Below are 55,607 nucleotides of genomic sequence, written 5' to 3'. Positions count from 1 at the left end.
CCTGGTCTCGGCCTATCCCAAGAGCGACGTCGACAAGGCGATCGTGCGCCAGTCGTTGTGGATCGGCGGCATCGGCCTGCTGGTGTGCGCGCTGATCCTGGGCCTGCAGTGGGGCCTGATCTGGAGCCGCGTGCTCAAGCCGATCCAGCACCTGACCACGGTCGCCGAGGAATTGAGCGTCGGCAAGTGGGGCCACACCATCGAGGAGACCGAACTCAAGGACGAGATCGGCAAGCTCGCCCGCGCCATCTCGCGCCTGTCCTACAGCGTGCGCGTGGCGATGGAGCGGCTGGCCAAGCTCTCGCGCTGATCCGCATCGTCCCGACCCCGACAGCGCCCCAGGGAGCGTCGCATGAGCAATGAGTTCCGACCGCTGGTGCAGGTGCTGCGCGAGCTCAAGATCCTGGCGCAGAAGCGCTCCTCCGGCTTCGCCTACATCGTCACCGAGGACAACCACTCCTGCATCGTGCGCCTGCACCAGGGCCAGGTGCAGGAAGTGGTGTACCGGATGCTGCGCAACGAAGAAGCGGTGCAGCGGTTGTCGATGGTGTCGGCGGCCAAGGTCCGCTTCGAGAGCAGCGGCATCGCCGCGCTGCCGCCCGGGCGCGCGCCGCTGAGCGAAGGCTCGGTGGAATGGCTGCTGGGCGGGTTCGAGCACGACCTCGGCGGCCAGCAGTATCAATACTCGCCGGCGGCGACGCCGGCACCGCTGCCGGGCGCGTCGGCCTCTCCCGCCGCGCCAGCGGCGCCCGCGGCGGCGGCGGTCAATCCGCGCGCGCGCCAGGCGCTGGAGCAGGTCGCGCTGAACTACCTGGGGCCGATCGCCGGGATGCTGTGCCAGGAAGCGCTCGACGCCGCCGGCGGCGATCCGCACAAGGCCATTACGCAACTGGCCGGGCAGTTGTATTCGCAGCAGGAGGCGCAGCGTTTCAGCGAGGAGGCGCGCACGGCGCTGGCGGCGTTGCGCTGAGGGGCGAAGGGGGGCGGGTCAGGCGTGGGTTTCGTCGTGGTCGGGGTCTCGCGGTCGCGACTTGCGTCGCTCCTACAGGGGTGGACGTTGTCGCGGCCTCGCCCTGTAGGAGCGACGCAAGTCGCGACCGCGCGGCCCGCCGATCGCCGCGAACCTGAAACCCCGCCCCGCTACACCGCCTTGCCGCGCTTGCGCCTGAAGTACGCGCTCAAGCGCGCCCCGGCCTCGTCGCCGAGCACCCCGCCAAGCACCGCCACGCGATGGTTGTGGCGCGGATCGGCCAGCAGGTCGAACACGCTGCCGGCGGCGCCGGTCTTGGGATCGAACGCGCCGAACACCACCCGCGCCACGCGCGCGTGCACCATCGCCATCGCGCACATCGCGCACGGCTCCAGGGTCACGTACAAGCTCGCGCCGACCAGGCGGTGGTTGCCGATGCGCTGGCCGCCGTCGCGCATGGCCACGATCTCGGCGTGCGCGGACGGGTCGTGCAGGCCGATGTTGCGGTTCCAGCCTTCGCCGAGCAGTTCGCCGGCTTCCGACACCAGCACCGCGCCGACCGGGATCTCGTCGTACTCGCGCTCGGCGCGCTCGGCCAGATCCAGCGCCCGGCGCATCCAGTAACGGTCGATCTCGGCCTGTTGCTCGCTCACGCTGTTTCTCGCTCCGGCGCCGCCGCGGCGCGGCGCCCGGGCGCGATTATGGTGCAGCCGCGCCGCGTGCGCATCCGCTGCGTCCGCAGTCTCGGATGCGCACCGCCGCGAGCGCAGCGCGCCCGCGGCGGTGCGCGCGATCAGGCCGCGCCGCGCAGGTAGTCCATCTTGCCCAGCGGTACGCCGAGGTGGCGCAGGATGCCGTAGGCGGTGGTGAGGTGGAAATAGAAGTTCGGCAGGACGAAGCCGCGGATGTAGTCGCGGGCGACGAAGCGCAGTTCGCGGCCGCCGGGACGGATCACGATCTCGCGCTCTTCCTGGCCGTCCATGCTCTGCGGGGTCACCGTGCGCAGGAATTCCTGGGTCTTGGCGATGCGCTCGCGCAGCTCGTCCAGGGTGGTCTCGGTGTCGGCGAAGCTCGGCGGCGCGATGCCGGCCAGGCGCGCGGCACCGAACTTGGCCGCGTCGCTGGCCGACTGGACCTGGCCGACCAGGGTGTACATGTCCGGCGCCAGCCGCCCGGCCAGCAATCGCTCGGGGTCCTGGCCCTGGGCGCGGGCATGGGCGATGCCCTGGTCGAGCAGGTGCGAAAGCACGTCGAGGCCGCGCTGGAACGCGGGCACGCTGATGTCGTAGAGCGAAAGGCTCATGGGGGTTTCCTGGGTGGCGTGGCAGGGAAACGAAGCGGGCAACGCCCGCCGTATGGGCGGGCCGGCCGAGTCTGAGCGCTTGCCCGGCGGGGGTCAACGAATTTAATATCGATCGCTATGGAATTCGGCGTTGCACATCCGGAACCCTCCGGCGGCACGGGTCTGCCCGCAGCCGCGCCCGAGCCGGCGCTCGGCGGGAACGCCGAAGCCGCCACCGACGCCGCCGCGGCGAAACCGCGCCGCCCACGCGGCCGCCCGCGCGGCTTCGACCGCGATCAAGCCCTGGAAACCGCGATGCGGATGTTCTGGCAGCGCGGCTTCGAAGCCACCTCGATGAGCGAGCTGACCGCCGCCATCGGCGTCGCCGCGCCGAGCCTCTATGCCGCCTTCGGCAGCAAGGAAGACCTGTTCCGCGCCGCGCTGCAACGCTATCTGGAGCAGTTCCGGCGCGGACACGGCAGCGTGCTGGCGACGCCCGGGCTGCCGGCGCGCGAAGCCTTCGCGCGCCTGTTCGACGCGCTCGCCGAGGGCTTCGCCGCCTGCCCGACCCGCTCGGGCTGCATGCTGGTCGCCGCCGAGACCGGCGGCCTCGGCGACGCTACCCAACTGCGCGAAGAGCTCGGCGCGCACCGCGCCAGCGTCGAGGCCGGTTTCCGCGCGCGCATCGAGCGCGGCCAGCGCGAAGGCGACGTGCCCGCCGGTGCCGACGCGGCCGCGTTGGCCAAGTTCCTGTCGACGGTCGTGCAAGGCCTGTCGATCCAGGCCCGCGACGGCGCCGACGCGGCGCAGTTGCGCGAGGTGCTGCGCACTGCGCTGCGCGCCTGGCCCTCGGCGTAGACGCGTTTGTGGGCTGCGCCCGCGGGCCTCGCTTAGGGCTGCAGGTAGGGCTGCTGCGCGAACCCGGCGAAGCCGCGGCGCGGCGCCGCACGCGAAACCGACGCCACCGGCAGCCGGAGCGCGGCGCAGTGCGCCCTCGCCGGCGCCGACACCGACACCGTGCGCGGCGGCTGCGCCGCCACGGCCGCGGGCGGCTCGTGCCGGGCGGCGGCGATCGACAGCAGATGCGGCAGAGCCAGCAATGCGGCGGCCACGGGCAGATATCGCTCCATGCGTTTCTCCTGATCGGACTCGGATCGCCGGCTACGGGGGATGTTTCGGCCGGCTTCGATACGACGACGAACCGCGCAGCGCTGAATCGACACCGCCGCCGCAGCGGGCGCGCGGCGCGCAGCCGCCGTCCGTGTGCCCATAGGCTACGTACCATTGCGGCCTGGAATTGTCCTAATTACGGCAATTGGCGCCGCGATCGAACCGGCGCGAACGTCGCCGCGATCGCGCGGGCACGGGCAGGCGTCGAAGGCGCCCCGCGCGGACGCCCCGCAAGGAGCCGGCCGCAGACCGGAGCACAGGCCCGGCCTCGCCGACAGGGGCCGGCACGACGCCGCGCCCCGAGGGCAAGGGAGCGGATCGCCGCTCCCTTGCCGCCACGAACCGGCTCAGCAGCCGTCCGAGCAGATGATCCAGCACCGCGAATCGGGCTGGTTCGGATCGCAACTGCTGCAGCACGGCCGCGCGAACGCGGACAGACTGACGGTCAGGCCGAACGCGAACGCGCAGCAGGTCAGGAACAGCTTGGCGCGGGACATCCTCTTCATGACGCACTCCTGTCTTCGGTGGCGAAGGCCGCGCGCGCATCCGGCGGCGCGCGGCGCGAAAGCCGGCGGCGCGGGCCGTCCGGCGGTACCGCCGCGGCTCCGTCCGCGGCAGAAGCGGTTCGCGTATCCGCGCGAACGCAAGCGGCTGCGGCAGCCGCCGCGGCCGCACAGCAGCAAGGCGCAAGGCGCAAGGCCCGAACGGTAGCGCCGGGGCCGCAGCGCCGGCGCGTCCGCGATCACACAAACCGCTGGCCGTGTTCTGTTGCAGCGCCGCAATGCGCGGCGTTGCGTCCGCGCACGCCCGCCGCGGCTCATCGCAACCCTCGCCGATGCGCCGGCCCGCTCCGGCAAAACGTAAAATGTCCGCGCCGCGCCGGGCGCACCGCCCGCCAGCCCGCCCCGAACGAGAATGCGACGCCCCATGAAGCATGGATTGCTCGACAGAACGCTTTGGCATCAAGACGAACATGGACGCAAGATCGAGGTCGCACAGCAGCGGCTGGTCGATTTCGCCGAACCCGTGGTCGTTCTGGGCGAAGCCGGGATGGGCAAATCCAGCCTGCTCGGCGAACTGGGAAAACTGCCGGGCTACGCCGGTTGCACGGCACGGCAGCTGATCAATCGCGCCGATCCGCGCAGCCTGCTCGGCGACGCCACCACCCTGGTGATCGACGCGCTCGACGAAGTCTCGACCAGCCGCGAAGGCGACGCCGTGGACGCCGTGCTGCGGCGCCTGGGCGAAATCGGCTGTCCGCGTTTCGTCTTGTCGTGCCGCAGCATCGACTGGCGCAGCGCCACCGGCGCCCAGGCTATCGAGGAACAATACGAGCGCGCACCGCTGCAACTGCACCTGGAACCGTTGACCGACGCACAGGTGCTGGCATTTCTGGGCGATCGCATCGGCCCCGACCGGGCCGAAGCCGCGGCCCGACATTTCCAGTCGCTCGGCCTCGACGGCCTGCTCGGCAATCCGCAGTCCCTGAGCATGATCGCCGACGTCGTCGCCGGCAGCGACTTGCCGAAAACCCGCGACGAGCTGTTCTCGTTGGCGATCACCAAACTCGTCGACGAGCACAACGATGCCAAACCCGTCCAACGGCTGCCGCGGGAGGCCCGTCTGGCCGGCGCCGGCGCCGCCTGCGCCGCACTGATCCTCACCGGCCACGAAGCGCTCGCGCGTCGCGCCGCGGCGAATCTGGAAGACGGCGATCTGGCGCTGGCCGAACTCGACCGGCTGCCGGACGGCGAGCATGCCTGCGTCGCGCTGGCTTCGCGCCTGTTCAAAGCCGCCGGCGACGAGCGCTTCGGCTACGTGCATCGCCGTATCGGCGAGGACCTGGGCGCGCGCTGGCTCGCGGCGCAGGCGGACACCCCGCGCAAGCGCCGGCGTCTGCTGGCGCTGTTCCACCACCAAGGACTGGTACCGTCGAGCCTGCGCGGCATGCATGCCTGGCTAGCGCAATCGCCGGCATTGGCTCCGGCCGTGATTGCGGCCGATCCCATGGGCGTCATCGAGTACGGCGATGTCGCCGCGCTGGACACGACTCAAGTCCGCGGTCTGCTCGAATCGCTGCGGAAGCTGGCGCTGATCGATCCGCATCTGAACCAGTGGCGCGCTTTTGCGGTGCCGGGAGTGGCGCGGATGGAACTGCTCGACGAGTTGCGCTGTGCGGTCGCGTCCGAGCCCGAGCCGTTCGGGTTTCGCCTGATTGTGCTGAAATCGTTGGCGCGGACGCCCGCCGCAGCGGCGATGGCCGCAACGCTGCAATCCCTGGTAGTGAACGGCGACGGTTACTTTGCCCTGCGCCGCGCGGCAGCACAGGCGCTGGCCGACGTGCTGACGCCGGCCGCGTGGCGCGACATAGCGCTCACTCTGCTGGACCAGGACAGCGAAGATTCGACGCGGCTGGCGCTGGAAATCATGCCCATGGTCGACTACGCCCCGTTCGAGGACGAGTTGATCGTCGACATCGCCATCGCCGCAGTGCGACGCAACAGGCGCTTGGCGAGCGTGCTGTATGAACTGGAACACCGGCTGCCCGACGAACGCATCGCGTCGGTGCTGGAGCGGCTCGCGGTCGCCCTGCCGGAACCTCGGGGAGCGCACGACTACGACGCCCGCCTGCCGTTGAACGATCTCGTTTATCATTTGATCGCACGCCAGCTCGTCGTCTCCCGGCCCAGCGCGGAGACGCTTTTGCGCTGGCTGCAGCCTGTCGGCTCAGACGATGGTTACGATCGCGAGCCGCGCATCGCTTTGCAACAGCACCTCATTGCGGAAACCGCACTGCGCCGGGATGTGCAGAGCCTCGCGTTGCTCGACGGCACCGGGGAAGATCACGCGCTCCTGCGGCACACGCAGTTGATTCAATATTCTCTGGGACTGGAGTGCTCGGAAGACGACGTAGTCGCATTGCTGGAACGCTATTCGCCGCGCGACGAACAAGACCCGCGATGGCGGGAACTACTGCAGCTGATCCCACACGGCCCGGACAAGGGCAACCGGGCCCGCGCCACCGCGCAGCGCTTCGCCGCGGACGATCCCGAGGCGCGCGAATGGATCGAGCGCCTGGGCCAGCCCGTTGCCATGCCCTTGGATCAGCGGCGCGAACAACGAAAAGAGCAACAACGCGTCGAACGCGCCGAACGCCACGCGCAACATCGCGAGCATTTCGCCCAGCGCGTCGAACCAATGCGGGCCGGTGCCCCCGCCGATCTGACCAGCCCGGCCTCCGCCTACCTGGGCATCTACCACGACCTCGACAAGGATCTGCCCGCACCGGAAAGGCTGCAGCAATGGCTGGGACCTGATCTCGCCCAAGCCGCCCTGCTGGGGTTTCAAGCCTTCCTTCTGGCCCCTGAGCACGCGCGCGACCGGCACGCGATCGAGCGTGACCTGTTCGAGGACAGCGGTTACCCCGCCGCGCAAGTGCTGATCGCCGGACTGGCCGAGCGCCACCGGCTCGCAATCGGCCTGGACGATCTGCCCGACGACATCCTGTTCGCCGGCTTCGTCGAACTGCACCGCAACGGCAGTCAGGTTCGTTACGGACTGGCGGAACTGCAGCAAGCCGTCGTCGACGCGTTGCGCGCGCGTTCGCTCTGGGCCGAGGCCTTGCGGATCGCTTGCGAACCGCAGCTGCGCGCTGGACACGAGTACGTGCTCGGCCTCACCGGCCTCTTGAACGGCGAGGAAGACCCCGAACTGATCGATCGGTTGGCCGCCGAATGGCTGCATCGGTTCGAGAGTCTGCCTTGGCGGATCGAGGAGGCGCTCATCGAGCGGTTGCTCAAGCGCGGCCAACGCGAGCCGCTCAAAGACCTCGTCCAGCGAGCCGCTGTCGACGTTCCCAGCGATCGCAGCCAAACATGGGACGCGATCGATCTGATCGTCGATTTCGAAGCCGCGGCCGCCCGGTTGGACGCGACCGGCATGAATCCCGGCCTGTTGTTCGAGATCCGCGACCGCAGCTTCGAAGATCGTGGTGCGCGCGACCCGGGAACCGTGATCTGGAGCCCGGCGCAACTCGAATGGATCGTCTCCCGCTTTCGCGGGTTGTGGCCGGTCGTCCCGCTTCCCGAGGACGGCTGGGTCGGCGACCGCAACCCGTGGGACGCGGTCGTCTATCTGCGCGACCAGATCCGCCGTCTGGGTAACGACACCAGCGACGCCGCGCGCGCTGCGCTCGCGCGCCTGTGCGAAGCGCCCGCGGACGATTACAGCGAAACCTTGCGCAGCGTGCGCACGGAGCAACAGCGAACCCACGTCGAGTCGCACTACGCGCCGCCGGAACTGGAGGTTCTGGCCCAGGTGGCGAACGATAAGACTCCCAACAGCGCGGCCGACCTGCAGGCATGGCTGCTGGAAGAGTTGGTCGAGGTCCAGAAAAAGATCCGCAGCGACGATGCGGAATCCTGGAGGGGCTTCTACGACAGCGAAGAGCCGCGCAACGAAGAACAGTGCCGCGACCATCTGATGGGCCTGCTGCGCCAGGGTACGCCCGGTGTCGAGTACGCGCCCGAGGGACACGTAGCGGCCGACAAGGAGGTCGACATCGCCTGTTCGGCAGGAAAACTGCGTCTGCCGATCGAGATCAAGGGGCAGTGGAATCGCCAGTTGTGGACCGGCGCCGACGAGCAGCTCGACCGCCTGTACACCAGCGACTGGCGCGCCGACGGCCGCGGTATCTATCTGCTGCTCTGGTTCGGCGAGCAGGATACGGCGAGCAAACGCCTGGTCGGTCCCGGCAAGGGCTCGCCGCTGCCGGCCACGCCGGAACAGGCCCGGCAACTGTTGATCGAGCGCAGCGCCGCGGCGCGCGAAGGCCGCGTCGAAGTCGTGGTGCTGGACGTTTCGCGCCCTGCCGCGATTGCCGCCAAACCGAAGGGAAGCCGCTGACGCCGGCAGGCGGTATCGCGCGAAACCGCGGCAGCCGAAACGATCGAGGCGCCCTCAGGCGCCTCGATGCGTTGGGTCGGTCATTCCCGAACCGTCAGTCCCGATCGGTCACTCCCACTCAATCGTCGCCGGCGGCTTCCCGCTGATGTCGTACACCACCCGCGACACGCCCGACAGCTCATTGATGATCCGGTTCGACACCGTGCCGAGGAAGTCGTACGGCAGGTGCGCCCAGTGTGCGGTCATGAAGTCGATGGTCTCGACCGCGCGCAGCGCGATCACCCACTCGTAGGCGCGCGCGTCGCCGACCACGCCGACCGACTTGACCGGCAGGAACACGGCGAACGCCTGGCTGGTCTTGTCGTACAGGCCGGCCTTGCGCAGTTCGTCGATGAAGATGTGGTCGGCCTTGGCCAGCAGGTCGGCGTAGTCGCGCTTGACCTCGCCGAGGATGCGCACGCCCAGGCCCGGGCCCGGGAACGGGTGGCGGTAGACCATCTCGCGCGGCAGGCCGAGTTCGACGCCGAGGCGCCGCACTTCGTCCTTGAACAGCTCGCGCAGCGGCTCGACCAGGCCGAGCTTCATGTCCTCGGGCAGGCCGCCGACGTTGTGGTGGCTCTTGATGACGTGGGCCTTGCCGGTCTTGCTGCCGGCGGATTCGATCACGTCCGGGTAGATGGTGCCCTGCGCCAGCCACTTGGCGTTGGCGAGCTTGTGCGATTCCTCGTCGAAGATCTCGACGAACAGGTTGCCGATGATCTTGCGCTTGGCTTCCGGGTCGCTGACGCCGGCGAGCTTGTCGAAGTAGCGGTCGGCGGCGTTGACGCGCACGACCTTGACGCCCATATGCTCGGCGAACATCGCCATCACCTGGTCGCCTTCGTTGTAGCGCAGCAGGCCGGTGTCGACGAACACGCAGGTCAGCTGGTCGCCGATGGCCTTGTGCAGCAGCGCCGCGACCACCGAGGAATCGACGCCGCCGGACAGGCCGAGGATGACCTCGTCGCTGCCGACCTGCTCGCGCACGCGGGCGATCTGGTCGTCGATGATGTTGGCCGCGGTCCACAGCGTCTGGCAGCCGCAGATGTCGACCACGAAGCGGCGCAGCAGGGTCTGGCCCTGCTTGGTGTGGGTCACTTCCGGATGGAACTGCACGCCGTACCAGCGGCGCGCGTCGTCGGCGAACGCGGCGATCGGCACGCGGTCGGTCTTGGCGGTGACCACGAAACCGTCCGGCGCCTTCGACACGTGGTCGCCGTGGCTCATCCACACGTCCAGGCGCGGCGGCGAACCCGGATGATCCTTGAGCCCGTCGAACAGATGGTCCTGCGCGACCAGTTGCACTTCGGCGTGGCCGAACTCGCGCTGGCCGGCGGCCTCGGTGTCGCCGCCGAGCTGCTTGGCCATGGTCTGCATGCCGTAGCAGATGCCCAGCAGCGGCAGGCCCGCGTCGAACACCTGCTGCGGCGCGCGCGGCGAGCCGTCTTCGGTGGTCGATTCCGGGCCGCCGGACAGGATGATGCCCTTGGCGCCGTAGGCCTCGATCTCGGCCGGATCGTGGTCCCAGGCCCAGATCTCGCAGTAGACGCCGAGCTCGCGGATGCGGCGGGCGATCAGCTGGGTGTACTGGGCGCCGAAATCGAGGATCAGGATTTTGTCGCTATGGATGTCCATGGGCCAGAAACGAGTCAAGAGGAGTGAGAAACGAGAGAAGTCGAAAGCGGGGCCGGAATAGTCGAAGAGGAGCGGGACACTCGTTCCTCACTCCTCTTCGCTCGTTCCTGCGGCTTCATCCCGCCCGGTAGTTCGGCGGTTCCTTGGTGATCTGCACGTCGTGCACGTGGCTCTCGCGCGAACCGGCGTTGGTGATGCGCACGAAGCTCGGCTTCTTGCGCATCTCCTCGATGGTCGCGCAGCCCACGTAGCCCATGGTGGCGCGCAGGCCGCCGGCGAGCTGGTGGACCACGCCGCCGAGCGAACCGCGATACGGCACGCGGCCTTCGATGCCTTCCGGCACCAGCTTGTCGGCGTCCGAGGCGTCCTGGAAATAGCGGTCCTTGGAGCCCTGCTCCATCGCGCCGAGGCTGCCCATGCCGCGGTAGCTCTTGTAGCTGCGGCCCTGGAACAGCTCGATCTCGCCCGGAGCTTCCTCGGTGCCGGCGAACAGGCCGCCGACCATCACCGACGAGGCGCCGGCGACCAGCGCCTTGCCGATGTCGCCGGAGTAGCGGATGCCGCCGTCGGCGATCAGCGGGATGCGGTCCTGCAGCGCCTCGGCGACCATCGCCACGGCGGTGATCTGCGGCACGCCGACGCCGGCGACGACGCGGGTGGTGCAGATCGAACCGGGGCCGACGCCGACCTTGACCGCGTCGGCGCCGTGATCCATCAGCGCCAGCGCCGCGTCGCCGGTGACGATGTTGCCGCCGATCACCTGCAACTGCGGGAAGCGCTTCTTGACCCACTGCACGCGATCGAGCACGCCCTGCGAATGGCCGTGCGCGGTGTCGACCACGATCACGTCCACGCCGGCCGCGGCGAGCGCTTCCACGCGCGCTTCGGTGTCGCCGCCGGCGCCGACCGCGGCGCCGACCAGCAAGCGCTCGGCGCTGTCCTTGGCGGCGTTGGGGTTGTCGGTCTTCTTCTGGATGTCCTTGACCGTGATCAGCCCGCGCAGCTCGAAGCCGTCGTTGACCACCAGGACCTTTTCGATGCGGTGCTTGTGCAGCAGCTGCAGCACTTCCTCGTCGTCGGCGCCCTCGCGCACGGTGACCAGGCGGTCGCGCTTGGTCATGATGTGGCGGACCGGATCGTCGAGCTTCTTCTCGAAGCGCATGTCGCGGCTGGTGACGATGCCGACCAGCTGGCCGCCGTCCACGACCGGCACGCCGGAGATGTTGCGCGCGCGGGTCAGCTTGAGCACTTCGCCGATGGTGGTCTCGGGGCCGACGGTGAACGGCTCCTTGATCACCCCGGCCTCGAACTTCTTGACCTGGGCGACCTGCGCGGCCTGGGCCTGCAGGCTCATGTTCTTGTGGACGATGCTGATGCCGCCGAGCTGGGCCAGGGCGATGGCCAGGCGGGCCTCGCTGACGGTGTCCATCGCCGCCGACAGGATCGGCAGGCGGATCGACAGGTCGCGGGTCAGGCGGGTGGAGAGGTTTACGTCCTTAGGCAGGACGATCGAATGCGCGGGGACGAGAGAGACATCGTCGTAAGTCAGCGCTTCAGCCTGGATGCGCAGCATAGGCGGGCCCGGGAGGATGAAGCGCGCCATTCTAACCCGAAACCGCTCCGCTCCGCTCGCCGCGCGGGCGGAAAGCGACGTTCCGCGGGTGGCGTGCGAGGGGCCCGTTAAGGCTTGCCTGGCGGGCCCGGGAGCCCGCCGGGCGGCCTTCAGTCCTGCCCGGCCGCCTTGTCCGCCGCCTCGGCCGCTTCCAGGGTGTTCTGCATCAGCGTGGCGACCGTCATCGGCCCGACCCCGCCCGGCACCGGCGTGATCCAGCTGGCGCGCTGCGCGGCCGCGGCGAAGCCGACGTCGCCGACCAGGCGGCCGTCGTCGAGCCGGTTGATGCCCACGTCGATCACCACCGCGCCCGGCTTGACCCATTCGCCCGGGATCAACCCCGGCCGGCCGACCGCGACCACCAGGATGTCGGCGTTGCGCACCGACTGCTCCAGCACCGCCTGCGGGGTGAACTTGTGGCAGCTGGTGACGGTGCAGCCGGCGATCAGCAGCTCCAGCGCCATCGGCCGGCCGACGTGGTTGCTGACCCCGACGATGGTCGCGCTCTGCCCGCGCACCGGGCGGTCGGTGTAGCCCAACAGGGTGGTGATGCCGCGCGGCGTGCACGGGCGCAGGCCGAACTGGCGCAGCATCAGGTGGCCGACGTTTTCCGGATGGAAGCCGTCGACGTCCTTGCGCGGGTCGATGCGGTGGATCAGCGCGGTGGCGTCGCGGCGGTCCGGCAGCGGCAGCTGGACCAGGATGCCGTGCACCTCGGGGTCGGCGTTGAGCTTGTCGATCAGCGCCAGCAGCGCCTCGTCGCCGGGATCGGCCGGCAGGTCGTAGTCGATCGCGCGGATGCCGACCTTCTGCGCGGCGCGGCGCTTGTTGCGCACGTACACCGAGGAGGCCGGATCGCTGCCGACCAGCACCACCGCCAACCCCGGCCGCGACAGGCCGCGGGCGACGCGCTGGTCGACCTGGGCCTTGAGGTTGTCGAGCAGTTCCTCGGCGATGCGCTTGCCGTCGAGGATGCGGGCCGGGTGCGAAGGAGGCGTCATGCGGGCTCGGCTGCGGTAGAGTCGGGCCGCGCATTATCGCCGATCCGGCCGGCCGAATTTCGCCGGCGCGCGCATTTCGCCGATGCAGCGCGCGGGCCCGCCGCGCCGGCCGCCGCGCGCCGCGGCCGCACCGGCCCGTTCTCGCCCCTCCCCGTCCAGAGCACCGCCATCAGAGCCCCGCCATGACCCCGACCGACCCCACCGCCGTCCCGGACGCCGCCACCGAAGCCCTGCAGGCCGCCGCTTTCCGCCGCCTGCTCGCCCACCTGATGCACGAGCGCCGCGACGTGCAGAACATCGACCTGATGATCCTGGCCGGCTTCTGCCGCAACTGCCTGGCCGACTGGTACCGCGACGCCGCCAGCGAGCGCGGGATCGAGTTGAGCAAGGACCAGGCGCGCGAGGCGATCTACGGAATGCCGTTCGCGCAGTGGAAGGCGCAATACCAACAGGAAGCGACGCCGGAGCAGTTGGCCGCGTTCGAGGCGGCGCAGAAGCGGCACGGCTGAGAGCGATTGCGCGCGGTTGCGGCTCCTGCACGGCCCCTGCGCACCGCCTCCCCACCCCGTCGTTCCGGCGAAAGCCGGAACCCATTTTGATCTTGCTTCTGCAGTTGTGGGAGCAAAAGCAAAATGGATTCCGGCTTTCGCCGGAATGACGGGGTGGAGGGAAGCGAGGCAGTAACGGAGCGACGCCGCAACGGCCGCCCCCTGTAGGAGCGGCGCAAGCCGCGACCGCGAAAACCGAACCGCTGCGCAGGCACGAGATGCCCGTCCCCGCCGCCCGCAAAACAAACCCGGCACGCACGCAAGACATCCAGCCGCCGCCGTCGCATCGTTCCCGCAGTCGCGGCTCGCGCCGCTCCTACAGGGGTACTGCGCGACCTCGCAGCGATCTCAATCCTGCACCGGCGCCTGCCCCTGCGGCTGCAGCGACGGCGCATTCGGATTCGGGCAACGCGGGATTCCCGACCCCACCACGCAGTTGATGCAGCACCCCGACGGCTGCTGCGACGGCGCCTGCTGCGGCGCGAACAGCGGCTGCGGCGGCGCCAGCGTCGCCAGGCTGGCATCGGGCTTGAGCTTGAGCAGCGCCGCCCAGTCGAGCTTGTTCATGTCGCAAGCCGTGGCGGTGTCGGGCGAGCATTCCACCTGGGTTTCGCTGCGCAGCGGCAGCGGCCAGAACTGGCCGTTGCGGTTGACCGCCATCAGCCGCATGGTCGCGCCCTGCTGGACGTTGCCGCCGATCAGGTAGGCCTTGCCGTCGTTGTCCGGACTGACCGCGACGACGACGTCGCAGTGCATCGCCAACGAACCGTTGCCGCTGTCGAGCGCGGCGATCAAACCCTGGTAGCCGTACACGCGCGTGCTCGAGCGCACCGCGCACAGCAGATCGCCCGGCGCGGCCGCGGCGCTGGCCGGGTCCAGGTACAGGAACGGGCTCTGGTCGGGATTGCGATAGGCCTCGCGCACGTAATCGTAGTGGCTGGCCGAAGGGCGGAAGCCCGGCACCGCGGCCTTCATCATCACGTAGGACACGAACGCGGCCGACCACGGATTGTCGACCAGGAAGGCGCGGCAACCCTGGGTCGAATACGCGCTGCCGAACGGATCGAAGCATTGGTCGGCGCCGGCGAAACCGCTCATGCGCTGGAGCAGGCCGGTCTCGCGCCAGTAGCCGGCGGTGCGGCGCCAGGTTTCGGTGGCGCCGTCGGCCAGGCGCGCGTTTTCCGATTCGCTCACCGAGGCGCTGGCCAGGCGGCCCTGGATATCGATGAAGGGCCGGTACCACAGCAGGTTCTCGCTGCACGCCGCGGCCGCGACGCGGGTCGCGGCCTGGGCCGCGCCGCCGAGGTTGCGCAGCGACGGGCAAGCGTCGGCGGCGCGGGCCGCGCCCCAAGGCGCAAGCAACGCCGACACAGCGGCCAGGATGGGCAAAACCACAACGAAACTGCGGGGCATGCGGCGATCTCCGGTCCATCGCGGCGTCCGCGCGGGGGCGCGCAACGCCGGGGTTGTCATGCGGGAAGGTTGGCGCGATCGCGCATCGGCCCGCCCGCGCCAGCCTAGCGATCTTCCGTGCAAGTCGCGTGAGCGCGCGATGGCCGCCACGCGCCGCTGGCGGCGCGCGTGCCCGCGGGGTATCGTCGCAACACGCACCATGCGCCCCACGGCCGCCTGCGGCCGCCCGGCGCTTTCCCGCACCGCATTCCAGGGCCCACGCATCGATGGCACGCAACCCCCGCCTGTTCCAATCCTTGGCCGCGATCGCCGGCGTCGCCGCCGCCGGCTACGTCAGCATCTGCGGCTGGATGTACTTCAAGCAACGCGACCTGATGTATTTCCCGCAGAACACCCGCCTCGGCGCCGACATGACCGACTACACGGTCGAGCGCGGCGACGCGGTGCTGCGCGGCTGGCGCCTCAACGCCGGACGCGAGAAGGCGCTGATCTACTTCGGCGGCAACGCCGAGCGCATCGAGAACATGCGCGAGACCCTCGCCCAGTGGTTCCCCGACCGCACCATCTACCTGCTGTCCTACCGCGGCTTCGGCGCCAGCGACGGCGCGCCGGCGGAGCCGGAACTGTTCGCCGACGCGCTGGCGATCTTCGACCAGGTCGCGCGCGAGCATCCGCGCCAGCCGGTCTCGGTGATCGGCCGCAGCCTCGGCAGCGGCGTGGCCAGCTTCGTCGCCGGCAAGCGCCCGGTCGAGCGCCTGGCCCTGGTGACCCCGTTCGACAGCCTCGGCGACACCGCCCAGGCGCACTACCGTTGGCTGCCCACGCGCTGGCTGGTGCGCGACCGCTACGATTCGATCGCCAACCTGCGCGGCTACTTCGGTCCGATCCTGGTGGTGCGCGCCAGCAACGACGACGTGATCCCGCCGCCCAACACCACCCGCCTGGTGCACTCGCTGCAGACCCGCCCGCAAGGCGTGGAAGTGGTGCAGCTCAGGGGCGCGGACCACCACAACATCGGGACCTATCCGGAGTACGGCCAGGCCTTGAGGGAGTTCATCGACTAGCGCGGGATTCCGGCGGGCGCGGGCGACGACCTCGCCCGCACCGCGCGCGGCCGCTCGCGCCTCACTTGGAGGACGCAACATGCACATGCAGATGCAACGCAGGGCGATCCAACCCAACGACGTGTCGTACGCGCAGGCGCACGAGATCAGCGGATTCCGACGATTGCTGTTCATCAGCGGCCAGTTGCCGCAATGCGAGAAATGCATCCTGCCCAAGGACTTCGAAGGCCAGTGCCGGCGCGCCTGGGCCAACGTCGAGCAGCAGCTCAAGCAGGCCGGGATGGATTTCAGCAACCTGGTCAAGGTCACCACGTTCCTCAGCGAACGCCGGCTGCGCGAACGCAATTACGAGATCCGCCGCGAAGTCCTCGGCGAACACACGCCGGCGCTGACGGTGATCATCGCCGACCTGTACGAGGAAGGCTGGATGGTCGAGATCGAGGCGATCGCGGCGGACTGAGCGCAGTCCCGCGGCGGTCGCACGACGGCGCCGGATCGCCGGCGCCGTAAGCGGCGCTTCGAATCATCTAGATGCGCGAGTTGCAACGACGTCGTCCCTTCGCCGTCGTTGCGACACAAGCCGCAATCCCTTTTCGCCGTTGCCCTTGCCCGCTCCAGCCTCAAGGCGACCGGCACAAATCCCCGAACGCGCGCGCCAACGCGGTGCGATGCAATTCGTCCAGCCGATGGCGCCTGGCCGCACGCTTGCGCGCATCGGACGCGCGCCGCGCGCAATCGTCTCCGCTCCCCTGGCTCAGCGCCGCCGGCAGCGCGTCCAGCAACTGCGCGTTGATCGCGTCCAGCTTGGCCCGCACCGGCGCCAGATCGACCGCGGCGCCGGCGCGCCCGGGTTCGGCCAGCAGGCGGTACTGCACAAGCTTGTTGGCTTCCATCTGCGCGCGGAAGAACGCAGCCGTCGGCTCGGCCGGCAACGCGCGCGCCGTCGCCTGCTCGCGCACCCGCGCCAGTTGCTCGCCTTCGCGCTGAGCGTCCTCGACCGGTTTGCCCGAGGCGCGCTTGCTCGCCGCGACCGCGTCGGCCAGCAGCAGGCGCTGCGCGCTGAGTTCGGCGACGCGCTCGAAGCCCGATGGCGTCGGCGACTGCGCCGCCGCCGGCAAGGCGATCAGCAGCGCCGCCGCGGCGAGCGCCGTCGCAAGCCAACGGCACCGTAACCTCATCGCTTGCGCTCGCATCGTCGTCCTCCCGCGGCGTCCGCGCTCACGGCGCGGCGCAGAACGCCTGGTAATCGATATAGCCCGGAAACGCGCGGCCCGCCGCGCATACCGGGCATTCGGGGTCCGGCCGCAACCGGGTTTCGCGGAAACGCATGGCCAGCGCATCGAAATGCAGCAGCCGCCCGGCCAGCGATTCGCCCAGACCGAGGATCAGCTTGACCACCTCGGTCGCTTGCACCAGCCCGATCACGCCCGGCAGCACGCCGAGCACGCCGGCCTCGGCGCAGTTCGGCGCCGCCTCCGGCGGCGGCGGTTCGGGGAACAGGCAGCGGTAGCACGGGCACTGGCCACGATGGCGGCCGGCGTCGAACAGGCTGACCTGCCCTTCGAAACGATGGATCGCGCCGTACACCAGCGGCTTGGCCAGTTTCACGCAGGCGTCGTTGAGCAGATAGCGCACCGGGAAATTGTCGGCGCCGTCGAACACCACGTCGGCCTCGCCGATCAGGCGCTCGACGTTGTCGGAGCTGATGCGCTCGGCGAAGGTCTCTACCCGCAACCGCGGATTGAGCGCCTGCAGCGCGATCTTCGCCGACTCGACCTTGGGCATGCCGATGCGGTCTTCGGTGTGCAGGATCTGCCGCTGCAGGTTGCTGCGGTCGACCACGTCGTCGTCGGCCAGCACCAGGGTGCCGACGCCGGCCGCGGCCAGGTAGAACGCCGCCGGCGAACCCAGCCCGCCGGCGCCGACCATGGCCACGCGCGCGGCCTGCAGCTTGCGCTGACCGGCTTCGCCGACCTCGGGCAGGCGCAGGTGGCGCGAATAGCGGTCGTAGAAATCGATCTCGTCGGCGGACTGGCGTAGCGGCGCCAGCGGCAGGCCCTCGGCGATCCAGCGCGTGGTGCCGCCGTCGACCGAGGCCACGCGCGCGTAGCCGGCGTCGAGCAGCGCCTGCGCGGCGCGTAGCGAACGCGCGCCGCTCTGGCAGATCAGCACGATCTCGGCGCCACGGTCGGGCACGGTCGCGGCCGGATCGGCCTCGAGCGCGTCCTTGGCCACGCCGAGCGCGTGCTCGGCCTGCCCGCTCGCGCGCTCGTGCGCCTCGCGCACGTCGATCAGGACTGCGCCGGCCTGCTGGCGCGCGCGCGCCTGCGCGGGGGAAATCTGTTCGATGCTCATGCGCGGATTATCCGCTTTCGCGCGCCCCCTGGCAGGCAGGCGCGGGGATGCAGCGTTGCGTGGGTTGGCGGATGGCCGCTGTGGAATGGGCTTCAGCCCCGATGTCGTTGTGCCGGCTCGCCGCGACCGGGCCGGAGAGCGTCGGGGCTGAAGCCCCTCCCACAACAACTCAGCTGCGAACGCGTGCCGGCTCGCGGCGATCCGACCGCAAAGCATCGGGGCTGAAGCCCCTCCCACAACGACTCAGCTGCGAACGCGTGCCGGCGCGCGGCGATCCGACCGCAAAGCATCGGGGCTGAAGCCTCCCCACAACGACTCAGCTGAGAACACGTGCCGGCTCGCGGCGATCGGATCGGAAAGCATCGGGGCTGAAACCCCTCCCACAACAGCCACCGCCGGCGAACCTCAGCCGAGCGCGTACGGCCAGACTTCCATCACCGCGCCTTCCTGCAGGCGTTGCTCGCCCTCGGCCACCACCATCAGCGCATCCGAATCGGCCGCCGCGCGCAGCCGGTGCGAGGCGGTGGCCGGATTCGGGTCGACCCACAACACTCCGTCCTCGTCGCTGCGCAGGCGCGCGCGCACGAACTCGCGGCGCGGATGGCTTTTCTCGATCCCGCCGACCAATCGCGCCCGCAGCTTCGGCCGCGGCTCGACCCGGCCCTGCAAGCCGTCGATCAGCGCGCGCCCAAAACTCAGGTAGGTCGCCAGCACCGACACCGGATTGCCCGGCAGGCCGAGGCAGCGCGCCTGGTCCATGCTCGCCAGCAACAGCGGCATGCCCGGGCGCATCTTCACTTTCCAAAAATGGATGCGGCCGAACTGTCCCAGCACCGCCGGGATATGGTCCTTCTCGCCGGCCGACACCGCGCCGCAGGTGAACACCAGGTCGAACGCGCAGGCGGCATCGCGCAGGGCGATCTCGACCTGCCGGGGATCGTCGGGCAGGCGCGGCCATGCGGTCGGCTCCAGTCCGTCGGCGCGCAGCAGGCCCATCAGCAGTTCGCGGTTGCTGTCGTAGATCTGCCCGGGCCGCAGCGGCATGCCCGGCTCGACCAGCTCGTCGCCGCTGGTGAACACCGCCACCGTCGGCTTGCGCCGCACCGGCAGCGAGGACAGGCCGAGCGAGGCGGCCAGCGACACCCGCGCCGGCGTCAGCGCCTGTCCGGCGCGCAGCACGGTCTCGCCCTCGGCCACGTCCTCGCCGGCGTAGCGCACGTGGTGGCCGCGCTTGGCCTGCGGCACCCACACCCGGTCGCCGTCGACACGCACGTTCTCCTTGATCGCGACCGTGTCGGCGCCGGCCGGCAGCGGCGCGCCGGTGGTGATGCGCGCGCATTCGCCGGCGCCAAGCGCCAACCCGAGCGCGAGGCCGGCGAATTGCTCGCCGACCAGGCGCAGTTCGGTCTGCTCGCCGAGCAGGTCGGCATGGCGCAGGGCGAAGCCATCCATCGCGCTGTTGTCGAACGGCGGCAGCGACAGCGGCGCGACCACGTCCTGGGCCAGCACCCGGCCGTGGCAGCGCGACAGCGCAGGATGTTCGATCTCGAGGCGGTGCGCGGCGGCGACCTCGGCGGTCACGGCCATGGCCTCGTCGAACAGCAGGCCGGTGGGGAAATCAGTCATGGCGGGCTCTTGGGTGCGGTGCGCGGCGGAGTCGGGACGCAAGCCGGCCGGCGCTGGGCGGAACGGGCGATCACGCCATCGTCGGTGCGGTGGCAAGCGGGACGAACGGCCGCGTCGTCGCGCCGGCGTTGGGAGTGGTGGACGCTCATGCCATCGGATCGGCGTCGATACCGGCCGCGGCAAGATCGGCGGGCGTGTTGAGGTTGCCCAAGCGTAGGCCAGGCAGGCGCGCCATGGCCATGCCGAGCGCGGCCTGCAAGCCGCGCACCGCCAATTGCCGCTGGGCCAGGGCCGGCGCCAGTGCGGCGCGCAACGGCGCCACCGGCCACAACGCGAACAGCGGCTGCACGCCGTCGTCGTCGACGGCGTAGGCGCCCTGCCCGGCCTCGGCCTGGGCGGCAGCGAGCGCGTCCAGCAACCAGGGCCCGGCGGCGAGCGCATCGACCGGCAGGGTCAGCAGCCACGGCGTCGCGGCAGCTGCGGCCAGCGCGTCCAGGCCGCCGAGCGGGCCGAGATCGGGGCTGCGATCGACTACGGCGCGCAGGCCGTATTCGGCGTAGCGCTGCACGTCGCGGTTGGCGCTGACCAGCGTTTGCCCGGCGCAAGGCGCGAACGCCTGTGCCAGGCGCAGCACCTGGAATTCGCCGTCGCGTCGCAGCCAGGCCTTGTCGCGCCCGCCCAGCCGGGTGGCGCGGCCGCCGGCGAGCAGGCCGAGGGTGAGATCGGCGGGAGCGATGGGCATGCGCTGCGCGGTGGCCTGGGAAACGTCATTGTGCGCGCTCGGTGGCATCGGCGCTGGCGTCGGCGCTGGTGCTGGTGCTGGCGTCGGCGTCGGCGGCGCCGTCCACTGTCCACTGTCCACTGTCCACTGTCCACTGTCCACTGTCCGGCGTCCGGCGTCCGGCGTCCGGCGTCGGGTGTCGGGTGTCGAGACGTTGATGGGAACGCAAAATCAAAATGGATTCCGGCTTTCGCCGGAATGACGGATCGGAGGTTGCGTCTCCACGTCCCGTCATTCCGGCGAAAGCCGGAATCCATTCTGACGTCGCCCCCGGCTTCGCGAGCCGAACCGGCCGCCGCGCTTACTTCCCGCGCTTCACATGCCTAATCAAGCGCTTCTTCTTCGCCACCTGCCGCTCGGTCAGCACGTTCTTCTTGCCCTCGTACGGATTGCTGCCTTCCTTGAACACGAAGCGCACCGGCGTGCCGACCAGCTTGAAGCGCTTGCGGAAGAAGTTCTCCAGGTAGCGCTTATAGCTGTCGCTGAGGGTGCGCAGGCGGGTGCCGTGGACGACGAAGGTCGGCGGGTTGAGCCCGGCCGGATGGGCGAAGCGCAGCTTGGCCACATGCCCGCGCACCACCGGCGGCGGGTTGGTCTCGTAGGCGATCTCCATCGCCTTGGTGACCTCGCTGGTGCCGATCTCGGTGGTGGCCGAGGCGTGCGCGCGGTGGATCGCCGCGAACAGCTCCTTCAGGCCCGAGCCGTGCTTGGCGCTGATGCGCACCGGCTCGGCCCACTCGACGAAGGCGAGCTTGCGCTTGAGCAGGTTCTCGGTCTGCTGGCGCTGGTATTCGGTCTGCCCGTCCCACTTGTTGACCGCGATCACCAGCGCGCGGCCGGCGTCGAGCGCGTAGCCGAGCACGCTGGCGTCCTGGTCGGTCACGCCCTCGGTGCAGTCGAGCATGACCACCGCGACCTGGCACTGCTCGATCGCCTGCAGGGTCTTGATGATCGAGAATTTCTCGACCGCTTCCTCGACCTTGGACTTGCGCCGCACGCCGGCGGTGTCGACCAGCCGGTACAGGCGGCCGTCGCGTTCCATGTCGACCGCGACCGAGTCGCGGGTGGTGCCCGGCACGTCGGAAGCGATCATGCGCTCCTCGCCGAGCAGTCGGTTGACCAGGGTCGACTTGCCCACGTTCGGGCGGCCGATGAAGGCCACGCGGATGCGGTTGGGATCGTTGTCCAGCTCGGCGGTCGCGCCCTCTTCGGGCACGCGCGCCAGCACTTCGGCCAGCAGCTCGTCCAGGCCCTGGCGGTGCGCCGAGGAGACCGCGATGGCGTCGCGGATGCCGTAACGGGCGAAGTCGTCGATCGCCGCGCGCGCGTCGATGCCGTCGGTCTTGTTGACCACCAGCAGGGTCGGCCGCGAGGTCTTGCGCAGCCAGGCCAGGATCTCGTCGTCCAGCGCCGAGGCGCCTTCGCGGCCGTCGACCACGAACAGCACCAGGTCGGCCTCTTCGGCCGCGGCGCGCGCCTGGCGCGCGGTGGCGCCGGCCAGGCCCTGCTCCTCGCCGGCGATGCCGCCGGTGTCGACCACCGCGAACGCGCGCTGGCCCTCGGGCCGGCACACGCCGTAGTGGCGATCGCGGGTGACGCCCGGCTCGTCGTGGACGAGCGCGTCGCGGCTGCGCGTGAGCGCGTTGAACAGGGTGGATTTTCCGACGTTGGGGCGACCAACGAGGGCGACTAGCGGAAGCATGGTTGTTTGCAGCCGGGAATGAGGAATAGGAAGGGCGGCGCGGCGGCGGACGGATCCGCGCAGCGAACTCGGCCGGAAAGGCCGACATAGTGCCAGAGCGGGCGCGAAGACGCCTTCGCGCGGCGGGCGAACCCGGCCGGGCCGGAGCGCCAGGCGCCCGGCCCCGAAAACGAACGGCCCGGGACGGCTGCACGCCGCCCGGGCCGCATCACATCGTCTGCATGGCGAAGCGGCCGTCGGGAATCGGGACGCCGCCCCGGGTCCGGCCGGCGCGAGCGGCCTTCAGCCTCCGCGCCCCGCCTCGCCCGAACCGGCCTCTCAAAGCCCGGTGCCCGGCCTCACTGCAGCTTGAACGCGGTCAGCTCGCCCTTGATGTTCTGCACGATCGCGATGCCGTCGACCACTACCGGCGCGGCCTTGAGCGGCTTGCGGCCGGCGCGGGCGCGGGCGGCGAACTCGCCGGTCGACAACTTCATCCAGTGCACGTAGCCGTCGAAGTCGCCGACCAGGGCGTAGTCGCCCTGCACCGCCGCGCCGGTCAGGTCGCGGCGCGCCAGCGAGGGCTGCGACCACAACGCGGCGCCGCTGGTCTTGTCCAGGCCGAACACGGTGCCGGCCGGGTCGGCGACGATCAGCTTGTCGCTGGCCACGCCCAGGCGGCCGGCGCCGCCGTGCTCGCTGGCCCACATCGGCCGGCCGCTCGGCGCGTCGATCGCCATGGTCTGCTTCTTGAAGCTGGTCGCGTACAGCACCGTGCCTTCCAGCACCGGGGCGCCGTCGATGTCGGCCATGCGATCGAGCTCGCTGCGGCCGTCGGGCTGCGCCACCGGCACGTCCCAGGTCGAGCGGCCGTCGCTGGCGGCCAGCGCGCTGAGGGTGCCGTCGTCGTTGCCGACGAACACATAGCCCGGGCCCAGCGTCGGCGCGCTGTTGCCGCGCAGCGACAGGATCGGCACGTCGCGGTTCCAGAACCAGCGGCGCTCGCCGCTGGCGGCGTCGAAGGCGGTGACGCGGCCGTCGTTGGAGCGCACGAACACCATGCCCAGGCCGATGGTCGGCGCGGCGATCACTTCGTTGGGGACGCTGGCGGTCCACTTCTGCGCGCCGGTGGCCGCGTCGAGCGCGATCACCTCGCCGTCGAGGCCGCCGACCACGACCAGGCCGTCGCCGGCGCCGGGACCGCCGGACAAGCGAATCTCCTTGTCCTTCTTCTCGCGGTCCTTCTTGTCCTTGCGGGTCGGCACGAAGTGCCAGACTTCCTTGCCGGTCTGCAGGTCGTAGGCGTGCACGCCGCCCTTGATCGCCGCGGCGTAGACGCGGCCGTCGGCCACGGCCGGCGCCTGGCGCACGCCGATCCGGTCCTCGCCCTTGCCGGCGTTGACCGACCAGATCTTGTCGACCTTGACGCTGGCGGTGAAATCGACGAGCTCGGTCGGCTCGTTGGGCTTGCCGTCGTCCTTCTTCTTGCTGCCGCCGAACCAGCCCTTGACCGTCGAGCATCCGCTCAGGGCGAACGCGAACAACGCGGCGGTGGCGGCGACGCGCACGAAAGCGCCGCCGTGAGACCTCTTCTGGGCTTGGATCATTAAGACTTGGCCTCGGGCTTGGCCGGCGTGCCGCCGGCTTCGGTGAGCTTGAGTTCGAGCAGGCGGCGGCGCGGCGAGGCTTCGTCGAGCTTGGCCAGCGCGTCGGTGTATTCCTTGCGCGCCAGTTCCTGCTTGCCGAGCGCGAGCTGGGCGTCGCCGCGCACCTCGATCGCCAGCGGCTGGCTGGACTGCGCCAGCAGCTTCAGCGCCTCGGCCGGCTGCTTGGTGTCGACCAGCAGGCGCGCCAGGCGCTGGGAGACGATCTCGGCCATCGCGGCGTCGTCGGTCTTGATCGCGCGCAGGGTGGCGATGGCGGCGGCGCCCTGGTTGGCCTCGACCTGCTGCTTGGCGAGTTCCAGCGCGGCCAGGGTGTGGTACATGCCTTCCGGCAGCGCCTTGACCTTGGCTTCGGCGGCCTTGTCCTTGGCCTGCACCGCATCGACCGCGGACTGGTACTGGGCGGAGGCCTGCGCGTTCTGCTCGACCTGGTGGTTGCCCCACCACTTCCAGCCGCCGATCGCGGCCAGGCCCAGGGCGATGCCGCCGATCAGGCCGGCACCGTTGGCGCGCAGCCAGGACAGCACGCGTTCGCTTTGTTCGTGTTCGTCGAGCAGGTCGTCTATCGCCATGATGCGCCGTGGTTATGCTGCCTGGACGGCCCGACGCCGCGCATGGCGCGGCAGGCGGGCCGAACGGGCCATGTAAGGAAACAGGCCGGAATCAGGTCGGGAAAACCGGCCGCATCGCGGCCGGCCGGAAACCTGGAACGGAACGTTCGCGGACCCGCGACGCGGGTCAGTCGGAGACCGGCGCGAGGGAACCGTCAGAGGATAGCGTAAAGCGCGCCACGTTCGCGCGGCTGAACGGCGTCAGATCGACCGGTTGGCCGGCGTTTAGCACTTCCACCGCCGAGGTGTTGCCGAGCCGCACGTTGGCGACTTCGCCCGGGGCGTAGCTGCGTTCCTGGCCGGCGCCGAGGATGCCTTCCTCGAGCTTGCGGCCGTCGTTGCCGACGATCTGCACCCAGCTGTCGCCGCTGAACTTGAACGTCAGCGACTTCGCCGCGGTCGGCGCCGGCGCGGCCTGCGGCAGGCTCGGGCCGATCGAGGCGATGACCGGGGTGCGCTGCGGCGGGTCGCTGGCCGGACGCGCGGACTGCGCCGCATCGGCGCCGGCCGGCAGCGCGGCCATGTCCAGCGACTGCACCGCGCTGTTGCCGGCCGGATGGCGGGTGGCGATCCAGATCGGCACCGCGATCGCCGCGGTCATGACGATGTAGACGGCGCGGCGGGTGGTCTGTTCGAACACCCGGCGGTAGCGCGGGGTGTGGGTGTGGCTGACCAGCTCGGACGGCGCGGTCGAGGCGATCGGGCTGGCGACCAGTTGTTCTTCCAGGTCGACGCCGAGCAGGCGCGCATAGCTGCGCAGTTGGCCGCGCACGAACACCGGCGCGCCGATGCGGGCGAAATCGTCTTGTTCCAGCGATTGGATCGCGCGCGCGGGCATCTTCAGCTTCGCGGCCACGTCCTCGATGGACAGCCCCGCCGCTTCGCGAGCCTGTTTCAGACGCGCGCCGCAGCTTCCGCCGACTTCAGGCGCGAATTCGTTCGACTGCATCATCACTTACCGCCATCCCCCGATTCGGAGCCCTGCGCGTCAGGGAACTCCGCCCTCATTCGCTGAACGTATCTCGCGGCGGCAGCCCTGTCGCCGAGTTTTTCTTCGATTTGTGACGCAGTCATCAGCGCTTCAGCTGAAATAGGCTCAACGGCCAGACGGCGTTCAGAAAAGGCGCGCGCCTCGAAGGCCTTGCCCAGGCGCAACTGGCGCGCGGCCATCGCGCTCAGCGCGGTGGCGTTCTCCGGCTCCAGCGCCAGCGCCTGGCGCAGGTCGCGCTCGGCGCGTTCGCCCTCCCCGGCGCGATCGGCGCAGGCGCCGCTGTTGGCCAACAGCAGGGCCAGGTCGGTATAGGTCGGATCGACGCGGGCGCGGTCGAAATAGCCCAGCGCCTGGCCCGGTTGCTGGTTGGCGCACAGCCACACCGCGTAGTTGTTGAGCGCCGCGCCGCGTTCCGGCGCCAGCTCGGCGGCCTTGCGGTAGTGGCCGCCGGCCTCGGCGTTCTTGCCGTCGCGTTCGGCCATCACCGCCATCACGCTGTAGGCCTCGGCCGACTTCGGGTCGAGCTTGAGCGCCTGGCGCAGTTCGTCGCGCGCCTTGCCGTTGTCGCCGGCCTGCAGGTAGCGCTGCGCGGCCAGGACCCGGGCGGTGGCGGCAGCCTGCCCGCTCGCGGCGCGCTGGTCGTTCTTGAAATCGTAAGTGGGCCCGGTCGATTCGGAGCCGCGGCGCTCCAGGTTGGGCTTGATGAAGGTCAGGCGGTTGCAGCCGGCGGCGCCGGCCAGCACCAGCGCGGACACGACCAGGCCGCCGAGCAGGCGCGCGCGGGCCGAACGGATCGGCCGGTCAAGCGGCATCGCCGATCTCCCCGCCGCGGCCCGGGCCCTGGTCCAGCCCCTGCGCCTGCAGGCGCTTGCGGAACTCGGCCTGGCGTCGGGTACGGTCCATCACCTGGCCCTTGAGCTGGCCGCAGGCGGCGTCGATGTCGTCGCCGCGGGTGCGCCGCACCGGCGCGATCATCCCGGCCTCGTTGAGCAGCTTCTGGAACGCGCGGATGGCCGCGTCGTCCGGGCGCTCGAAACGGGTGCCGGGGAACGGATTGAACGGAATCAGGTTGACCTTGGCCGCGTCCTTCATCTGCACCGCGTTGTCGAACTGGCGCAGCAGGCGGACCAGCTGGCGCGCATGCGTGGGCTGGTCGTTGACGCCCTTCATCAGGGTGTATTCGAAGGTCACCGAGGTGCCGCGCTTGCGCAGCGCGTAGCGCACGCAGGACTCCATCAACTCGGCGATCGGGTACTTCTTGTTGAGCGGGACCAGCTCGCTGCGCAGCTCGTCGTTGGGCGCGTGCAGCGACACCGCCAGCGACACGTCGGACACTTCGCCGAGCTTGTCGATCATCGGCACCATGCCCGCGGTCGACAGCGTCACGCGCTTGTTGGCCAGGCCGTAGCCGAGGTCGTCGCGCATGATGCTCATCGCGCGCACCACGTTGTCGAAGTTCGCCAGCGGCTCGCCCATGCCCATCATCACCACGTTGGTGAGCCGGCGCTGCTGGTGCGGGACGTTGCCGAGATGGCGCGCCGCCACCCACACCTGGCCGATGATCTCGGCGGTGGACAGGTTGCGGTTGAAGCCCTGGGTCGCGGTCGAGCAGAACTGGCAGTTGAGCGCGCAGCCGACCTGCGAGGACACGCACAGCGTGCCGCGGCCCTTGTCGGGGATGTAGACGGTCTCGATCGCGTTCTTCGGGTCCATGCCGAGCAGCCACTTGTGGGTGCCGTCGGTGGAGGGCTTGTCGAACACGACCATCGGCGCGCGCACTTGCGCGTGCGCTTCGAGCTTGGCGCGCAGCGCCTTGCCCAGGTCGGTCATGCCGTCGAAGTCGGTGACGTAGCGGTGGTGGATCCACTTCATCACCTGGTGCGCGCGGTAGCGCTTCTCGCCCAGGCTGTGCTCGAAGAAATCCTCGAGCTGGGTGCGGTCGAGGTCGAACAGATTGGTCTTGCCGTTGTCGGGCACGGCGGCGACCGGCTTGGCCGCCGCCGTGGCCGGAACCGCTGCGACGGCGTCCGCGGCCGCATCGACGCGCACGGCGTCGATGCGCGTCTTGCCCTCGGCCTGCGCGTCGGCGGCGGAAGGGGCGTCGATGTTGTCGCGGATCTCGTTCACTGCGGTCTCGTGTTTGCTGCTGCGCTCAGCGTCTGGCGATCAGCGCGCGTAGACGTCGGTGGCCGGGAAGAAGTACGCGATTTCGATCGCGGCGTTCTCCAGGCTGTCCGAACCGTGCACGGCGTTGGCGTCGATGCTGTCGGCGAAGTCGGCGCGGATCGTGCCCGGCGCGGCGTCCTTCGGGTTGGTGGCGCCCATCAGTTCGCGGTGCTTGAGCACGGCGTTCTCGCCCTGCAACGCCTGGATCACCACCGGACCGCTGATCATGAACTCGACCAGCGCGGCGAAGAACGGACGTTCGCGGTGAACGGCGTAGAAACCTTCCGCTTCCTGCTTCGACAGGTGCTTCATCTTCGAGGCGACGACCTTGAGGCCGGCCTTTTCGAAGCGGGTGTAGATCTCGCCGATGACGTTCTTGGCGACGGCGTCGGGCTTGATGATGGACAGGGTGCGCTCCAGCGCCATGGAATCTCTCCGGGTAGGCGGGCCGCTTGCGGTCGGCCCTGAGAATAACAGAAAACCCGCGACGGGACGCGGGTTTAGCCGATATGGCTGCGGTAATTCTACATGCAAGCGCGGCGATTCGGGAGTGGGGACGACGCGCGAACGGGGCGTTTCCCGCCCTGCCCGGCTTTGCCGTTCGCCGCCGTCGGCGGCCCGACATACGCCACCGGATTGACCGCGGCCCGGCGCCCGGACTAGCATCAAACAAGCGTTTGATTCATGGCCACCCCTGGCCGCGTCCCGGAGCCGCCCGTCCGCATGTCCAGCACCGCCCATTTTTCGACCAAGGACCGCATTCTCGGCGCCGCCGAGGAGCTGTTCGCCCAGTTCGGCTTCACCGGCACCTCGCTGCGCCAGGTCACCAGCCGCGCCGACGTCAACATCGCCGCGGTCAACTACCACTTCGGCAGCAAGGAAAACCTGGTCAACGAGGTGTTCCGCCGGCGCATGGACGAGATGACCGCGCAGCGGCTGAGCGCGCTCAAGGCCGCGCTGGCCGAGCGCCCCGGCGAGCTGGAGCCGATCCTGGCCGCGTTCGTCGAGCCCGCCCTGGCCCTGGCCCAGGACCGCAACGGCGGCGGCGCCTTCGTCCGGGTCATCGCCCGCGCCTACGCCGAGAAGAACGACAGCCTGCGCAAGTTCCTGTCCGACCACTACGGTCACGTCCTGCGCGAGTTCGCCAAGGCCATCGCCACCGCGGTGCCGGGGCTGAGCAAGGAGGAACTGTACTGGCGCCTGGACTTCCTGGCCGGTTCGCTGACCTATGCCATGGCCGACTTCGGCCTGATCAAGCGTCCCGCCGGTGTCACCGAACAAGCGCACCGTGAACGCGCCGCGCGCGAACTGATCCGTTTCGCCGCCGCCGGCTTCAAGAGCTGAGCGGCGCAGGCGCCGGCCCCGGCGGGGGCCGCGCCGCCGGATCGCCGCAGCGCCGGCCCGGCCCCGAACCTCCCCGCCGCCGAACTCCCCCGCCACGCACCACTTTCCGCGTTACCTGAAGCCGCTTTGCGCAGCGCCACTGACCTCAGACCGCTCGCAAATCTCTATTCCTTCAAGGAGTTGTAGACGATGTCCAACCAATTGCTAGTCCGTCGCGCCGCGGTCCTCGGGGCCGGCGTCATGGGCGCCCAGATCGCCGCGCACCTGACCAACGCCGGCGTCGACACGGTCCTGTTCGACCTGGCCGCCAAAGACGGCGACCCCAACGGCATCGTCAACAAGGCCATCGCCAACCTGGCCAAGCTGAGCCCGGCGCCGCTGGCCAGCAAGGCCCTGGCCGAGCGCCTGACCGCGGCCAACTACGACACCGGCCTGGAGCAACTGCGCGGCTGCGACCTGGTGATCGAAGCCATCGCCGAGCGCATGGACTGGAAGCAGGACCTGTACAAGAAGATCGCCGACTACGTGCCCGAACACGCGGTGCTGGCCTCCAACACCTCCGGCCTGGGCATCAACAAGCTCGCCGAGGTGCTGCCGGAGCAGCTGCGCCACCGCTTCCTCGGCGTGCACTTCTTCAACCCGCCGCGCTACATGCACCTGGCCGAGCTGATCCCGGCCAAGACCACCGACGCGGCGGTGCTGGAGGGTCTGGAAACCTTCCTGACCACCACCCTCGGCAAGGGCGTGGTGATCGCCAAGGACACCCCGAACTTCATCGGCAACCGCATCGGCGTGTTCTCGATGCTCGCCGCGATGCACCACACCGAACAGTTCGGCCTCGGCTTCGACGCGGTCGACGCGCTGACCGGCCCGGCGATCGGCCGGCCGAAGTCGGCGACCTACCGCACCGCCGACGTGGTCGGCCTGGACACGATGGCCCACGTCATCAAGACCATGGCCGACACCCTGCCCGACGACCCGTGGCACCAATACTTCAAGGCGCCGAAGTGGCTCAGCGCGCTGGTCGAAAAGGGCGCGCTCGGGCAGAAGGCCGGCGCCGGCTTCTACACCAAGAAGGGCAAGGACATCCTGGTGCTGGACCTCAAGGCGCAGGACTACCGCGTCTCCGCCGGCGAGCTCGATCCCGAAGTCGCGGCGATGCTGAAGGAAAAGGACCCGGCCAAGAAGTTCGCCGCGCTGCGCGCCAGCAGCCATCCGCAGGCGCAGTTCCTGTGGGCGGCGTTCCGCGACACCTTCCACTACAGCGCCTACCACCTGGAATCGATCGCCGACACCGCGCGCGACGTCGACTTCGCGATGCGCTGGGGCTACGGCTGGTCGCTGGGCCCGTTCGAGACCTGGCAGGCCGCCGGCTGGAAGCAGGTCGCCGACTGGATCGCCGAGGACATCGTCGCCGGCAAGGCCATGGCCAGCGCGCCGCTGCCGAACTGGGTGTTCGACGGGCGCGAGGGCGTGCACGACGGCAAGGGCAGCTACAGCCCGGGCCGCGGCGCGCAGGTGCCGCGTTCGTCGAATCCGGTGTACGCGCGCCAGCGCTTCCCCGATGCCCTGCTCGGCGAGAAGTTCTCGCAGGGCCAGACCGTGTTCGAGAACGACGGCATCCGCCTGTGGGCCGATGAAGGCGACGACGTCGCGGTCATCAGCTTCAAGACCAAGATGCACACGGTCAACGACCACGTGCTCAACGGCATCCAGGAAGCCATCGGCATCGCCGAGAAGAAGTTCAAGGGCGTGGTGATCTGGCAGCCGAAGGAGCCGTTCTCGGCTGGCGCCGACCTGTCCGGCGCGCTCGGCCTGCTGCAGGCCGGCGACATCAAGGGCTTCGAGGCGATGGTCGCCAACTTCCAGGCCACCAGCCAGCGCATCAAGTACTCGCTGGTGCCGGTGGTCGCGGCGGTGCGCGGGCTCGCGCTCGGCGGCGGCTGCGAGTTCCAGATGCATTCGGCGCGCGCGGTGTTCGCGCTGGAAAGCTACGTCGGCCTGGTCGAGGCCGGCGTCGGCCTGCTGCCGGCCGGCGGCGGGCTCAAGGAACTGGCGGTGCGCGCGTCCGACGCGGCCGGTCCGGGCGGCGACGTGTTCGCCCACCTGAAGACCGCGTTCGAGAGCGTGGCGATGGGCAAGGTCGCGACCTCGGCGTTCGAAGTGCGCGAGCTCAAGCTCGCCCGCAACGACGATGTGGTGGTGTTCAACGCGTTCGAGCTGCTGCACGCGGCCAAGGCGCAGGCGCGCGGCCTGGCCGAGGCCGGCTACCGCCCGCCGCTGCCGGCGCGGCGCATCCAGGCCGCCGGCGACGTCGGCATCGCCACCTTCAAGATGCTGTTGGTGAACATGCTCGAAGGCCGCTTCATCTCCCCGCACGACTACGAGATCGCCAGCCGCATCGCCACCGTGATCTGCGGCGGCGAAGTCGACCGCGGCGCGCTGGTCGACGAGGAATGGCTGCTCAAGCTCGAGCGCGAGCACTTCGTGGCCCTGGCGCAGATGCCCAAGACCCAGGAGCGGATCGCGCACATGCTCAAGACCGGCAAGCCGCTGCGCAACTAAGCCGACGACGACATAGGACTTATCGAGATGACCAAGCAAATCCAAGACGCCTACATCGTCGCCGCTACCCGCACCCCGGTCGGCAAGGCCCCGCGCGGCGTGTTCCGCAACACCCGTCCCGACGACCTGCTCGCGCACGTGCTCAAGGCCGTGGTCGCGCAGGCGCCGGGCATCGACCTGGGCCGCATCGACGACGCCATCATCGGCTGCGCCATGCCCGAGGGCGAGCAAGGCATGAACGTGGCGCGCATCGGCGTGCTGCTGGCCGGCCTGCCCGATACCGTCGCCGCTCAGACCGTCAACCGCTTCTGCTCGTCCGGCCTGCAGGCCGTGGCGCTGGCCGCCAACGAGATCCGCCTCGGCAACGCCGACCTGGTCCTGGCCGGCGGCACCGAGTCGATGTCGATGGTGCCGATGATGGGCAACAAGGTCGCGCTGTCGCCGTCGGTGTTCAAGGACGACCACGTCGCCATCGCCTACGGCATGGGCATCACCGCCGAGAAGGTCGCCGAGGAGTGGAAGGTCTCGCGCGAGCAGCAGGACGAATTCGCCGCGGCCTCGCACCTCAAGGCGCTGGCCGCGCAGGCCGCGGGCGAGTTCCGCAGCGAGATCACCCCGTATGATGTGATCTCGCACGTGCCGGACCTGTCGTCGAACGCGATCAAGCTGCGCCAGCTCTTGGTCGAGAACGACGAAGGCCCGCGCGCCGATACGTCGATCGAAGGCCTGGCCCGGCTCAAGCCGGTGTTCCGCAACGCCCAGTTCGGCGGCACCGTCACCGCCGGCAACAGCTCGCAGATGAGCGACGGCGCCGCGGCGATCCTGCTGGCCTCGGGCCAGGCGGTGAAGGACTACGGCCTGACCCCGCTGGCGCGCTTCGTCAGCTTCTCGGTCGCCGGCGTGCGCCCGGAAGTGATGGGCATCGGCCCGATCGCCGCGATCCCGAAGGCGCTCAAGCAGGCCGGCCTGAGCAAGGACCAGCTCGACTGGATCGAGCTCAACGAAGCCTTCGCCGCGCAGGCGCTGGCGGTGATCCGCGACAGCGAACTCGACCCGTCCAAGGTCAATCCGCTCGGCGGCGCGATCGCGCTCGGCCACCCGCTCGGCGCCACCGGCGCGATCCGCACCGCGACCATCGTGCACGGCCTGCAGCGGCGCAAGCAGAAGTACGGCATGGTGACGATGTGCATCGGCACCGGCATGGGCGCGGCGGGGATTTTCGAAGCGCTGTAAGCGCCGGCCGTTTCGCGATACAAAAAACCCCGGGATTTCCCGGGGTTTTTTGTTGTCTCGGAAACTACCTGTAGGAGCGGCGCAAGCCGCGACCGCGCCAACGCAACGACTACGGAAACCGTGGCGCGGCGATAAAGCCGCCAACGCCGCAAAAACGAAAGCGCAGCAAGCGTCCGTCGCAGTTGCATGGGCGCGGTCGCGGCTCGCGCCGCTCCTACCGGGGAGCGCTCGCGAACACGAAAACAAAAACCCCGGCGCCTTGCTAGGCCGCACGCCGGGGGCCGCGCGACGCCACCCACAAGACAGGCGCGCGCGAACGACGAAAGCGATGAGGGCGCGGCCGCCGCGCCGCGACGGCCGGGAGACGTCCGGCGCGCGGCGCTAGGGTCGCCGCGCGCCGGCGGGACTCACTTCGGGCAGGCGGTGAACTTGCCCTTGGCGTCGCGGCAGCGCGTGGCCTCGGCCTTCTTGGCGCAGGCGATGAACTTGCCCTTGCCGTCGCGGCAGCGCTCGGTCGCGGCCTTGGCCGGGGCGGCCTTGGCGGGCGCGGCCGCAGCGGCAGGCACGGCCGCGGGTTTGGCCGCGGGCATCGTCGCCGGCGCGGGCTTGGCCGCGGTGGTCGGCTGCGCGGCGGGCGCGGCCTGCGGCGCGGCGATCGCGCCCAGGCTCAGGGACAGCAGGACGGAAGCGAGCGAAACGGCGAGCGTGCGACGCATGGCGAGACTCCCTGAAAGACGACCGGACGTTGGGTCGCAGATGGATGCTAGCGTCGAGCTGTGCTTGAAGGTGTGTTTGGCGGATTAAATTTACTTAATGAAGGTGCGGTTTGGCGGCGTCGTAGGCATGGTTTCGTGGTCGCGGCTTGCGCCGCTCCTACACTCGGCAACGTTGCCGCGAACGCCCCTTGTAGGAGCGGCGCAAGCCGCGACCGAGAAACCGCGACTGCGCCGCAACCCGCGACCGCCCTCGCCGCCGCGAGCCCCCGTCCCTGCCCCGTCGCCGCCGCCCGCCTCAGGCCAACCGCGTCCCGTTCGGAACCGGCCGCTCGATCGCCGTCACCACCACGCCCTCGTCGGTCGGGAATCCGGTCAGCAGGAACTCCGACACGAACGGACCGATCTGCTTGGGCGGAAAATTGATCACCCCGACGATCTGCCGCCCGACCAATTGCTCGGCCGAGTACAACTGGCGGATCTGCGCGCTGGTCTTGCGCACCCCGTACGGGCCGAAGTCGACCCACAGCTTCCACGCCGGCTTGCGCGCCTGCGGAAACTCCTCGACCTGCACCACCGTGCCGGCGCAGATCGCCACTTTCTCGAAATCGCCCCAGGTGATCGGCTCGTGCGCCGGGGCGGCGCCGTGTTCGTTCTCGCTCATCGATCGCGTCTCTCGCTCTTGTCCTTGAACCAATCCTTGAACTGCGCCCAGGCGTAGCTCGCTTGCGCGGCGACCAATCCGGCCGGCTTGAACGCGCTGACTACGCCGTAGCCGGACAACTCCCGCCAGCGCTCGTCGCCCTCGGCGATGGCCGCGGCCAGCCGTTCGCCGGCGAAGGTGGTCGGCGCGACGCCGTGGCCGCCGAAGGCCTGGGCCAGCCACAGGCCCTCGCCGATGCGGCCGACCTGCGGCATCTGGTGGCGGGCGTAACTCATCAGGCCCGACCACGCGTAGTCGATGCGCACGCCCGCCAACTGCGGGAACACCCGCAACAGGTCGCGGTACAGCACTTGCTGCACCTCCCGCGGCGAACGGTCGCGCACCGAGATGCGCCCGCCCCACAGCAAGCGGCCGTCGCGCAGGGGCCGATAGTAGTCGAAGGCGAAACGGCTGTCGTAGATCGCCGCCCGGGTCTGCAACGCGCCGTCGAGCAGTTCGCCGAGCGGCTGGGTGACCATGACGTAGGTCGCGATCGGCATCACCGCCGCGTCGACCTCGCGCCGCAGTCCGGCCAGATAACCGCCGCAGGCCAGCACCACCTGCTCGGCGCGCACCTCGCCGCGTTCGCTGCGCACCCGCCAGCCCTCGCCGTCGCGCTCCAACGCCAGCGCAGGCGAGCCCTCGTGCACGCGCACGCCCAGCGCCTGCGCCTGCGCGGCGATGCCCTGGGCGTACTTGAGCGGGTGGAAGTGGAAGGCCTGCGGTTCGAACAAGGCGTCGTTGTAGCGGGCGCTGCGCACGCGCTCGCGCAGGCGCTCGCGCGGCCACCATTGCCACTCCACGCCGAAGTGCTCGGCCAGCAGGCGCTGGCGCGCGCGCAACACGTCGGGATCGGCGAACCAGTTGGCCCAGATCGCCCCGGCCTCGGTGGCGTCGCAATCGATGCCGTAGCGGCGGATGCGCGCGCGGATCAGTTCGACCGCGTCGAGCGTGCCCTGGTACAGCGCCCTCGCCCGCTGCTGCCCGAGCTCGCGCAGCAGCGCGTCCTCGCCACGCGAAAAACCGCCGAAAACGAAACCGCCGTTGCGCCCGGACGCGCCATAGCCGACCCGCTGCGCCTCCAGCAGCACGACCTCGCCGACGCCGCGCTCGGCCAGCCCGAGCGCGGTGTTGAGCCCGGCGAAACCGCCGCCGATCACGCACACCCGCGCGCGCGTCGATTCCTCCAGCGCCGGCCAGGCGCGGTCGGCGTCGAGGCTGGCGCGGTAGTAGTGGTCGGCGAGTATGGACATGGACGGCCCGCGGCGCTTTGATGGCGGCGAATGCGCGCCGCGCCGGTCTGCGGGACCGCGCGGCCGTTCGACCGAGGATGAGTTCGACCCTGACGATGGAAATCCACCGTGCCGACCTAGCCTACCGCAGACGCAGCCTGTGGCTGCTGCTGGCCATCGCCGCCGGCTGCGCGCTGGCGCTGTGGCAGCTGCACGGCTGGCTGCAAAGCGTGCAGGCCCACGTCGCCATCGCCGACGCGGCGCAAGCGCGGCGCTGGCTGCGGCGCGCGCTGGCCGGACTGGCGCTGGCGCCGACCGCGCCGCTGTGGCTGTGGGGCCGCGGCCTGCGCCGGCTCGGCCGCACCGCCGGCGAACAGCGGCGCTTCCCGCCGCGCGACTGGAAGACCTACCGCGACGTGCGCGTGCTGCGCGGCGACGCCGCGGCTACCTGGGCGTCGCGCACCCAGCGCGCCGGCCGCGCGGCGCAGTACGCGGCCGCGGCCTGCGTGGCGGCGGCGCTGGCGGTGTGGGTGTGGTTGGGGTAATCGCCGACCGGGGAACTTCAGAAGCGTTGAGCTGAGAGCTGCCGAGCGCAACGAAGCAGATGGCGGGCCGGCCCGGCAAACCGGCGCAAACGAAAAGGCCGCCGATCCTCGCGGAGCGGCGGCCCTGTATCGCGGCGGCCCTGTATCGCGCCGAACCTGGTGGCCGGCGAACCGGCCACCGAGAACTCAGGCGAGGTCTTCGACGCCGAGCTCGTTGAGCGCGCTCTGCATCATCTGTCGCGCCGAGTCGCTGAGCTTCTCGTGGTCGAGCGCGTAGCGGATGGTCGCCTCGATCAGTCCAATGTGGGTGCCGCAGTCGAAGCGCGTGCCCTGGAAGCGGTAGGCGTTGACCGTCTCCTGCTGCAGCAAGGTGGCGATCGCGTCGGTCAGCTGGATCTCGCCGCCGGCGCCCGGCGTGGTGTTCTCCAGCAGTTCGAAGATGCGCGGGTTGAGCACGTAGCGGCCGACCACGGCGAGATTGCTCGGCGCCACCTCGGGCTTGGGCTTCTCGACGATGGCGGTGATGCGGCCCTGGCGCGCGTCGAAGTTCGAGGTCGCGACGATGCCATAGCTGCCGGTCTGCTCGCGCGGCACGTCCTGCACGGCGATGGTGCTGGCGCCGCTGGCGGCGGACGCGTCGGCCATCTGCTTGAGCGCGCCGGCGCCGCCGCGGTTCCAGATCAGGTCGTCGGGCAGCAGCACGGCGAAGGGCTCGTTGCCGATCACGTCCTTGGCGCACAGCACCGCGTGGCCCAGGCCCAGCGCTTCGGCCTGGGTCACGAACACCGCGCGCACGCCCGGCGGCAGCACGTTGCGGATCAGCTCCAGTTGCTCGGTCTTGCCCGAGCGTTCGAGCTTGTGCTCGAGCTCGTAGGCCTTGTCGAAGTAATCGGCGACCGCGTGCTTGTAGCGGTTGGTGATGAACACCAGCGTGTCGCAACCCGCCTCGATGGCCTCGTCGACGGCGTACTGGATCAGCGGCCGATCGATGATCGGCAGCATCTCCTTGGGCACGGTTTTGGTCGCGGGGAGGAACCGGGTGCCGAGGCCGGCGACGGGAAATACGGCCTTGCGGATGCGTGCAGGCATCAAATCTTCCTGGCGTTGCGGGCGGGAAAGGCCACCACGGTAGCCGATTCCTTGTAATCCGGATGTTCACCGATCGGTTGGAACTCCGGAACCGCGACGCGCAGCAAGGCGTTGAGGGCTTCGCGGTCGTAGCGCACCGAAGCCTCGCGCAGCTGCTGCAGCGAGTGCTCCAACGACGCGGCGGACACGTCGCGCGGCTCGGCCTGCAGGATCTTGGGATGCACGGTCGGGCGGTAGCGCTCGTCGGCGTGGAACAAGGTCTCGTGCAGCTTCTCGCCCGGGCGCAGGCCGGTGTAGACGATGGCCACGTCGCGCCCCGGCTGCTTGCCGGCCAGGCGGATCATCTGCTCGGCCAACAGCCGGATCGGCACCGGCTCGCCCATGTCGAGGGTGTAGATGGCCTCGTGGGTGCCGATCGCCGACGCCTGCAGGATCAGCTGGCAGGCCTCCGGGATGGTCATGAAAAAGCGGGTCACTTCCGGATCGGTCACGGTGACCGGGCCGCCGGCGCGGATCTGTTCGCGGAACAGCGGCACCACGCTGCCGGCCGAATCGAGCACGTTGCCGAAGCGCACGGTGACGAAGCGGGTCTTGCGCTGGTCGGCCAGGGCCTGGCAGGTCATCTCGGCCAGGCGCTTGGTCGCGCCGAGCACGTTGACCGGATCGACCGCCTTGTCGGTCGAGATCAAAACGAAGGTGCCCACGCCGGCGGCGCGGCACGCGCGCGCGACGGTCTCGGTGGACAGCACGTTGTTGCGCACCGCTTCGCGCAGTTGCGCTTCCAGCAGCGGCACCTGCTTGTACGCGGCGGCGTGGAAGGCGGCGTCGGGTTCGGACAGCTTGAGCGCGTATTCGATCACCGCGCGGTCGCCGCAGTCGCCCAGCACCGGGATGAACTCGACGTCGGGGAAGTCGCGGCGCAGCGCGGTCTCGGTGGTGACCAGGGCCAGTTCGTCGATCTCGATCAGGGCGATGCGGCCGGCGCCGTGGCGCGCGCACTGGCGCACCAGTTCCGAACCGATCGAGCCGCCGGCGCCGGTGACCAGCACCGAACGTCCGCCGAGCCAGCCGCGGATCGCCTTCCAGTCCGGCAACACCGGCTTGCGCCCAAGCAGGTCCTCGATCGCGACTTCCTTGAGTTCGCCCGGCAGCGAGCGGCCTTCGAGCACGTCCTGCAGGCGCGGGACCATGCGGAACGGCAGGCCGGTGCGCTCGCAGGCCATGACGATGCGCTGCATCGCGTTGGCGTCGGCCGACGGCATCGCGATCACCAGCAGCTTGGCCGCGGTCTCGCGCGCGATGTCGGCCACGTCCTCGACCTTGCCCAGCACCGGCACGCCCTGCACCTTGCTGCCGCGCAGGCGCACGGCGTCGTCGAGGAAACCGATCGGGTGATAGGTGCCGAAGCGGCGCAGGTCGCGCACCAGCGCTTCGCCGGCGCGGCCGGCGCCGAGGATCAGGATCCGCACCGACACCGCGTTGGCGCTGTCGATGCGGCTGTCCTTCCACGCGCGATAGAGCAGGCGCGGCGCGCCGAGCATGCCCATCAGCACCAGCGGATACAGCACCAGCACCGTGCGCGGCACCTGGTCGACGCGGTTGTAGAGGAACAGCCCGAGCACGATCGCGAACAGGCCGAGCATGCAGGCCTTGAAGATGTTCCAAAGGTCGGGCACGCCGGCGAAGCGCCACAGCCCGCGGTACAGGCCGACCTGCCAGAACACCAGGCCCTGCGCGGCCAGCACCAGGGCGATTTCGGTCGACCACAGCGGCAGCGGCGGCGGTTGCGCGATCACGCCGAAGCGCAGCTTGTGCAGCGCCTGCCAGACCAGCCAGACCATCGCGAGATCGTGCGCGACCACGGCCAGACGCGGCAGTCCGCTCTTGAGTCGATCACGCAATGAGCTCATTCCTGCCTCGCCTGTAAATCTTTGGGAAAATCTTGAGTCGGTCGGTCGCGCCCGCCGACCCCGCCGCTCACGGCGCGGACCGCTCGGTCCGTTGGATCAGCCACCACAAAAAAGCGGCGGATATATACCATCCGGCCCCCATACACAGCATGAAACCGATCCGGACTTCGGTCACAAGGTGCAGCGAGGCTAAGGACAGCAGCGTGAAAATCGCATAAGCGAGGGTGACCCGGACATGGCCGACGCGGCGCGCCCAGACCTGGTAGGCGTGCTGGGTGTGCGGGGTCCACCAGCGCTCGCCGCGGCGCACCCGGCGCAGCAGGGTCAGGCTGGAATCGACCATGAATGCGGCCAGCGGGATCAGCAGGACCAGCGCCCGCGCCGGCTCGGCCTGGGCGGTCGCGGCCAGGGCGCCGAGGCCTGCGACGGCGTAGCCGATCGCGCCGCTGCCGACATCGCCCATGAAGATCCGCGCGCGCGGGAAGTTGAACGGCAGGAATCCGGCGCAGGCGGCCAGCAGGGCCAGCGCCAGCCAGCTCCAGACCGGGCCGCCGAACCCGGCCAGGGCCAGCGCGACCAGGGCCGCCTGCGAGGCGGCCAGGCCGTTGATGCCGTCCATGAAGTTCCACACGTTGGTCAGCCCGACCGCGAACGCGAACGCGGCCAGGGCCAGCCACGGATCGCCGCGCGCGTGCCAGACCGCCGCCGCCAGCAGCGCCGCGGCGAGGATGTGCACGGCCAGGCGCAGCCACGGCGACAGCGGGCGGTGGTCGTCGACCCAGCCGATCGCCGCGATCGCCGCCAGGCCCAGGCCGAAGGCCAGGGCCAGCGACGCGTAGGCGGGAAACTTCAGCCCCAGCGACACGGTCGCCACCAGCAGCGCGATCACGATGGCGATGCCGCCGCCGCGCGGCGTCGCCACGCTATGGCTGCGGCGCTCGCCGGGCTGGTCGATCAGGCGGCTGCGCAGCGCGTAGGCGCGCGCCAGCCAGGTACCGGCCGCGGCCAGCGCGGCATGGATGGCGAGCCACGCCCACATCGCTCAGACCACCGCGTAGTTGAGCAGCGGCTTGACCGTGCCCCACTCCTTGCAGCTCGGGCATTGCCAGTGGTGGCTGCGCGCGCCGAAGCCGCAGCGGTTGCAGCGGTAGCTCGGGTTGCGCACCAGCAACTGGTCGGTGATGTGCTTGAGGTCGTGCAGGGTCGCCAGCGGATCGGCGCCCTCGGCCAGGGTCAGGTCGATCAGCGCGGCCTCGCCACGCACCGACGGGCGGTCCTTGAGCTGGCGCGCGAGGTAGGCGCGCGCGGCCGGCACGCCGTCCTCGGCCTCGACCATGCGGGTCAGCGCCAGCACCGGCGAGATGCCGCGGTAGTGTTCGCACATCTCGGCCAGGAACGCGCGCGCGCCGGTCGGGTCGCCGTTGCGCTCGTAGCAGCTCAGCAGCGCCGGCAGCACTTCGGGCAGGTAGTCGGGGTCGGCGCGGGCGACGCGCTCGAACGCGCGGATCGCCGCGGTGTCGTTGCCCGCCTCCACTTCGATCCGGCCTTCGAGCATGCCCGCGCGCACCGAGTTGGCGTCGGCCTCGTAGGCGCGCTTGACCGCCTCGCGCGCGCCCTGGGCGTCGCCGGCGGCGCGGTGGCGGTCGGCCAGCTCGCATTCGAACTGGGCGATCAGCTTGCCCATCGGCTCGCCGGTGGCGGCCTCGAAGCGCTGCGCGTTCTCGATCGCCTTGCCCCAGTCGCGCTCGGCCTGATAGATGCCGATCAGGTGGCGCAGCGCCAGCGGCGCGCGCATGTCCAGCGCGACCAGATCGCTGAAGACGGTCTCGGCGCGGTCGAGCAGGCCCGAACGCATGTAGTCCTCGCCCAGCGCCAGCAGCGCCTGCACCTTCTGCTGGTCGCTCAGGCCCGGGCGCTGCACCAGCGCCTGGTGCAGGCGGATGGCGCGGTCGACCTCGCCGCGGCGGCGGAACAGGTGGCCCAGCGCGACCTGGGTCTCGAAGGTGTCCTTGTCGAGCTCGGCGATGTGCAGGAACAGCTCGATGGCCTTGTCCGGCTGCTCGTTGAGCAGGTAGTTGAGGCCGCGGAAATACGTGGTGGAGAGGTGACTGACCTGGTTGTCGCTGTGGCGCTCGCCGCCGCGGCGGCCGATCACCCAGCCGCTGAGCGCCGCGATCGGCAGCAACAGGAAGAACCAGAACCACTGACTGATGAATTCCATGCGCTCAATTCTCGACCGTGGTGACCGCCGGCAAGCCGGCACCGGAGTCGGCGCGGCCGCGCTCGGCGCGGGCGAGGCGGCGGCGCAGCGGCAGCACCACGCTGGCGCTGATCGCCAGCCCGCCGATCAGCGCGCCGGCCAGCAGCGACACGATCAGGACGATGCCCAGCGAGGTCGCCGGGACGAAGCCGAAGCCCAGGTCGATGCTGACGCTCTGGCGGTTGAGCGCGCCCAGGACCGCTCCGGCGGCCAGGCACAGCACAGCGATGAGTACGCGGATCAGGCGCATGAGGACTCCCGGGGTTCGTGTACGCGCGACGCGTGCGGCAGGCTAAAGAGTAGCCGACGCGACGCAGGGCCGCGTAGAAGCGACGGCTCGCGGCCCTGGGCGGTCGCGAAGGCCCGCGCCCTCGCCCGTCGCCGGCGGATCGGCCAGGCGCCGCGCGCACGGCGCGCCGCGGCGGCCGTGGACGGCTGCGGCGGCCTCAGCCTTCTTCGTCCAGCGGGGTCACGCCGCTGACGCGCTCGCGCAATTCCTTGCCGGGCTTGAAGTGTGGCACGTGCTTGCCGGGCAGCGCGACCGATTCGCCGGTCTTGGGATTGCGGCCCAGGCGCGGCGGACGGTAGTGCAGGGAGAAGCTGCCGAAGCCGCGGATCTCGATCCGCTCGCCCGCCGACAGGGCCCCGCCCATCATTTCCAACAAGGCTTTCACCGCCAGATCCACGTCGTCGCCCTTGAGGTGGGCCTGACGTTGGGAAAGGATCTCGATGAGCTCGGACTTGGTCATGCGCAGTGTTGCCTGGCCTTATGCAAAGGTCTTTGGTGAAGATGCGGCCTCGCGCCGCGCGCGATCCCCTGCCGCTGGCCCTGACGCGTCCGGCCATGCCGGCCCGCCGGGCCCGCTGCCGCGTTCCGGCCTGCGGGACGCGACAACGAATGATTCGTGGAACCGATGGTGCGGTGAAGCGTGTCGCAGTGGAGCGTGTTGCGCCGCAAGCCGGGTCGGCTCCGGTCTTGCCCATCGTCCGACGGCGCCGGCGAGCGGCGCCGCGGAGGATGACCGCCGCCCCGGCGAACCGGGGCGGCGGCGATACCGCGATGAAGCGTTTACTCGGACTTGCCGCTCAGGCGCTCGCGCAGCAGCGCGCCCAGGCTGGTGGTGCCGCTGGCAGCGTCGCCGGCGTGACGGTTGTAGTCCGCCATGGCTTCCTGCTGGTCGGCTTCGTCCTTGGCCTTGATCGACAGCTGCATGCTGCGGCCCTTGCGGTCGGTGCCGATGATCTTGGCCTCGACTTCCTGGCCGACCTTCAGGTACGTGGAAGCGTCTTCGACGCGCTCCTTGGCGATGTCGCGCGCGGCGACGTAGCCTTCGATACCGTCGGCGAGCTCGATCACGGCGCCCTTGGCGTCGACTTCCTTCACCACGCCCTTGACGATCGAGCCCTTGGCGTTGGAAGCGACGTACTGACCCATCGGGTCCTGCTCCAGCTGCTTGACGCCCAGGCTGATGCGCTCGCGCTCCGGATCCACGGCCAGGACGACGGCTTCCAGCGTGTCGCCCTTCTTGTAGTTGCGGACCACGTCTTCGCCGGTGGTGTTCCAGCTGATGTCGGACAGGTGGACCAGGCCGTCGATGCCGCCGTCCAGGCCGATGAAGATGCCGAAGTCGGTGATCGACTTGATCTGGCCTTCGACCTTGTCGCCCTTCTTGTGGATGGCCGCGAAGGTCTCCCACGGGTTCGAGGTGACCTGCTTCATGCCCAGCGAGATGCGGCGACGCTCTTCATCGACGTCGAGCACCATGACCTGAACTTCATCGCCGACCTGCACGATCTTGGACGGGTTGACGTTCTTGTTGGTCCAGTCCATTTCGGACACGTGGACCAGGCCTTCGACGCCCGGCTCGATCTCGACGAACGCGCCGTAATCGGTGACGTTGCTGACCTTGCCGAACACGCGGGTGTTGGCCGGGTAGCGGCGGGCGATGTTGTCCCACGGATCCTCGCCCAGCTGCTTGAGGCCGAGGCTGACGCGGTTGCGCTCGCGGTCGTACTTGAGCACGCGGACGTCGAGCTCCTGGCCGACTTCGACCACCTCAGACGGATGGCGCACGCGCTTCCACGCCATGTCGGTGATGTGCAGCAGGCCGTCGATGCCGCCGAGGTCGACGAACGCGCCGTAGTCGGTGAGGTTCTTGACCACGCCCTTGAGGATCGCGCCTTCCTGCAGCTTCTCCATCAGCTGCTCGCGCTCGACGCTGTACTCGCTCTCGACCACCGCGCGGCGGGAGACGACGATGTTGTTGCGCTTGCGGTCGAGCTTGATGAGCTTGAACTCGAGCTCCTTGCCTTCCAGGTACGCCGAGTCGCGCACCGGACGCACGTCGACCAGCGAACCGGGCAGGAAGCCGCGGACGTCCTTGATGTCGACGGTGAAGCCGCCCTTCACCTTGCCGCTGATGCGGCCGGTGATGGTCTCGTTCTTCTCGAGCGCCTGCTCGAGTTCGTCCCACACCATCGCGCGCTTGGCCTTCTCGCGCGAGAGCACGGTTTCGCCAAAGCCATTTTCGATGGAGTCGAGCGCGACCTTAACTTCGTCGCCCTCGGCGACGTCGATTTCGCCGGCGTCGTTACGGAACTGTTCGATCGGCACGATGCCTTCGGACTTCAGGCCGGCGTTGATCACCACCACGTCGCCGCGGACTTCCACGACGACGCCGGTGACGATGGCGCCCGGCTTCAGCTTGGCCAGGTACTGCTGGCTCTGTTCGAACAGTTCGGCAAATGATTCGGTCATTGGATTTGATTACTCGGTTGAACACACGGGCCGCACCGTTTGACATCGTTGCCGTCGTGGCAACGCAAGCAGAACGTGGTCGACCCACCCGTTATGTGATGCGATGGAACTGCATCATGTGTTGTGGTTGATCCGGCGCGGGACTGCGCCGGGGCTTCTTCGTTTACAGCGTTCCGCCGCGGAGGTTTCGTCGCGCCGCGCCGTTCAGCGCGCGGGCAGCAAAGCCAGCACCTGTTCGACTACCGTGTCGATTCCAAGACCGGTGGTGTCGATGCGGACGGCGTCGTCGGCCGGGCGCAAGGGAGCCACCGCGCGCTGGGCGTCACGGGCGTCGCGGGCGAGAATCTCCCGCAGCAGACCGTCTAAAGTAACCGAAACCCCCTTGTCCTTCAACTGCTTATAGCGCCTTTCCGCGCGTTCCTCGGCGCTGGCGGTCAGGAACACCTTGTATTGGGCGTCCGGGAAGATGACCGTGCCCATGTCGCGGCCGTCGGCGACCAGCCCGGGTTCCTGCCTGAATGCGCGCTGGCGGTCCTTGAGCGCGGCCCGGACCTCGGGAATCGCGGCGATGGCCGAGGCGGCGGCGCCGGCGGTCTCGGTGCGCAGCTCGTCTGTGGCGTCGACGTCGTTGACCAGCACCCGCAGTTCGCCGGACGCGTCGTCGCGGAAGCCGATGTGGGTGTCGAAGGCGCAGCGGACCAGGGCGGCCGGGTCGGCGAGGTCGAGGTCGGCCCAGCCGGCGGCGACGCCGACCGCGCGGTACAGGGCGCCCGAATCCAGGTAATGCCAGCCCAGGCGCTGCGCGACCAGGCGGCTGATGGTGCCCTTGCCGGAGCCGGAGGGGCCGTCGATGGTGAGGACGGGGACGTGGGAGTTCTGGGAAGATGCGCTATTCATGCGCCACATTATGCGGCCGCGGCGCGCGCAGCGGTCCCGTCGCCGCCCGCGGCGGACGCCGCGGGCGGCGACGGATCGGCGCCAAACCGGCGGCGGAACCGGCACGCCGCGCCCCCGGCGCGGCCGGATTTCGCGCCCGGGCATGCAACCACTTGATCGGACGGCATTTTGTCCGCTAGAATCGCGGGCTAGCTTTTTCACACCCATCCCATCCACTCAACCAGCCGAGATCTGTCATGAAGGTCCTGTCCTCTCTGAAGTCGGCGAAGGCCCGCCACCGCGACTGCAAAGTCGTTCGCCGCCGCGGCAAGGTCTTCGTGATCTGCAAGTCGAACCCGCGTTTCAAGGCGCGTCAGCGCTGATCCGCAGCCGCGGGCCACGGCCCGCCGCTTGAGGTTCAAGTCGAAAGCCGCCGCAAGGCGGCTTTCTTCGTTCTCATCCCCTCCACCGGCCCCGCTTCACCGTCCGGGCCGGCCTTGTTTCGCCAAACCGTGACGCCCGCACCCTGCCGCTGAACGTCACCTTGTGCCTAGAATCCCGCGTCCTTTGCTCAGGTGAATTCGCCATGAAGCTGCGCGTTGCCGTTGCACCCCTGCTCGCCCTGCTGGCCCTGTCCGGTACCGCGTCCGCCGATACCCTGCTGATCCAGCGCGTGCAGGAAGAAGGCAAGGCGGCCCTGCCGGTGCGCGGCCAGAGCATGGACCAGGTCAAGGCGCGCTACGGCGAGCCGGCCCAGCGCCTGGATTCGCGCGGCGGCCAGAAGAAGGCGTGGCCGCAGATCAACCGCTGGGTGTATCCGGCCTTCACCGTGTACTTCGAGAAGAGCCGGGTGATCGACGTGGTGGCGAACAAGGCCGGCACCGGCGAAATCGGGCCGAAACCGCCTATCCTTTGAGGTTATGACCAACAACGCATTGCGCTTCCCCGCGGAGTGGGAACCCCAGTCCGCGGTCCTGATCGCGTGGCCGAACGCCGACACCGACTGGGCCGACCGCCTGGGCGAGGTCGAGGAGACCTACATCGCCCTGGTCGCGGCCATTACCCGCTTCCAGCCGGCGCTGATCTGCGTGGCCGACGACGACGTCCAGGCCTACGCCCGCGCGCGCCTGTCCTCGGCCCGGATCGACATGAGCCGGGTGCGCTTCATCGACGCGCCCTACGACGACACCTGGCTGCGCGATTCCGGCCCGATCACGCTCAAGCGCGAGGACGGCGGTGAGCGCGATGGGTTTCGCCTGCTGGATTTCCGCTTCACCGGCTGGGGCGGCAAGTTCGACGCCAGCCAGGACGACCTGCTGGTCGAGCGCCTGCATGAGCAAGGCGTGTTCGCCGACAGCGAGCGCGAGAGCATCGATTTCGCCCTGGAAGGCGGCGGCATCGAGACCGACGGCGCCGGCACCCTGCTGACCACCTGGCGCTGCCTGCACGAACGCCACCCGACCCTGAGCCGCGACGAGATCACCGCCAAGCTGTCGGCGTGGCTGCGCCAGGACCGGGTGCTGTGGCTCGACCACGGCTACCTGGAGGGCGACGACACCGACGCCCACATCGACACCCTGGCCCGCTTCGCCGCGGTCGACGCGATCGTCTACCAGGGCTGCGACGATCCGTCCGACTCGCACTACGCCGAGCTGCAGGCGATGGGCGCCGAACTGGCCGCGCTGCGCACCCGCGATGGCCAGCCGTACCGCTTGTTCGCGCTGCCGTGGGCGCAGCCGATCATCGACCAGGACCGGCGGCTGGCGGCGAGCTACGCCAACTTCCTGATCGTCGACGGCGCGGTGCTGATGCCGGCTTACGGCGATGCCGCCGACGCCGCCGCGCAGGCGGTGCTGGCGCAAGCGTTCCCGGACCGCGAGATCGTCGCGGTGCCGTGCCGGCCGCTGATCTGGCAGAACGGCAGCCTGCATTGCGTGACGATGCAATTGCCCCGGGGCGTGGTGGCGTAAGCCTCGCCGCATACCGCGGAGCGCGGCTTGCGCTCCGCGGCGTGTTCGCTGTTGCGTTCGCGCGGGCTGATTCGTCGCGGCTCTGAATGCTGCGCAGCTGAGTTCCCGCGCCGCTCAGGTTCGCCGCCTCCTGAACCTCCGTCATTCCGGCGAAAGCCGGAACCCATTTTGACTTTGCTGTCGCCTTTGCCCTGCCGGCGGGAAAAGCAAAAATCAAAATGGGTTCCGGCTTTCGCCGGAATGACGGTTGGGGGAGCGATCGAACTGGTAACGCGCTCGCCGCACCCAGTTCCAGCACCGGTTTCGGACTCAGCTCCGGCCCCGGCTTCGGCCCCGGCCCCGGCTTCGGCTCCGGCTTCGGCACCGACTCAAGCTCAGTTCCAGCCGCGATCCCAACCCAGCCCCGCGCCCCTACCGCCGCCACGCTCCGCGTCATCGCGTATTTCCTACAATGGGCCTCCGCCCCACCGCCGGACCGCGCTCCCGATGAAGAAGAACACCCTCCCCGTCGCCCTGATCCAGGACCGCGACCACGGTTCGCGCGAGGCCAACCTCGCCAACATCGAGCAGCGCGTCGGCGAAGCCGCCAGGCAGGGCGCCAAGCTGGTGCTGCTGCAGGAACTGCACAACGGCCCGTATTTCTGCCAGCACGAATCGGTGCAGGAGTTCGACCTGGCCGAATCGATCCCCGGCCCCAGCACCGAGCGCCTGGGCGCGCTGGCCAAACAGCACGGCATCGTCCTGGTCAGCTCGCTGTTCGAGCGCCGCGCGCCGGGCCTGTACCACAACACCGCGGTGGTCTACGAGACCGACGGCGCCATCGCCGGCAAGTACCGCAAGATGCACATCCCCGACGATCCGGGCTTCTACGAGAAGTTCTACTTCACCCCGGGCGACATCGGCTTCGAGCCGATCCAGACCTCGGTCGGCCGCCTCGGCGTGCTGGTGTGCTGGGACCAGTGGTATCCCGAAGGCGCGCGGCTGATGGCGCTGGCCGGCGCCGAGCTGCTGCTGTACCCGACCGCGATCGGCTGGGACCCGAGCGACGCCCAGGACGAGAAGGACCGCCAGCGCAATGCCTGGATCCTCAGCCACCGCGGCCATGCGGTCGCCAACGGGCTGCCGGTGCTGAGCGTCAACCGCGTCGGCTTCGAACCCTCGCCCATGGCGTCGGAAAATACCGCGGGCGCGTCGGGCATCCAGTTCTGGGGCTCCAGCCACGTGCTCGGCCCGCAAGGCGAGTACTTGGCCGAGGCCAAGACGGCCGAGCCGGAGATCGTCATGGCCGAAGTCGACCTGCAGCGCAGCGAGCACGTGCGGCGGATCTGGCCGTTCCTGCGCGACCGTCGCATCGACGCCTACGCCGACCTGCTCAAGCGTTACCGCGACTGATGGCCGCCGCCGCGCCGCCGCTGCGCCTGCGCGCGGCGGTCGAGTCCGACCTGGATGCGATCGCCGCGTTGTATGCGCTGGAAGTGCGCGAAGGCGTGGCGACGTACGAGTACGACGTGCCCGACCGGGCCGAGATGCGCCGGCGCTGGCACGCGATTGTCGAGGCCGGCTATCCCTATCTGGTCGCCGAACGCATCGAGGACGGCGCGGCCCGCTTCGCCGGCTACGCCTACGCCAGCGCCTACCGCACCCGCATCGGCTACCGCTGGACGGTGGAGAACTCGGTCTATGTCGAGCCGGCCAGCCATGGCCGCGGCATCGGCGGCGCGTTGATGCGGCGGCTGATCGCCGACTGCACCGCGCTGGGCTTCCGGCAGATGGTCGCGGTGATCGGCGACGGCAGCAACGCCGCGTCGGTGGCCCTGCACGAACGGCTCGGCTTCAAACTCGCCGGCGTGTTCCCGGGGCTGGGGCGCAAGCACGGGCGCTGGCTGGACACCGTGCAGATGGTGTTGCCGCTGGGCGACGGCGATGTCGGCGAACCGGACCCGGGCGTGCCCGGGCTGAAGTGAGCGCCGGCGGGTTCCGCTGTTTCTGACTTAAAAGTTTTCTGACCTGGAAGTTTCCTGACCGGAAGCGTCGGGCCTGAAGGCCCTCCCACCATCGCCTTGTGGGAGGGCCTTCAGGCCCGACGCTTTTGTTTCAGGCCCCGCGAAGGCAACACCGGGCAAGTCAGGCCAAAGTCCCCATTGCGCCGGGAAAACACAATTTGAAACCCCGCCGTCGGCGTTTTTAGGTCACAACGGTGACAGTGCCGGAGGCCGCGATTGCGGCGCCGGCGGACGCCCCGGCCCAGGCCGGAGGAAGCGGCGCCCCGGACCGGCCGACGAACGGTTCGAATAAAACGAACGGACGTGCTATTTTGCGCGCTATGTCCTCCCTGACCGCCACCAACAAAGGCGCCGCGACCCGCGAAGCCATCCTCGAACAGGCCTACAGCATCGCCTGCTCGGCCGGCCTGGAAGGCCTGTCGATCGGCCCGCTGGCCGCCGCGGTGGGCATGTCCAAGAGCGGCGTGTTCGCCCATTTCGGCTCGCGCGAAGACCTGCAGCTGGCGGTGCTGGACAAGGCCAGCGAGCGCTTCATCGGCTATGTGCTGCTGCCGGCGCTGAAGTGCCCGCGCGGGCTGCAGCGGCTGCGCGGGATCGTCGAAGCCTGGTTCGACTGGTCGCGCCACACCGACGGCGGCTGCGTGTTGCTGGCCGCGGTCAACGAATACGACGACCGTCCCGGCTCCCTGCGCGACAGCGTGGTCGACCAGCAGAAGCGCTGGCACCAGGAACTCGGGCGCGCCGTGCAGCTGGCGATCGACACCGGCGAACTCGAGTCCGACACCGACACCGCCCAACTCGCGTTCGAGATCTACGGCCTGGCGCTGGTGGTCCACCACGACGCCGGCCTGTTCGGCTTCGACGCCGCCCTGGTCCGCGGCTTGCGCGCCTACGGGCGGCTGATCCGCTCTTACGCCGCCGCGCCGGTTCCCGCCTGATCCTATCCGGGCCGGCCCTACCTGGCCCGATCCTTCCTCCCGCCTGATCCTCTCCCACGAGGCCTGCCATGCGTACCGCTATCACCAAAATTAGCACGACCGTTCGTCATGTCGCTCAGTTATACGGGCTGCGCCTGGGCTTCGCCGTAGGCGGCTGGCTCGCGCCGGAAGCGACCATGCGCCGCGCCGCCGAGCTGTTCTGCACCCCGTTCGCCTCGACCCGTCGCCGCGCGCTGGCCGCGCCGACCTTCGACGCGCGCGAGGACGTGTTGCGCGTCGACGGTCAGGCCATCGCCTGCTACGTCTGGGGCGAGCCGCAGCGCCAGCCGTACGTGCTGTTCGCCCACGGCTGGTCCAGCCACGGCACCCGGGTGGCGCGCTGGCTGCCGGCGCTGCGCGCGGCCGGCTACGCCGTGGTCGCCTTCGACCAGCCCGCGCACGGGCGCAGCGAGGGCCGGCTGGCCACCCTGCCCGACTTCACCCGCCACCTGCAGGCGGTCGGCGCGCATTACGGGCCGGCGGCGGCGGTGATCGGGCATTCGCTCGGCGGCGCCGCGACGCTGCTGGCGATGGCGCGCGGGCTGCGCGCCGAACGCGCGGTGCTGATCGCGCCGGCGGCCGACCCGGTCGCCGCGGTCAAGCGCTTCGCCCGCTTCCTGTGGGTCGGCGAGGACCTGTGCCGGCGCATGTTCGCCTACTTCGAAGCGCGCATCGGCATCAGCTTCGACTCGCAACAGGCGCACCGCAACGCGCCGAGCATGGGCCGGCCGGCGCTGATCGTGCACGACCTGGGCGACCGCGAGGTGCCGTGGGCCGAGGGCGAGCGCTACGCGCGCTACTGGCCGGGCGCGCGGCTGCTGACCACGCAAGGGCTGGGGCACAACCGCATCGCCGACGACACTGCGGTGATCGGCGCGGCGCTGCGGTTCCTGCGCGGCGAGGCGGTCGGCGACAAGGTGGTGTCGAGCGAGAACCTGCCGTATGGGATGGCGTGAGGGTGGCGGGATCGTCGCGACCTGAGTCGAAAGCGTCGGGACTGAAGTCCCTCCCACAACAGCTGCGCCGGCCTTGAGCCCCCCGGGGACGGCCTTCAGGCCCGGCCACGTGGGAGGGCCTTCCTGTCCAGCTATGTGGGAGGACCTTCCGGTCCAGCCATGTGGGAGGGCCTTCAGGCCCGACGCTTTCCGTTCCGACCTTAAGAACCCCCGATTCCGAGCAAGCGCGAACCGGTCCGGCCGAAGCTCACCCCTCCCGCTTCGGCCGGACCGTTCGCCTCATCGCTGAAACGGCCGACGCGTCCGAGCGCAAGGCATCGCTGGCGCGGGCGATCGACGATGCAGCATTGGGGCGGGAAATCCGCCGCGCCGCGCTGAAACAGGTGCTGGCACTGTCCGCGAACCCTGCCCGCTCGACGCCTGCGCGCAGCCGGACCGACACCCACGGCAAGCCCCAGCCCAACGCCGCCACCCGACCATCGGCCGGCCCGACGGCGAGCGCCGGCAACGCCGCCGCAGCGCCGCGACGGGCCCGCGCCCGAGCGTCGCGGCGGGTTTGCCGGGCACCGGGCCCAGCCTCTATGCTGCGGGCCTTTCTGTGCTCCGGCACAGCTGCCGCGAGCCGCCAACATCCGCATGAACGAACCGCTTCCCGTCTCCGACGGCCTGCAAGGCCAACCGCACGCCATCGTCGAACGCGACGGGGTCCGCTACACCCTGCTGGGCACCGCGCACGTATCGCAGGCCAGCGTCGAGGCGGTGCGCGACGCGGTCGGCAGCGGCCGCTTCGATGCGGTCGCGGTCGAGCTCGATCCGCAGCGTCTGCAGGCGCTGTCGGATCCGGACGCGCTGGCGCGGCTGGACCTGATCCAGGTGATCCGCTCGGGCAAGACCGCGCTGTTCGCCGCCAACCTCGCGCTGGCCGCGTACCAGCGCCGGCTGGCCGAGCAGCTCGGCATCGAACCCGGCGCCGAACTCAAGCGCGCGGTGACCGAGGCGCGCGAACGCGACCTGCCGGTGCACCTGATCGACCGCGAGGTCGGCCTGACCTTCCGCCGCGCCTCGCAGCGGCTGGGCTTCTGGGGCCGGACCAAGCTCGGCGTCGGCCTGGTCACCAGCCTGTTCGCCGCCGACGAGGTCGGCGAGGACGAGATCGAGAAGCTCAAGCAGGGCGACATGCTCGAATCGAGCTTCGGCGAGTTCGCCAAGGAAAGCCCGCAGCTCTACGAGACCGTGATCGCCGAGCGCGACCGCTACATGGCCGCGCGCCTGCGCGAGAGCGCGGGCGAGTCGCGCGAGGTGCTGGCGGTGGTCGGCGCCGGCCATCTGCAGGGCCTGGCCCGGCATCTGCGCGAAGACCAGGGCGACCCGGTCGCGCAACGCACCGAGCTGGAACAGGTCAAGACCAAGAGCAAGGTGCCGTGGGTGATGATCGCGATCACCACGCTGATCCTGGCCGGCATCGCCTGGGGCTACTGGAAGGGCGGCGCGGCGATGGGCACCGACCTGCTGCTGCAGTGGGTCATGTACACCGGCGGCCTGGCGGCGCTGGGCTGCCTGCTCGCCGGCGGCCATCCGCTGAGCATCCTCACCGCGGCGCTGGTCGCGCCGCTGAAGCCGTTCCGGCCCGGCGTGCCGGCCGGCGCGGTCAGCGCGCTGGTCGAGGTGCACCGGCGCAAGCCGGCCTACCGCGACTTCATGGCCTTGCGCGACGATGCGCAGACCGTCGGCGGCTGGTACCGCAACCGGGTCGCGCGCGTGGTGCTGAACTTCATGCTGACCAACATCGGCACCGGCATTGGGGTGTGGCTGGCCGGGTTCCGGATCGCCAGCAAATTGGTCGGATGAGTCGGTAATCCCGAAGCGCGGGCCCCGCCGCGTCCCCGCCTCGCGAAAACGGCGCCGCAGTCATGCGGCGCCGTTTTCGTATGCGTGCGGCCCGACGCGAAAACCGGTTGCGCCCTGTAGGAGCGGCGCGAGCCACGACCGCGACATAGCGCTTACGGCGCAACCTTGCGTGCCCGCGGTCGCGGCTCGCGCCGCTCCTACAGGGGCAAACGCAACTTCCGCGGGTCAGGCCTGCGCCATCGCCGCCCCCGTCGCCGCGCCGCCGCGCGCGCGCCGCACCAGGCCCGCGGTGCCCGAACGCAGGTCGTCGAGCAGCGCGTAGATGGTCGGCAGGAACAGCAGGCTGACCACGGTCGAGAACGCCAGCCCGCCGGCCACCGCGCGCGCCATCGGCGAATAGGCCAGGCCGCCGAGCACCACGGTGTCGCTCAGCGAGATCGGGATCATCGCCAGGATCGCCGTGCCCATGGTCATCATGATCGGGCGCAGGCGTTCGCGGCTGCCCTCGATCAGCGCCTCGCTGCGGCTGAGCCCGCGCCGGCGCAGGTTGTTGATGTGCTCGACCATGACGATGCCGTTGTTCACCACCACGCCCATCAGCACCAGGATGCCGATGAAGGCCATCACCGTGAACGAGCTGCCGGTCAGCCAGAACAGCCAGAACACGCCGAAGATCGAGAACACCACGCAGCTCATGATCGCCGCCGGGAACAGCAGCGATTCGAACACCGCCGCCATCACCACGTAGATCATCACCAGCGCCAGCACCAGATTGATCATCATCTGCTTGCCGGCGTCGTCGTCGCGCTCGAACGAACTGCCGTCGAAGCTGTAGTGGTAGCCGGCCGGGAACGCCACGGCCTTGAGCGTTTCCTCCATCGCCTTGCGCGCGTCGGGCGTGGTCGCCTTGCCGTTGAGCGCGGCGACTATGGTCAGCGTGGTCTGGCGGTTGTTGCGGTTGATCTGGCTCGCGGTCGGGCGCACGCTGACGTCGACCATCGCCAGCAGCGGCACGCTGCGGCCGTCGGGCGAACGCACGGTGAACTCGGACAGGTTCTCGATGCCGTAGCTCTCCGCGCCGGCGAAGCGCGCCCACACCGGCACCTCGGTCTCGCCGCGCTGGAAGTCGCGCAACTGGGCGCCGCGCAGGGCCAGGCCGACGAAGCGCGAGACTTCCTCGACGCTGAAACCGAACGAGGCCGCGCGCTCGCGGTCCACGCGCACGTTGAGCTCGGTGTTGCGGTCGCCGATGTCCACCCGCACGTCGCGCAGTTCCGCGCGGCGCGAGAGGATCGGCACGATGTCGGCGGCCAGATCGCTCAAGGTCTCGGTCGAGTCGCCGACCAGCTGCACCTGCACGTTCTTGCCGTCCTGCCCGCCCCCGCCGCCATTGCCGCCGGCCGACACCGTGACCTCGGCCTTGGCCGACTTGGGCAGGTCCTTGGACAGCCGGTCCAGCAGCGCCTTGGTGTTGTCGACCTTGTCCTCGAAGAACTGCAGCCGGGTGCCGCCGCCTCCGCCGCCCTCCTCGCTGAAGAACGAGTAGATCTGCTTGATGTGGTACTGCTTGCGGCGCGGTTCCAGGTACTGCTCGATCTTGAGGATCTCGTCGGACATCTGCTGGCGGGTGTAGCTGCCCTTCCAGTGGTAGCCGATGAAGGCCTCCTTGCCGCCCTCGTTGCCGAACATGTCGTACTTGGTCTTCACCATCGGCACCACGCTGACGGCGACGATGAGGACGATGCCGGCGACGCTGAGGCCGCGGTGCTCCAGGGTCCAGCGCAGGAAGCGCGCGTAGCTGCGCTGCAGGCGCGGGATCAGGCCGCGGTCGCTGGCCACCGCCGGCGGGGTCTTGAGCCGCGCCGAGATCATCGGGATCAGGCTCACCGCCACCAGCCACGAGGCCAGCAGCGAGACCGAGATGGTGATGGCGATCTGCGACATGAAGATGCTGATGTCGTTGGTCTCGCCGAGCAGGTTGGGCAGGAACACGATGCAGTGGCACAAGGTGCCGGCCGACAGCGCGATGGCGACGTGGCGGGTGCCGATGATCGAGGCCAGCTCGGGCTGGTCGGGCATCTTCTCGCGTTCCTGGTAGATGCTCTCCACCACCACCACCGCGTTGTCGACCAGCATGCCCACCGCCAGCAGCAGGCCCATCAGCGACAGCACGTTGAGGGTCACGCCGAAGAAGTGCATGAAGCCCAGGGTCATCACGAAGCAGATCGGGATCGCCAGGGTCACCATCAGCGTCGACGGCCAGTGGCGCAGGAAGAAGAACAGCACCGCGACCGACAGCAGCAAACCGATGCCGCCGGCCTCGGCCAGCTCCAGCAGCGAATCGGTGACGTCCTTGCCCTGGTTGGAGACGACCTTGATCTCGATGTTGCGCAGCGCCGGCTGCGCGCGGATCGCCTCGACCTCGGCCAGGGCCAGGCGCGAGACCTCGACCAGGTTGGCGCTGCGCTCCTTGAAGATGTCCAGGCCGATCGCCGGGCGCCCGTCCAGGCGCCGGCCGGTGTCCAGCCGCGCCGGCTTGAGCCGCACGTCGGCGATGTCGCGCAGCTTCAGGCCCTTGTTGTTGATCGAGACGTTGCGGAACTGCTCCAGGTCGACCACCTGGCCGATCGGCTGCACCCGCAGGCGGCGGCCGCCGTCCTCGATCTCGCCGGCGGAAATGGAGAAATTCAGCGCCTGCAGGCTCTTGGTCAGGGTGTTGAGATCGACGCCGTGGGCGACCAGGCGGTCGGGCAGGATCGCGATCTCGACCTCGTTCGGCGCGGCGCCGCCGATCTCGACCTTGGCCACGCCGGGAATGCGTTCGAGCCGGCGCTTGAACTCGCGGTCGATCAGGTCGTACTCGCGGCTCAGGTCCATGTCGCCGGCCAGGCGCACCTGCAGCACCGCCTCGTCGGAGGACGACCACTTGAACACGAAGTAGCGCTGAAAACCGTCCGGCAGGTCGTCCATGATCGCGTCGATGCGCTCGCGCGCGTCGGAGGCGGCGATCGAGATGTCGCGGTCCCAGTCCTTGAACTGCAGGAAGATCGACGCGCTGTCCGAACGCGCGTTGCCGTTCATGCTCTTGATCCCGGTCATCGTCGCCAGCGC

At 69.8% G+C, this 55,607-nt stretch carries 52 protein-coding genes and 1 pseudogene (2 of these 53 running past the window's edge); 21 read left to right on the top strand and 32 right to left on the bottom strand.

What is annotated here, in order from left to right; translation table 11 throughout:
- Positions 1-310, top strand: partial view of a Cache 3/Cache 2 fusion domain-containing protein gene (locus RDV84_RS17995; RefSeq protein WP_057947881.1) — the 3' portion only. 827 nt of this gene lie to the left of the window's left edge; 310 of the gene's 1,137 nt are visible here — the last part of the coding sequence; its start codon lies off the left edge, out of view; it ends in the stop codon at positions 308-310.
- A 42-nt stretch (positions 311-352) separates the two neighbouring features.
- Positions 353-970, top strand: a complete 618-nt coding sequence (locus tag RDV84_RS17990) for a DUF8082 domain-containing protein (RefSeq protein ID WP_309151114.1) — start codon at positions 353-355, stop codon at positions 968-970.
- Between the two features lie 170 nt (positions 971-1,140).
- On the opposite strand, the gene tadA is transcribed toward RDV84_RS17990, so the two are convergent.
- Positions 1,141-1,623: a tRNA adenosine(34) deaminase TadA gene (gene tadA, locus RDV84_RS17985; RefSeq protein ID WP_309151113.1), complete on the bottom strand. Its 483-nt coding sequence runs from the start codon at positions 1,621-1,623 to the stop codon at positions 1,141-1,143.
- A 140-nt stretch (positions 1,624-1,763) separates the two neighbouring features.
- Positions 1,764-2,273: a DUF1993 domain-containing protein gene (locus RDV84_RS17980; protein ID WP_057947883.1), complete on the bottom strand. Its 510-nt coding sequence runs from the start codon at positions 2,271-2,273 to the stop codon at positions 1,764-1,766.
- Between the two features lie 117 nt (positions 2,274-2,390).
- On the opposite strand from RDV84_RS17980, the gene RDV84_RS17975 reads away from it, so the two are divergent.
- Entirely contained in the window at positions 2,391-3,110 is a 720-nt protein-coding gene (locus RDV84_RS17975) for a TetR/AcrR family transcriptional regulator (protein WP_309151112.1), read from the top strand.
- Positions 3,111-3,142: 32 nt separating this feature from the next.
- Here the strand turns inward: RDV84_RS17975 and RDV84_RS17970 are convergent, their stop codons facing one another.
- The gene (locus tag RDV84_RS17970; protein ID WP_309151111.1) at positions 3,143-3,523 is read right to left on the bottom strand and encodes a hypothetical protein; all 381 of its coding nucleotides are present in this window, start codon (positions 3,521-3,523) and stop codon (positions 3,143-3,145) included.
- A gap of 246 nt (positions 3,524-3,769) precedes the next feature.
- Positions 3,770-3,928 carry a hypothetical protein gene (locus tag RDV84_RS17965; protein ID WP_157490388.1) on the bottom strand — a complete coding sequence of 53 codons (159 nt, stop codon included), beginning with the start codon at positions 3,926-3,928 and terminating at the stop codon, positions 3,770-3,772.
- Between the two features lie 421 nt (positions 3,929-4,349).
- Between RDV84_RS17965 and eruA the strand changes: the two genes are divergently transcribed.
- Positions 4,350-8,327: an NACHT domain-containing antiphage protein EruA gene (gene eruA, locus RDV84_RS17960; RefSeq protein ID WP_309151110.1), complete on the top strand. Its 3,978-nt coding sequence runs from the start codon at positions 4,350-4,352 to the stop codon at positions 8,325-8,327.
- 108 nt (positions 8,328-8,435) lie between these two features.
- Here eruA and guaA read toward each other — a convergent pair whose 3' ends face one another.
- From guaA to folD, 3 genes are all read right to left on the bottom strand, one after another.
- A complete protein-coding gene (gene guaA, locus RDV84_RS17955; RefSeq protein WP_309151109.1) occupies positions 8,436-10,001 on the bottom strand; it encodes a glutamine-hydrolyzing GMP synthase in 1,566 nt (521 codons plus the stop codon).
- 115 nt (positions 10,002-10,116) lie between these two features.
- On the bottom strand, positions 10,117-11,574 hold the full coding sequence (gene guaB / locus RDV84_RS17950) for an IMP dehydrogenase (protein WP_057947887.1): 1,458 nt from the start codon (positions 11,572-11,574) through the stop codon (positions 10,117-10,119).
- Between the two features lie 149 nt (positions 11,575-11,723).
- The gene (gene folD / locus RDV84_RS17945) at positions 11,724-12,614 is read right to left on the bottom strand and encodes a bifunctional methylenetetrahydrofolate dehydrogenase/methenyltetrahydrofolate cyclohydrolase FolD (RefSeq protein ID WP_309151108.1); all 891 of its coding nucleotides are present in this window, start codon (positions 12,612-12,614) and stop codon (positions 11,724-11,726) included.
- Between the two features lie 182 nt (positions 12,615-12,796).
- On the opposite strand from folD, the gene RDV84_RS17940 reads away from it, so the two are divergent.
- Positions 12,797-13,123 carry a DUF1244 domain-containing protein gene (locus RDV84_RS17940; protein WP_250449919.1) on the top strand — a complete coding sequence of 109 codons (327 nt, stop codon included), beginning with the start codon at positions 12,797-12,799 and terminating at the stop codon, positions 13,121-13,123.
- 387 nt (positions 13,124-13,510) lie between these two features.
- Here RDV84_RS17940 and RDV84_RS17935 read toward each other — a convergent pair whose 3' ends face one another.
- Positions 13,511-14,557, bottom strand: a complete 1,047-nt coding sequence (locus RDV84_RS17935; protein WP_309151107.1) for a DUF2272 domain-containing protein — start codon at positions 14,555-14,557, stop codon at positions 13,511-13,513.
- A 284-nt stretch (positions 14,558-14,841) separates the two neighbouring features.
- Here RDV84_RS17935 and RDV84_RS17930 point away from each other — a divergent pair, with 284 nt between their 5' ends.
- Together RDV84_RS17930 and RDV84_RS17925 are read left to right on the top strand one after the other, a co-directional pair.
- Positions 14,842-15,639 carry an alpha/beta hydrolase gene (locus RDV84_RS17930; protein ID WP_309151106.1) on the top strand — a complete coding sequence of 266 codons (798 nt, stop codon included), beginning with the start codon at positions 14,842-14,844 and terminating at the stop codon, positions 15,637-15,639.
- Between the two features lie 79 nt (positions 15,640-15,718).
- Positions 15,719-16,099: a RidA family protein gene (locus RDV84_RS17925; protein WP_057947892.1), complete on the top strand. Its 381-nt coding sequence runs from the start codon at positions 15,719-15,721 to the stop codon at positions 16,097-16,099.
- 160 nt (positions 16,100-16,259) lie between these two features.
- Here RDV84_RS17925 and aroQ read toward each other — a convergent pair whose 3' ends face one another.
- Genes aroQ through RDV84_RS27400 form a run of 3 tightly spaced genes read right to left on the bottom strand, consistent with a single transcriptional unit; the run spans position 16,260 to position 18,157 of the window.
- Positions 16,260-16,832, bottom strand: coding sequence for a gamma subclass chorismate mutase AroQ (gene aroQ, locus RDV84_RS17920; protein ID WP_309151105.1), 573 nt, complete (start codon positions 16,830-16,832; stop codon positions 16,260-16,262).
- Positions 16,833-16,857: 25 nt separating this feature from the next.
- On the bottom strand, positions 16,858-18,033 hold the full coding sequence (gene moeB, locus RDV84_RS17915) for a molybdopterin-synthase adenylyltransferase MoeB (protein WP_309153749.1): 1,176 nt from the start codon (positions 18,031-18,033) through the stop codon (positions 16,858-16,860).
- Complete coding sequence (locus RDV84_RS27400; protein ID WP_486624522.1) at positions 18,002-18,157, bottom strand: DUF6053 domain-containing protein; 156 nt, start codon at positions 18,155-18,157, stop codon at positions 18,002-18,004. Before RDV84_RS27400 ends, moeB begins: the two co-directional genes overlap by 32 nt.
- Here RDV84_RS27400 and RDV84_RS27395 point away from each other — a divergent pair.
- Both RDV84_RS27395 and RDV84_RS26795 read left to right on the top strand, forming a co-directional pair.
- Positions 18,096-18,293, top strand: coding sequence for a DUF6053 domain-containing protein (locus RDV84_RS27395; protein WP_486624509.1), 198 nt, complete (start codon positions 18,096-18,098; stop codon positions 18,291-18,293). The two genes, RDV84_RS27400 and RDV84_RS27395, sit on opposite strands and share 62 nt — an antisense overlap.
- Positions 18,209-18,385 (top strand): annotated as a pseudogene (locus RDV84_RS26795) (DUF6053 domain-containing protein); the annotation flags it as partial. The gene RDV84_RS27395 and the pseudogene RDV84_RS26795, both read left to right, overlap by 85 nt.
- 14 nt (positions 18,386-18,399) lie before the next feature.
- Here RDV84_RS26795 and RDV84_RS17910 read toward each other — a convergent pair.
- The 9 genes from RDV84_RS17910 to ndk all read right to left on the bottom strand — a co-directional run bounded on the left by RDV84_RS17910 (position 18,400) and on the right by ndk (position 27,940).
- Positions 18,400-19,620, bottom strand: a complete 1,221-nt coding sequence (locus RDV84_RS17910) for a molybdopterin molybdotransferase MoeA (RefSeq protein WP_309151104.1) — start codon at positions 19,618-19,620, stop codon at positions 18,400-18,402.
- Between the two features lie 145 nt (positions 19,621-19,765).
- The gene (mobA, locus tag RDV84_RS17905; protein WP_057947896.1) at positions 19,766-20,362 is read right to left on the bottom strand and encodes a molybdenum cofactor guanylyltransferase; all 597 of its coding nucleotides are present in this window, start codon (positions 20,360-20,362) and stop codon (positions 19,766-19,768) included.
- A 340-nt stretch (positions 20,363-20,702) separates the two neighbouring features.
- Complete coding sequence (gene der, locus RDV84_RS17900) at positions 20,703-22,103, bottom strand: ribosome biogenesis GTPase Der (RefSeq protein ID WP_057947897.1); 1,401 nt, start codon at positions 22,101-22,103, stop codon at positions 20,703-20,705.
- Between the two features lie 338 nt (positions 22,104-22,441).
- Entirely contained in the window at positions 22,442-23,689 is a 1,248-nt protein-coding gene (gene bamB / locus RDV84_RS17895; RefSeq protein ID WP_057947898.1) for an outer membrane protein assembly factor BamB, read from the bottom strand.
- Positions 23,689-24,318 carry a YfgM family protein gene (locus RDV84_RS17890; RefSeq protein ID WP_057947899.1) on the bottom strand — a complete coding sequence of 210 codons (630 nt, stop codon included), beginning with the start codon at positions 24,316-24,318 and terminating at the stop codon, positions 23,689-23,691. Before RDV84_RS17890 ends, bamB begins: the two co-directional genes overlap by 1 nt.
- 166 nt (positions 24,319-24,484) lie before the next feature.
- Positions 24,485-25,309 (bottom strand): helix-turn-helix domain-containing protein, encoded by an 825-nt coding sequence (locus tag RDV84_RS17885; protein ID WP_057947900.1) that lies wholly within the window; start codon positions 25,307-25,309, stop codon positions 24,485-24,487.
- Positions 25,309-26,160, bottom strand: a complete 852-nt coding sequence (gene pilW, locus RDV84_RS17880) for a type IV pilus biogenesis/stability protein PilW (protein WP_057947901.1) — start codon at positions 26,158-26,160, stop codon at positions 25,309-25,311. Before pilW ends, RDV84_RS17885 begins: the two co-directional genes overlap by 1 nt.
- The gene (rlmN, locus tag RDV84_RS17875; protein WP_057950141.1) at positions 26,150-27,325 is read right to left on the bottom strand and encodes a dual-specificity RNA methyltransferase RlmN; all 1,176 of its coding nucleotides are present in this window, start codon (positions 27,323-27,325) and stop codon (positions 26,150-26,152) included. Before rlmN ends, pilW begins: the two co-directional genes overlap by 11 nt.
- Before the next feature lie 189 nt (positions 27,326-27,514).
- On the bottom strand, positions 27,515-27,940 hold the full coding sequence (gene ndk / locus RDV84_RS17870; RefSeq protein ID WP_078995781.1) for a nucleoside-diphosphate kinase: 426 nt from the start codon (positions 27,938-27,940) through the stop codon (positions 27,515-27,517).
- 297 nt (positions 27,941-28,237) lie between these two features.
- Here ndk and RDV84_RS17865 point away from each other — a divergent pair, with 297 nt between their 5' ends.
- The 3 genes from RDV84_RS17865 (at position 28,238) to RDV84_RS17855 (ending at position 32,656) form a co-directional block, all read left to right on the top strand.
- Positions 28,238-28,858: a TetR/AcrR family transcriptional regulator gene (locus tag RDV84_RS17865; protein ID WP_057947903.1), complete on the top strand. Its 621-nt coding sequence runs from the start codon at positions 28,238-28,240 to the stop codon at positions 28,856-28,858.
- 189 nt (positions 28,859-29,047) lie between these two features.
- Complete coding sequence (locus RDV84_RS17860) at positions 29,048-31,423, top strand: 3-hydroxyacyl-CoA dehydrogenase/enoyl-CoA hydratase family protein (RefSeq protein ID WP_309151103.1); 2,376 nt, start codon at positions 29,048-29,050, stop codon at positions 31,421-31,423.
- 27 nt (positions 31,424-31,450) lie between these two features.
- Positions 31,451-32,656, top strand: coding sequence for an acetyl-CoA C-acyltransferase (locus RDV84_RS17855; RefSeq protein WP_309151102.1), 1,206 nt, complete (start codon positions 31,451-31,453; stop codon positions 32,654-32,656).
- 407 nt (positions 32,657-33,063) lie between these two features.
- Here RDV84_RS17855 and RDV84_RS17850 read toward each other — a convergent pair whose 3' ends face one another.
- From RDV84_RS17850 to RDV84_RS17840, 3 genes are all read right to left on the bottom strand, one after another.
- On the bottom strand, positions 33,064-33,372 hold the full coding sequence (locus RDV84_RS17850; RefSeq protein ID WP_309151101.1) for a hypothetical protein: 309 nt from the start codon (positions 33,370-33,372) through the stop codon (positions 33,064-33,066).
- Positions 33,373-33,667: 295 nt separating this feature from the next.
- Positions 33,668-34,033, bottom strand: coding sequence for a tRNA-binding protein (locus RDV84_RS17845; protein ID WP_078995784.1), 366 nt, complete (start codon positions 34,031-34,033; stop codon positions 33,668-33,670).
- The gene (locus RDV84_RS17840) at positions 34,030-35,325 is read right to left on the bottom strand and encodes an NAD(P)/FAD-dependent oxidoreductase (RefSeq protein ID WP_309151100.1); all 1,296 of its coding nucleotides are present in this window, start codon (positions 35,323-35,325) and stop codon (positions 34,030-34,032) included. The genes RDV84_RS17845 and RDV84_RS17840 overlap by 4 nt, the downstream gene beginning before the upstream one ends.
- Positions 35,326-35,402: 77 nt before the next feature.
- On the opposite strand from RDV84_RS17840, the gene RDV84_RS17835 reads away from it, so the two are divergent.
- Positions 35,403-35,849, top strand: coding sequence for a hypothetical protein (locus RDV84_RS17835; RefSeq protein WP_309151099.1), 447 nt, complete (start codon positions 35,403-35,405; stop codon positions 35,847-35,849).
- Between the two features lie 186 nt (positions 35,850-36,035).
- On the opposite strand, the gene galU is transcribed toward RDV84_RS17835, so the two are convergent.
- From galU to cmk, 8 genes are all read right to left on the bottom strand, one after another.
- Positions 36,036-36,938 (bottom strand): UTP--glucose-1-phosphate uridylyltransferase GalU, encoded by a 903-nt coding sequence (gene galU / locus RDV84_RS17830; RefSeq protein WP_309151098.1) that lies wholly within the window; start codon positions 36,936-36,938, stop codon positions 36,036-36,038.
- Entirely contained in the window at positions 36,938-38,848 is a 1,911-nt protein-coding gene (locus RDV84_RS17825; RefSeq protein WP_057947911.1) for a polysaccharide biosynthesis protein, read from the bottom strand. Before RDV84_RS17825 ends, galU begins: the two co-directional genes overlap by 1 nt.
- Positions 38,849-38,915: 67 nt before the next feature.
- Positions 38,916-39,887 carry an MraY family glycosyltransferase gene (locus tag RDV84_RS17820; RefSeq protein WP_250449905.1) on the bottom strand — a complete coding sequence of 324 codons (972 nt, stop codon included), beginning with the start codon at positions 39,885-39,887 and terminating at the stop codon, positions 38,916-38,918.
- A 3-nt stretch (positions 39,888-39,890) separates the two neighbouring features.
- Positions 39,891-41,069 carry a lipopolysaccharide assembly protein LapB gene (gene lapB / locus RDV84_RS17815; RefSeq protein ID WP_057947913.1) on the bottom strand — a complete coding sequence of 393 codons (1,179 nt, stop codon included), beginning with the start codon at positions 41,067-41,069 and terminating at the stop codon, positions 39,891-39,893.
- Between the two features lie 4 nt (positions 41,070-41,073).
- Positions 41,074-41,358 (bottom strand): LapA family protein, encoded by a 285-nt coding sequence (locus tag RDV84_RS17810; RefSeq protein ID WP_057947914.1) that lies wholly within the window; start codon positions 41,356-41,358, stop codon positions 41,074-41,076.
- Positions 41,359-41,554: 196 nt separating this feature from the next.
- A complete protein-coding gene (locus RDV84_RS17805; protein WP_057947915.1) occupies positions 41,555-41,857 on the bottom strand; it encodes an integration host factor subunit beta in 303 nt (100 codons plus the stop codon).
- Between the two features lie 320 nt (positions 41,858-42,177).
- A complete protein-coding gene (gene rpsA / locus RDV84_RS17800) occupies positions 42,178-43,866 on the bottom strand; it encodes a 30S ribosomal protein S1 (RefSeq protein WP_057947916.1) in 1,689 nt (562 codons plus the stop codon).
- A 204-nt stretch (positions 43,867-44,070) separates the two neighbouring features.
- Entirely contained in the window at positions 44,071-44,763 is a 693-nt protein-coding gene (cmk, locus tag RDV84_RS17795) for a (d)CMP kinase (protein ID WP_309151097.1), read from the bottom strand.
- Positions 44,764-44,999: 236 nt separating this feature from the next.
- Here cmk and ykgO point away from each other — a divergent pair, with 236 nt between their 5' ends.
- The 8 genes from ykgO (at position 45,000) to RDV84_RS17755 (ending at position 52,496) form a co-directional block, all read left to right on the top strand.
- A complete protein-coding gene (ykgO, locus tag RDV84_RS17790; protein WP_010342887.1) occupies positions 45,000-45,125 on the top strand; it encodes a type B 50S ribosomal protein L36 in 126 nt (41 codons plus the stop codon).
- Between the two features lie 203 nt (positions 45,126-45,328).
- The gene (locus RDV84_RS17785) at positions 45,329-45,658 is read left to right on the top strand and encodes a hypothetical protein (protein WP_057947918.1); all 330 of its coding nucleotides are present in this window, start codon (positions 45,329-45,331) and stop codon (positions 45,656-45,658) included.
- Positions 45,659-45,662: 4 nt separating this feature from the next.
- Positions 45,663-46,712, top strand: coding sequence for an agmatine deiminase family protein (locus tag RDV84_RS17780; RefSeq protein WP_309151096.1), 1,050 nt, complete (start codon positions 45,663-45,665; stop codon positions 46,710-46,712).
- Positions 46,713-47,198: 486 nt separating this feature from the next.
- Positions 47,199-48,104, top strand: a complete 906-nt coding sequence (locus RDV84_RS17775; protein ID WP_309151095.1) for a carbon-nitrogen hydrolase — start codon at positions 47,199-47,201, stop codon at positions 48,102-48,104.
- The gene (locus RDV84_RS17770; RefSeq protein WP_309151094.1) at positions 48,104-48,676 is read left to right on the top strand and encodes a GNAT family N-acetyltransferase; all 573 of its coding nucleotides are present in this window, start codon (positions 48,104-48,106) and stop codon (positions 48,674-48,676) included. The genes RDV84_RS17775 and RDV84_RS17770 overlap by 1 nt, the downstream gene beginning before the upstream one ends.
- A 359-nt stretch (positions 48,677-49,035) precedes the next feature.
- Entirely contained in the window at positions 49,036-49,653 is a 618-nt protein-coding gene (locus RDV84_RS17765) for a TetR/AcrR family transcriptional regulator (RefSeq protein WP_309151093.1), read from the top strand.
- 176 nt (positions 49,654-49,829) lie between these two features.
- Positions 49,830-50,648: an alpha/beta hydrolase gene (locus RDV84_RS17760; protein ID WP_250449901.1), complete on the top strand. Its 819-nt coding sequence runs from the start codon at positions 49,830-49,832 to the stop codon at positions 50,646-50,648.
- A 636-nt stretch (positions 50,649-51,284) separates the two neighbouring features.
- Positions 51,285-52,496, top strand: coding sequence for a TraB/GumN family protein (locus RDV84_RS17755; protein WP_057947924.1), 1,212 nt, complete (start codon positions 51,285-51,287; stop codon positions 52,494-52,496).
- Positions 52,497-52,721: 225 nt separating this feature from the next.
- Here the strand turns inward: RDV84_RS17755 and RDV84_RS17750 are convergent, their stop codons facing one another.
- On the bottom strand, positions 52,722-55,607 hold the 3' portion of the coding sequence (locus RDV84_RS17750) for an efflux RND transporter permease subunit (RefSeq protein WP_309151092.1). It continues 210 nt past the right edge of the window; the window shows 2,886 of its 3,096 coding nt (coding positions 211-3,096); the start codon falls outside the window, past its right edge; its stop codon occupies positions 52,722-52,724.

Origin of the sequence: Lysobacter yananisis (assembly GCF_031199375.1) — a bacterium.
In the GTDB taxonomy this organism is placed as follows: Bacteria; Pseudomonadota; Gammaproteobacteria; order Xanthomonadales; family Xanthomonadaceae; genus Lysobacter; species Lysobacter yananisis.
This window is presented reverse-complemented; position numbering and strand designations above follow the sequence as displayed.

What these genes read in the sequence shown, in the direction of transcription:
- RDV84_RS17890 (WP_057947899.1), bottom strand. Translation starts at nt 24,318, where the DNA reads ATGGCGATAGACGACCTGCTCGACGAACACGAACAAAGCGAACGCGTG.
- RDV84_RS17755 (WP_057947924.1), top strand. Translation starts at nt 51,285, where the DNA reads ATGAACGAACCGCTTCCCGTCTCCGACGGCCTGCAAGGCCAACCGCAC.
- rpsA (WP_057947916.1), bottom strand. Translation starts at nt 43,866, where the DNA reads ATGACCGAATCATTTGCCGAACTGTTCGAACAGAGCCAGCAGTACCTG.
- ykgO (WP_010342887.1), top strand. Translation starts at nt 45,000, where the DNA reads ATGAAGGTCCTGTCCTCTCTGAAGTCGGCGAAGGCCCGCCACCGCGAC.
- RDV84_RS17840 (WP_309151100.1), bottom strand. Translation starts at nt 35,325, where the DNA reads ATGTCCATACTCGCCGACCACTACTACCGCGCCAGCCTCGACGCCGAC.
- mobA (WP_057947896.1), bottom strand. Translation starts at nt 20,362, where the DNA reads ATGCCCATCGCTCCCGCCGATCTCACCCTCGGCCTGCTCGCCGGCGGC.
- aroQ (WP_309151105.1), bottom strand. Translation starts at nt 16,832, where the DNA reads ATGCGAGCGCAAGCGATGAGGTTACGGTGCCGTTGGCTTGCGACGGCG.
- RDV84_RS17885 (WP_057947900.1), bottom strand. Translation starts at nt 25,309, where the DNA reads ATGATGCAGTCGAACGAATTCGCGCCTGAAGTCGGCGGAAGCTGCGGC.
- RDV84_RS17865 (WP_057947903.1), top strand. Translation starts at nt 28,238, where the DNA reads ATGTCCAGCACCGCCCATTTTTCGACCAAGGACCGCATTCTCGGCGCC.
- RDV84_RS17805 (WP_057947915.1), bottom strand. Translation starts at nt 41,857, where the DNA reads ATGACCAAGTCCGAGCTCATCGAGATCCTTTCCCAACGTCAGGCCCAC.
- eruA (WP_309151110.1), top strand. Translation starts at nt 4,350, where the DNA reads ATGAAGCATGGATTGCTCGACAGAACGCTTTGGCATCAAGACGAACAT.
- RDV84_RS17990 (WP_309151114.1), top strand. Translation starts at nt 353, where the DNA reads ATGAGCAATGAGTTCCGACCGCTGGTGCAGGTGCTGCGCGAGCTCAAG.
- der (WP_057947897.1), bottom strand. Translation starts at nt 22,103, where the DNA reads ATGCTTCCGCTAGTCGCCCTCGTTGGTCGCCCCAACGTCGGAAAATCC.
- lapB (WP_057947913.1), bottom strand. Translation starts at nt 41,069, where the DNA reads ATGGAATTCATCAGTCAGTGGTTCTGGTTCTTCCTGTTGCTGCCGATC.
- RDV84_RS17925 (WP_057947892.1), top strand. Translation starts at nt 15,719, where the DNA reads ATGCACATGCAGATGCAACGCAGGGCGATCCAACCCAACGACGTGTCG.
- RDV84_RS17975 (WP_309151112.1), top strand. Translation starts at nt 2,391, where the DNA reads ATGGAATTCGGCGTTGCACATCCGGAACCCTCCGGCGGCACGGGTCTG.
- RDV84_RS27395 (WP_486624509.1), top strand. Translation starts at nt 18,096, where the DNA reads ATGTCGTTGTGCCGGCTCGCCGCGACCGGGCCGGAGAGCGTCGGGGCT.
- RDV84_RS17835 (WP_309151099.1), top strand. Translation starts at nt 35,403, where the DNA reads ATGAGTTCGACCCTGACGATGGAAATCCACCGTGCCGACCTAGCCTAC.
- RDV84_RS17965 (WP_157490388.1), bottom strand. Translation starts at nt 3,928, where the DNA reads ATGAAGAGGATGTCCCGCGCCAAGCTGTTCCTGACCTGCTGCGCGTTC.
- RDV84_RS17825 (WP_057947911.1), bottom strand. Translation starts at nt 38,848, where the DNA reads ATGAGCTCATTGCGTGATCGACTCAAGAGCGGACTGCCGCGTCTGGCC.
- RDV84_RS17770 (WP_309151094.1), top strand. Translation starts at nt 48,104, where the DNA reads ATGGCCGCCGCCGCGCCGCCGCTGCGCCTGCGCGCGGCGGTCGAGTCC.
- folD (WP_309151108.1), bottom strand. Translation starts at nt 12,614, where the DNA reads ATGACGCCTCCTTCGCACCCGGCCCGCATCCTCGACGGCAAGCGCATC.
- guaA (WP_309151109.1), bottom strand. Translation starts at nt 10,001, where the DNA reads ATGGACATCCATAGCGACAAAATCCTGATCCTCGATTTCGGCGCCCAG.
- pilW (WP_057947901.1), bottom strand. Translation starts at nt 26,160, where the DNA reads ATGCCGCTTGACCGGCCGATCCGTTCGGCCCGCGCGCGCCTGCTCGGC.
- RDV84_RS17855 (WP_309151102.1), top strand. Translation starts at nt 31,451, where the DNA reads ATGACCAAGCAAATCCAAGACGCCTACATCGTCGCCGCTACCCGCACC.
- RDV84_RS17820 (WP_250449905.1), bottom strand. Translation starts at nt 39,887, where the DNA reads ATGTGGGCGTGGCTCGCCATCCATGCCGCGCTGGCCGCGGCCGGTACC.
- galU (WP_309151098.1), bottom strand. Translation starts at nt 36,938, where the DNA reads ATGCCTGCACGCATCCGCAAGGCCGTATTTCCCGTCGCCGGCCTCGGC.
- bamB (WP_057947898.1), bottom strand. Translation starts at nt 23,689, where the DNA reads ATGATCCAAGCCCAGAAGAGGTCTCACGGCGGCGCTTTCGTGCGCGTC.
- RDV84_RS17810 (WP_057947914.1), bottom strand. Translation starts at nt 41,358, where the DNA reads ATGCGCCTGATCCGCGTACTCATCGCTGTGCTGTGCCTGGCCGCCGGA.
- RDV84_RS17860 (WP_309151103.1), top strand. Translation starts at nt 29,048, where the DNA reads ATGTCCAACCAATTGCTAGTCCGTCGCGCCGCGGTCCTCGGGGCCGGC.
- RDV84_RS17785 (WP_057947918.1), top strand. Translation starts at nt 45,329, where the DNA reads ATGAAGCTGCGCGTTGCCGTTGCACCCCTGCTCGCCCTGCTGGCCCTG.
- RDV84_RS17845 (WP_078995784.1), bottom strand. Translation starts at nt 34,033, where the DNA reads ATGAGCGAGAACGAACACGGCGCCGCCCCGGCGCACGAGCCGATCACC.
- RDV84_RS17910 (WP_309151104.1), bottom strand. Translation starts at nt 19,620, where the DNA reads ATGACTGATTTCCCCACCGGCCTGCTGTTCGACGAGGCCATGGCCGTG.
- RDV84_RS17980 (WP_057947883.1), bottom strand. Translation starts at nt 2,273, where the DNA reads ATGAGCCTTTCGCTCTACGACATCAGCGTGCCCGCGTTCCAGCGCGGC.
- RDV84_RS17760 (WP_250449901.1), top strand. Translation starts at nt 49,830, where the DNA reads ATGCGCCGCGCCGCCGAGCTGTTCTGCACCCCGTTCGCCTCGACCCGT.
- cmk (WP_309151097.1), bottom strand. Translation starts at nt 44,763, where the DNA reads ATGAATAGCGCATCTTCCCAGAACTCCCACGTCCCCGTCCTCACCATC.
- ndk (WP_078995781.1), bottom strand. Translation starts at nt 27,940, where the DNA reads ATGGCGCTGGAGCGCACCCTGTCCATCATCAAGCCCGACGCCGTCGCC.
- guaB (WP_057947887.1), bottom strand. Translation starts at nt 11,574, where the DNA reads ATGCTGCGCATCCAGGCTGAAGCGCTGACTTACGACGATGTCTCTCTC.
- RDV84_RS17940 (WP_250449919.1), top strand. Translation starts at nt 12,797, where the DNA reads ATGACCCCGACCGACCCCACCGCCGTCCCGGACGCCGCCACCGAAGCC.
- RDV84_RS17850 (WP_309151101.1), bottom strand. Translation starts at nt 33,372, where the DNA reads ATGCGTCGCACGCTCGCCGTTTCGCTCGCTTCCGTCCTGCTGTCCCTG.
- RDV84_RS17930 (WP_309151106.1), top strand. Translation starts at nt 14,842, where the DNA reads ATGGCACGCAACCCCCGCCTGTTCCAATCCTTGGCCGCGATCGCCGGC.
- RDV84_RS17765 (WP_309151093.1), top strand. Translation starts at nt 49,036, where the DNA reads ATGTCCTCCCTGACCGCCACCAACAAAGGCGCCGCGACCCGCGAAGCC.
- RDV84_RS17970 (WP_309151111.1), bottom strand. Translation starts at nt 3,523, where the DNA reads ATGGGCACACGGACGGCGGCTGCGCGCCGCGCGCCCGCTGCGGCGGCG.
- RDV84_RS17780 (WP_309151096.1), top strand. Translation starts at nt 45,663, where the DNA reads ATGACCAACAACGCATTGCGCTTCCCCGCGGAGTGGGAACCCCAGTCC.
- RDV84_RS17775 (WP_309151095.1), top strand. Translation starts at nt 47,199, where the DNA reads ATGAAGAAGAACACCCTCCCCGTCGCCCTGATCCAGGACCGCGACCAC.